At 64.7% G+C, this 55,968-nt stretch carries 59 protein-coding genes, 1 tRNA gene and 1 pseudogene (2 of these 61 only partly in view); 35 read left to right on the top strand and 26 right to left on the bottom strand.

The annotated features are described in order from the left end of the window. Positions 1 to 517, bottom strand: the 5' portion of a protein-coding gene (locus tag LI336_RS01975; RefSeq protein ID WP_227130938.1) for a hypothetical protein. 287 nt of this gene lie to the left of the window's left edge; only the first 517 of its 804 coding nucleotides appear in the window; the start codon lies at positions 515 to 517; its stop codon lies beyond the left edge, outside the window. 673 nt (positions 518 to 1,190) lie between these two features. Between LI336_RS01975 and LI336_RS20550 the strand changes: the two genes are divergently transcribed. Beyond that, positions 1,191 to 1,358: a glycine zipper domain-containing protein gene (locus LI336_RS20550; RefSeq protein WP_497007366.1), complete on the top strand. Its 168-nt coding sequence runs from the start codon at positions 1,191 to 1,193 to the stop codon at positions 1,356 to 1,358. A gap of 333 nt (positions 1,359 to 1,691) precedes the next feature. Here LI336_RS20550 and LI336_RS01970 read toward each other — a convergent pair whose 3' ends face one another. After that, entirely contained in the window at positions 1,692 to 2,489 is a 798-nt protein-coding gene (locus LI336_RS01970) for a DUF4386 domain-containing protein (RefSeq protein ID WP_227130937.1), read from the bottom strand. Between the two features lie 256 nt (positions 2,490 to 2,745). On the opposite strand from LI336_RS01970, the gene LI336_RS01965 reads away from it, so the two are divergent. The 13 genes from LI336_RS01965 to LI336_RS01905 all read left to right on the top strand — a co-directional run bounded on the left by LI336_RS01965 (position 2,746) and on the right by LI336_RS01905 (position 14,546). Next, positions 2,746 to 3,324, top strand: a complete 579-nt coding sequence (locus LI336_RS01965) for a cupin domain-containing protein (RefSeq protein WP_227130936.1) — start codon at positions 2,746 to 2,748, stop codon at positions 3,322 to 3,324. 173 nt (positions 3,325 to 3,497) lie between these two features. Beyond that, positions 3,498 to 4,232 (top strand): hypothetical protein, encoded by a 735-nt coding sequence (locus tag LI336_RS01960; RefSeq protein ID WP_227130935.1) that lies wholly within the window; start codon positions 3,498 to 3,500, stop codon positions 4,230 to 4,232. 240 nt (positions 4,233 to 4,472) lie between these two features. Further along, the gene (locus tag LI336_RS01955; protein ID WP_227130934.1) at positions 4,473 to 4,793 is read left to right on the top strand and encodes a hypothetical protein; all 321 of its coding nucleotides are present in this window, start codon (positions 4,473 to 4,475) and stop codon (positions 4,791 to 4,793) included. Positions 4,794 to 4,897: 104 nt separating this feature from the next. After that, a complete protein-coding gene (locus LI336_RS01950; RefSeq protein WP_227130933.1) occupies positions 4,898 to 5,179 on the top strand; it encodes a hypothetical protein in 282 nt (93 codons plus the stop codon). 1,308 nt (positions 5,180 to 6,487) lie between these two features. Continuing rightward, positions 6,488 to 7,030: a hypothetical protein gene (locus LI336_RS01945; protein WP_227130932.1), complete on the top strand. Its 543-nt coding sequence runs from the start codon at positions 6,488 to 6,490 to the stop codon at positions 7,028 to 7,030. Continuing rightward, on the top strand, positions 7,027 to 7,308 hold the full coding sequence (locus LI336_RS01940) for a hypothetical protein (RefSeq protein ID WP_227130931.1): 282 nt from the start codon (positions 7,027 to 7,029) through the stop codon (positions 7,306 to 7,308). The genes LI336_RS01945 and LI336_RS01940 overlap by 4 nt, the downstream gene beginning before the upstream one ends. Before the next feature lie 117 nt (positions 7,309 to 7,425). Continuing rightward, positions 7,426 to 7,836, top strand: coding sequence for a hypothetical protein (locus tag LI336_RS01935; RefSeq protein ID WP_227130930.1), 411 nt, complete (start codon positions 7,426 to 7,428; stop codon positions 7,834 to 7,836). Beyond that, positions 7,823 to 8,155, top strand: coding sequence for a hypothetical protein (locus LI336_RS01930; protein ID WP_227130929.1), 333 nt, complete (start codon positions 7,823 to 7,825; stop codon positions 8,153 to 8,155). The genes LI336_RS01935 and LI336_RS01930 overlap by 14 nt, the downstream gene beginning before the upstream one ends. Beyond that, complete coding sequence (locus LI336_RS01925; protein WP_227130928.1) at positions 8,148 to 8,318, top strand: hypothetical protein; 171 nt, start codon at positions 8,148 to 8,150, stop codon at positions 8,316 to 8,318. The genes LI336_RS01930 and LI336_RS01925 overlap by 8 nt, the downstream gene beginning before the upstream one ends. Before the next feature lie 643 nt (positions 8,319 to 8,961). Next, the gene (locus tag LI336_RS01920) at positions 8,962 to 9,375 is read left to right on the top strand and encodes a hypothetical protein (protein ID WP_227130927.1); all 414 of its coding nucleotides are present in this window, start codon (positions 8,962 to 8,964) and stop codon (positions 9,373 to 9,375) included. Positions 9,376 to 9,649: 274 nt separating this feature from the next. Further along, complete coding sequence (locus LI336_RS01915; RefSeq protein WP_227130926.1) at positions 9,650 to 10,318, top strand: hypothetical protein; 669 nt, start codon at positions 9,650 to 9,652, stop codon at positions 10,316 to 10,318. Between the two features lie 219 nt (positions 10,319 to 10,537). Continuing rightward, a complete protein-coding gene (locus LI336_RS01910) occupies positions 10,538 to 12,067 on the top strand; it encodes a sensor histidine kinase (protein WP_227130925.1) in 1,530 nt (509 codons plus the stop codon). A 349-nt stretch (positions 12,068 to 12,416) separates the two neighbouring features. Further along, positions 12,417 to 14,546, top strand: coding sequence for an Aq_aa27 family P-loop NTPase (locus tag LI336_RS01905; RefSeq protein WP_227130924.1), 2,130 nt, complete (start codon positions 12,417 to 12,419; stop codon positions 14,544 to 14,546). Between the two features lie 46 nt (positions 14,547 to 14,592). Here LI336_RS01905 and LI336_RS01900 read toward each other — a convergent pair whose 3' ends face one another. The 5 genes from LI336_RS01900 to guaB form a co-directional block, all read right to left on the bottom strand. Beyond that, positions 14,593 to 15,228, bottom strand: a complete 636-nt coding sequence (locus LI336_RS01900; RefSeq protein WP_227130923.1) for a PH domain-containing protein — start codon at positions 15,226 to 15,228, stop codon at positions 14,593 to 14,595. Between the two features lie 2 nt (positions 15,229 to 15,230). Further along, a complete protein-coding gene (locus tag LI336_RS01895) occupies positions 15,231 to 16,364 on the bottom strand; it encodes a hypothetical protein (RefSeq protein WP_227130922.1) in 1,134 nt (377 codons plus the stop codon). Between the two features lie 224 nt (positions 16,365 to 16,588). Further along, the gene (locus LI336_RS01890; protein WP_227130921.1) at positions 16,589 to 17,629 is read right to left on the bottom strand and encodes a tyrosine-type recombinase/integrase; all 1,041 of its coding nucleotides are present in this window, start codon (positions 17,627 to 17,629) and stop codon (positions 16,589 to 16,591) included. A gap of 728 nt (positions 17,630 to 18,357) precedes the next feature. Then, complete coding sequence (locus LI336_RS01885) at positions 18,358 to 18,516, bottom strand: hypothetical protein (RefSeq protein ID WP_227130920.1); 159 nt, start codon at positions 18,514 to 18,516, stop codon at positions 18,358 to 18,360. Between the two features lie 219 nt (positions 18,517 to 18,735). Continuing rightward, complete coding sequence (gene guaB, locus LI336_RS01880) at positions 18,736 to 20,235, bottom strand: IMP dehydrogenase (protein WP_227130919.1); 1,500 nt, start codon at positions 20,233 to 20,235, stop codon at positions 18,736 to 18,738. A gap of 497 nt (positions 20,236 to 20,732) precedes the next feature. On the opposite strand from guaB, the gene LI336_RS01875 reads away from it, so the two are divergent. The 3 genes from LI336_RS01875 (at position 20,733) to LI336_RS01865 (ending at position 22,251) form a co-directional block, all read left to right on the top strand. Continuing rightward, positions 20,733 to 21,695, top strand: a complete 963-nt coding sequence (locus LI336_RS01875; RefSeq protein WP_227130918.1) for a DUF5794 domain-containing protein — start codon at positions 20,733 to 20,735, stop codon at positions 21,693 to 21,695. A 99-nt stretch (positions 21,696 to 21,794) separates the two neighbouring features. After that, complete coding sequence (locus LI336_RS01870; RefSeq protein ID WP_227130917.1) at positions 21,795 to 22,022, top strand: DUF5795 family protein; 228 nt, start codon at positions 21,795 to 21,797, stop codon at positions 22,020 to 22,022. Between the two features lie 49 nt (positions 22,023 to 22,071). After that, positions 22,072 to 22,251 (top strand) — tRNA-Trp (locus tag LI336_RS01865). 279 nt (positions 22,252 to 22,530) lie between these two features. On the opposite strand, the gene LI336_RS01860 is transcribed toward LI336_RS01865, so the two are convergent. From LI336_RS01860 to LI336_RS01825, 7 genes are all read right to left on the bottom strand, one after another. Next, positions 22,531 to 22,977: a hypothetical protein gene (locus LI336_RS01860; protein ID WP_227130916.1), complete on the bottom strand. Its 447-nt coding sequence runs from the start codon at positions 22,975 to 22,977 to the stop codon at positions 22,531 to 22,533. A gap of 287 nt (positions 22,978 to 23,264) precedes the next feature. Beyond that, complete coding sequence (locus LI336_RS01855) at positions 23,265 to 25,061, bottom strand: L-aspartate oxidase (protein ID WP_227130915.1); 1,797 nt, start codon at positions 25,059 to 25,061, stop codon at positions 23,265 to 23,267. Between the two features lie 123 nt (positions 25,062 to 25,184). Continuing rightward, the gene (locus LI336_RS01850; RefSeq protein WP_227130914.1) at positions 25,185 to 26,498 is read right to left on the bottom strand and encodes an iron-containing alcohol dehydrogenase family protein; all 1,314 of its coding nucleotides are present in this window, start codon (positions 26,496 to 26,498) and stop codon (positions 25,185 to 25,187) included. Continuing rightward, positions 26,495 to 27,493, bottom strand: coding sequence for a ring-cleaving dioxygenase (locus tag LI336_RS01845; RefSeq protein ID WP_227130913.1), 999 nt, complete (start codon positions 27,491 to 27,493; stop codon positions 26,495 to 26,497). Before LI336_RS01845 ends, LI336_RS01850 begins: the two co-directional genes overlap by 4 nt. A 183-nt stretch (positions 27,494 to 27,676) precedes the next feature. Beyond that, complete coding sequence (locus LI336_RS01840) at positions 27,677 to 28,339, bottom strand: HAD family hydrolase (RefSeq protein WP_227130912.1); 663 nt, start codon at positions 28,337 to 28,339, stop codon at positions 27,677 to 27,679. Positions 28,340 to 28,444: 105 nt separating this feature from the next. Next, positions 28,445 to 29,476, bottom strand: coding sequence for a hypothetical protein (locus LI336_RS01835; protein WP_227130911.1), 1,032 nt, complete (start codon positions 29,474 to 29,476; stop codon positions 28,445 to 28,447). Between the two features lie 137 nt (positions 29,477 to 29,613). Then, positions 29,614 to 30,810 (bottom strand): lycopene cyclase domain-containing protein, encoded by a 1,197-nt coding sequence (locus LI336_RS01825; protein ID WP_368408336.1) that lies wholly within the window; start codon positions 30,808 to 30,810, stop codon positions 29,614 to 29,616. 189 nt (positions 30,811 to 30,999) lie between these two features. Between LI336_RS01825 and LI336_RS01820 the strand changes: the two genes are divergently transcribed. Both LI336_RS01820 and LI336_RS01815 read left to right on the top strand, forming a co-directional pair. Beyond that, positions 31,000 to 32,085: a GNAT family protein gene (locus LI336_RS01820; RefSeq protein ID WP_227130910.1), complete on the top strand. Its 1,086-nt coding sequence runs from the start codon at positions 31,000 to 31,002 to the stop codon at positions 32,083 to 32,085. Positions 32,086 to 32,114: 29 nt separating this feature from the next. Beyond that, complete coding sequence (locus LI336_RS01815; RefSeq protein ID WP_227130909.1) at positions 32,115 to 32,525, top strand: VanZ family protein; 411 nt, start codon at positions 32,115 to 32,117, stop codon at positions 32,523 to 32,525. Between the two features lie 48 nt (positions 32,526 to 32,573). Here LI336_RS01815 and LI336_RS01810 read toward each other — a convergent pair whose 3' ends face one another. Continuing rightward, positions 32,574 to 33,548, bottom strand: coding sequence for an ornithine cyclodeaminase family protein (locus LI336_RS01810; protein WP_227130908.1), 975 nt, complete (start codon positions 33,546 to 33,548; stop codon positions 32,574 to 32,576). 171 nt (positions 33,549 to 33,719) lie between these two features. On the opposite strand from LI336_RS01810, the gene LI336_RS01805 reads away from it, so the two are divergent. Next, complete coding sequence (locus LI336_RS01805) at positions 33,720 to 34,886, top strand: NAD(P)/FAD-dependent oxidoreductase (RefSeq protein ID WP_227130907.1); 1,167 nt, start codon at positions 33,720 to 33,722, stop codon at positions 34,884 to 34,886. Positions 34,887 to 35,056: 170 nt separating this feature from the next. On the opposite strand, the gene LI336_RS01800 is transcribed toward LI336_RS01805, so the two are convergent. The 4 genes from LI336_RS01800 to LI336_RS01790 all read right to left on the bottom strand — a co-directional run bounded on the left by LI336_RS01800 (position 35,057) and on the right by LI336_RS01790 (position 36,997). Continuing rightward, complete coding sequence (locus tag LI336_RS01800) at positions 35,057 to 35,266, bottom strand: SAM domain-containing protein (RefSeq protein ID WP_227130906.1); 210 nt, start codon at positions 35,264 to 35,266, stop codon at positions 35,057 to 35,059. Continuing rightward, positions 35,263 to 35,757: an HTH domain-containing protein gene (locus LI336_RS01795; protein ID WP_227130905.1), complete on the bottom strand. Its 495-nt coding sequence runs from the start codon at positions 35,755 to 35,757 to the stop codon at positions 35,263 to 35,265. Before LI336_RS01795 ends, LI336_RS01800 begins: the two co-directional genes overlap by 4 nt. Positions 35,758 to 36,124: 367 nt before the next feature. Beyond that, positions 36,125 to 36,253: a DUF7989 family protein gene (locus LI336_RS20065; RefSeq protein ID WP_264475224.1), complete on the bottom strand. Its 129-nt coding sequence runs from the start codon at positions 36,251 to 36,253 to the stop codon at positions 36,125 to 36,127. A gap of 90 nt (positions 36,254 to 36,343) precedes the next feature. After that, positions 36,344 to 36,997, bottom strand: coding sequence for an HAD family hydrolase (locus LI336_RS01790; RefSeq protein WP_227130904.1), 654 nt, complete (start codon positions 36,995 to 36,997; stop codon positions 36,344 to 36,346). A 174-nt stretch (positions 36,998 to 37,171) separates the two neighbouring features. Between LI336_RS01790 and LI336_RS01785 the strand changes: the two genes are divergently transcribed. From LI336_RS01785 to LI336_RS20320, 3 genes and pseudogenes are all read left to right on the top strand, one after another. Then, a complete protein-coding gene (locus LI336_RS01785) occupies positions 37,172 to 37,987 on the top strand; it encodes an aldo/keto reductase (RefSeq protein WP_227130903.1) in 816 nt (271 codons plus the stop codon). 114 nt (positions 37,988 to 38,101) lie between these two features. Then, positions 38,102 to 39,466 carry a DNA polymerase IV gene (dinB, locus tag LI336_RS01780; protein WP_368408335.1) on the top strand — a complete coding sequence of 455 codons (1,365 nt, stop codon included), beginning with the start codon at positions 38,102 to 38,104 and terminating at the stop codon, positions 39,464 to 39,466. Between the two features lie 66 nt (positions 39,467 to 39,532). After that, positions 39,533 to 39,673: pseudogene (locus LI336_RS20320) on the top strand (DnaJ domain-containing protein); the annotation flags it as partial. 77 nt (positions 39,674 to 39,750) lie between these two features. Here the strand turns inward: LI336_RS20320 and LI336_RS01770 are convergent. Next, on the bottom strand, positions 39,751 to 40,257 hold the full coding sequence (locus tag LI336_RS01770) for a hypothetical protein (RefSeq protein WP_227131439.1): 507 nt from the start codon (positions 40,255 to 40,257) through the stop codon (positions 39,751 to 39,753). An 88-nt stretch (positions 40,258 to 40,345) separates the two neighbouring features. Between LI336_RS01770 and LI336_RS01765 the strand changes: the two genes are divergently transcribed. Continuing rightward, positions 40,346 to 40,966: a hypothetical protein gene (locus tag LI336_RS01765; protein WP_227131438.1), complete on the top strand. Its 621-nt coding sequence runs from the start codon at positions 40,346 to 40,348 to the stop codon at positions 40,964 to 40,966. A 42-nt stretch (positions 40,967 to 41,008) separates the two neighbouring features. Here the strand turns inward: LI336_RS01765 and LI336_RS01760 are convergent, their stop codons facing one another. Continuing rightward, positions 41,009 to 41,644 (bottom strand): uracil-DNA glycosylase family protein, encoded by a 636-nt coding sequence (locus LI336_RS01760; protein WP_227130902.1) that lies wholly within the window; start codon positions 41,642 to 41,644, stop codon positions 41,009 to 41,011. Positions 41,645 to 41,759: 115 nt separating this feature from the next. Between LI336_RS01760 and LI336_RS01755 the strand changes: the two genes are divergently transcribed. The 6 genes from LI336_RS01755 (at position 41,760) to LI336_RS01730 (ending at position 45,092) form a co-directional block, all read left to right on the top strand. After that, a complete protein-coding gene (locus LI336_RS01755) occupies positions 41,760 to 42,332 on the top strand; it encodes a peroxidase-related enzyme (protein WP_227130901.1) in 573 nt (190 codons plus the stop codon). Positions 42,333 to 42,525: 193 nt separating this feature from the next. Beyond that, entirely contained in the window at positions 42,526 to 43,116 is a 591-nt protein-coding gene (locus LI336_RS01750) for an AsnC family transcriptional regulator (protein WP_227130900.1), read from the top strand. Between the two features lie 90 nt (positions 43,117 to 43,206). After that, positions 43,207 to 43,407, top strand: coding sequence for a heavy-metal-associated domain-containing protein (locus LI336_RS01745; RefSeq protein WP_227130899.1), 201 nt, complete (start codon positions 43,207 to 43,209; stop codon positions 43,405 to 43,407). Positions 43,408 to 43,464: 57 nt separating this feature from the next. Beyond that, the gene (locus LI336_RS01740; protein ID WP_227130898.1) at positions 43,465 to 43,884 is read left to right on the top strand and encodes a plastocyanin/azurin family copper-binding protein; all 420 of its coding nucleotides are present in this window, start codon (positions 43,465 to 43,467) and stop codon (positions 43,882 to 43,884) included. A 167-nt stretch (positions 43,885 to 44,051) separates the two neighbouring features. Continuing rightward, entirely contained in the window at positions 44,052 to 44,315 is a 264-nt protein-coding gene (locus LI336_RS20315; RefSeq protein WP_227130897.1) for a plastocyanin/azurin family copper-binding protein, read from the top strand. Positions 44,316 to 44,480: 165 nt separating this feature from the next. Continuing rightward, positions 44,481 to 45,092 (top strand): plastocyanin/azurin family copper-binding protein, encoded by a 612-nt coding sequence (locus tag LI336_RS01730; protein ID WP_227130896.1) that lies wholly within the window; start codon positions 44,481 to 44,483, stop codon positions 45,090 to 45,092. 216 nt (positions 45,093 to 45,308) lie between these two features. Here LI336_RS01730 and LI336_RS01725 read toward each other — a convergent pair whose 3' ends face one another. After that, positions 45,309 to 46,487, bottom strand: coding sequence for a mechanosensitive ion channel family protein (locus LI336_RS01725; RefSeq protein ID WP_438267265.1), 1,179 nt, complete (start codon positions 46,485 to 46,487; stop codon positions 45,309 to 45,311). Between the two features lie 147 nt (positions 46,488 to 46,634). Here LI336_RS01725 and LI336_RS01720 point away from each other — a divergent pair, with 147 nt between their 5' ends. Further along, positions 46,635 to 47,138, top strand: a complete 504-nt coding sequence (locus tag LI336_RS01720) for a metal-dependent hydrolase (RefSeq protein WP_227130894.1) — start codon at positions 46,635 to 46,637, stop codon at positions 47,136 to 47,138. Between the two features lie 86 nt (positions 47,139 to 47,224). Then, positions 47,225 to 49,030, top strand: coding sequence for an acyl-CoA dehydrogenase family protein (locus tag LI336_RS01715; protein ID WP_227130893.1), 1,806 nt, complete (start codon positions 47,225 to 47,227; stop codon positions 49,028 to 49,030). A gap of 18 nt (positions 49,031 to 49,048) precedes the next feature. Here LI336_RS01715 and LI336_RS01710 read toward each other — a convergent pair whose 3' ends face one another. From LI336_RS01710 to LI336_RS01700, 3 genes are all read right to left on the bottom strand, one after another. After that, positions 49,049 to 49,222 carry a hypothetical protein gene (locus tag LI336_RS01710; RefSeq protein ID WP_227130892.1) on the bottom strand — a complete coding sequence of 58 codons (174 nt, stop codon included), beginning with the start codon at positions 49,220 to 49,222 and terminating at the stop codon, positions 49,049 to 49,051. A 143-nt stretch (positions 49,223 to 49,365) separates the two neighbouring features. After that, complete coding sequence (gene rbcL / locus LI336_RS01705) at positions 49,366 to 50,622, bottom strand: type III ribulose-bisphosphate carboxylase (RefSeq protein ID WP_227130891.1); 1,257 nt, start codon at positions 50,620 to 50,622, stop codon at positions 49,366 to 49,368. A gap of 78 nt (positions 50,623 to 50,700) precedes the next feature. Continuing rightward, positions 50,701 to 51,483, bottom strand: a complete 783-nt coding sequence (locus tag LI336_RS01700) for an HAD-IIA family hydrolase (RefSeq protein WP_227130890.1) — start codon at positions 51,481 to 51,483, stop codon at positions 50,701 to 50,703. 134 nt (positions 51,484 to 51,617) lie between these two features. Here LI336_RS01700 and LI336_RS01695 point away from each other — a divergent pair, with 134 nt between their 5' ends. Continuing rightward, positions 51,618 to 52,637, top strand: coding sequence for a phosphotransferase (locus LI336_RS01695; protein ID WP_227130889.1), 1,020 nt, complete (start codon positions 51,618 to 51,620; stop codon positions 52,635 to 52,637). Positions 52,638 to 52,664: 27 nt separating this feature from the next. On the opposite strand, the gene LI336_RS01690 is transcribed toward LI336_RS01695, so the two are convergent. Then, the gene (locus LI336_RS01690; protein ID WP_227130888.1) at positions 52,665 to 53,639 is read right to left on the bottom strand and encodes a Gfo/Idh/MocA family protein; all 975 of its coding nucleotides are present in this window, start codon (positions 53,637 to 53,639) and stop codon (positions 52,665 to 52,667) included. Between the two features lie 123 nt (positions 53,640 to 53,762). Between LI336_RS01690 and LI336_RS01685 the strand changes: the two genes are divergently transcribed. Together LI336_RS01685 and LI336_RS01680 are read left to right on the top strand one after the other, a co-directional pair. Further along, positions 53,763 to 54,617 (top strand): hypothetical protein, encoded by an 855-nt coding sequence (locus LI336_RS01685; RefSeq protein ID WP_227130887.1) that lies wholly within the window; start codon positions 53,763 to 53,765, stop codon positions 54,615 to 54,617. Between the two features lie 59 nt (positions 54,618 to 54,676). Further along, a protein-coding gene (locus LI336_RS01680) for a hypothetical protein (protein WP_227130886.1) crosses the window boundary here: on the top strand, positions 54,677 to 55,968 show its 5' portion. The gene runs 910 nt beyond the window's last position; only the first 1,292 of its 2,202 coding nucleotides appear in the window; its start codon is at positions 54,677 to 54,679; the stop codon falls past the right edge of the window.

Here is a 55,968-nt window from a genome sequence, read left to right as displayed (position 1 = left end):
GCGGATACAGTGCCGAGTTCGCCTCGATGATCTGGGCGACCTCCTCGCGAGTCAGTTCGTCTTCACCGTCCTCGTCGGCGGGAACGCGCTCGCCGGCGAGGATGGCCTCCTCGGCGTCCGAGAGGTCGGTCGCCTGCCAGAGCCGCGTGTGCGCTCTGCCGTCGCCGTCCACTGCGTCGTACACGACGACGGCCTCGTCGCGCTCCGGGTACAGCCACGCGTCCGAGATTTCGATGTCGTCGGTGTCGACGCCACGTCGAGAGAGGAGGCGTACGGCCTCTCGACGCCCGACTGATGAGTACCTGTACTCTGGCGGTTCGTCAGTATAGAACGCCTTTCGCGGGGCGTCGAGAGCGACCTCGACGGGATCTCGCACGTTGGCGCGGTTGACGTCGTCCGGCCAGTAGATCGTCCAGTCTTCGTCGAGGAGCGCGTCGTGAACCTCCTCTGGTGCTTTAGGTTCGAGGACAAGCGCATCATCCTCGTCGACGACCGTCCACGCCTCGTATGTGGCCACCTCGTCACCGGTGTCCCATCCAACGATGCGGTCGCACTGTCTGTCATCTGATGCCGGTTCGACCTCTACTGGAGAGCCCAGAATACCTGGATTTTGGTGCTGATTCTATAAGAACCAATCGGATAATTTATAATTCGGGGTTGGGGTGGGTCACTGGCAGGAGAGGATTACCAACGCTCCCGAGATGGACTCAGTTTGGGAGTACTTTGTCGCAGATGAAGACGAGATTGGTGATGTCATCGAGATGATTGAGGCCGTCGAGGACGGTTTCTCCCAACGTGACACGGCTCGTTCGGTCGGAACCGTAAATCCGGCCGCAGCGTTCTGGAGTTGTCGTGAGAAACATTAGTTTGTCTATGTTTGAGGACGTCAAGTGTGGGGTTTTCATCTCTGATTTCCGTTTCGTCTTCTTAGCCGCCGAGTGCGAACCCGCGATAACCCCTGTGCATGAGGGTGTCATAGAACGATTCACAAGGTATTGTTTGCACCCATGATTTGGCCAATCAGCCGTTATGTAGGCGTGCGAATATCCCGGCAAGGATTCTATCAGGTTCGGTCGAGGTTCATAGAGCCATGCTGAATACACAGCTCGTACCGGTCACGGAAGACTGCTCCCGACGGACGAGAGTGGCGGAGAAAAGCATATACCCACGACAAGACTCTCTTCCCTACCGTGTCTGACTCAGAAACAACGGGGCAGGGAGTTGCGCTTGGTGTTGGTGTCGGCCTCACTTTTGGTGTCGTTGTGGGTGTGGCCATAGATAATATCGGTCTCGGAATCGGGGTCGGGATGGCCCTCGGAGCCGCACTCGGCCTCGTGTGGGATCAACAGGAGGCGTAGGCTACGGGACGACGTATTTGCACATGCTTCCTGTCTTCCCATGCATCTCTCAGGCGTGAATGAAAGAATAGTGGCTTGCTTCATACACTCTTTTACATTTCTCAGGGTGGGTTGTGCCAGAATCCGGGTGGGTTCCGGCAACCGTGCTGAATAGAGAGTGCTTGTAGGTTCGGCGAGATGACAGAGTCAGTGTCATACAGCGGTAGATGCATTCCTCGGTAGATTACGAACGGCGGCATCTCCGCGACAGTACGCCTCCCCGGGTTGACCCGCTCAAGAATTCCCACGTGAGGCTCCGGATTTCCATAACCACTCTTGCGGTCAATTCCAGTCTCAGGTCATCACGGACACTGACTGGTCGTCCACGCTATCCTCGGCGGGGCTGATTCGGCGCCCGTAGACGAGCAGCCAGAGAATCAGCAAAACCTCACCCACGAACGTGAACACAGCGACCTCGAAGGTGTAGCCAGCCAACAGCACCCGCCCGAAACTATCCACCACGTAGCCAGCCCCAGCGATAACAAGGAGAAGTCCCAATACCTTTGGCACGTAGCCCGAGGTGTACGACCGAACAGCGTCGGACTTGTACAGCAGATAGCCGACCAACATCAGATGGAGGCCCACCAGAATCAGTGCGCCGTCCCATATATTGTAAAACGACTCGATGCTCAGCAGTGCCTGTGCGTACTGTTGCTCCGTGGTGAATCCTGCCCCGGTCGCACCCAGTAGCTGTGGGACGCTCATGAGCTGACTGATCGCGACGATGAAGATGCCAGCGAAGACGGCTCTAAACCACGCAGAGAGGAGTGCGATACCAGCGTGTACCGGCTTGAACACGGTGTACAACGCCCACGCAACGATTAAATCGAGTACGGCGACCGCGAAGAGGCTCGCGACGCCGAGTCGGAACGTGGCTTCGTCGCCCAAGACGGCGGTCGCTGTTGCAGTAGCATCCCCCGGAGAGATGAGTCCGTCTAACACCACAAAGTTAGCGAACACAGCGAGGACGGTCATCGACAAGAGTGCGAGTCCAGCGATCACGCTCGCTCGCCCGACGGACGTCTCCGTCGTGGACGGCCGATGATACTCTATGCTCCGCTCCTGATCTGGGGTAACAGCTGCTCCAGCCATGCATTTCTAGAGGTATCCAACCAGCATAACCCTCTCTCCAGACCCTCCGAGTGCCCCTGATGCCCAAGAACACAATCCGTTCGACCGTATCGGCTGTACTTCTTACGTGCGGGTGTGGTGCGATACACCCCAGCAGAACGTCCCCAGTCGGACGCGCCGCTGTGCCGAACAGATGGGGGCGGCAGAAGGCCCGCGGACTCGGTTATCGAACGGAGCGTGCGGAATGCTTAGTGCCATCTGAGTTGTATTATAACGAATGAATTCACGATCGGACGAGCATCTGCTGGCGGGATCGGGTCGTCCCCCGAGAACCGACGCAGGTGCCTACCCGAATACTATCGAAGACCTGTCGACAGGGGCGTCCATCACGTTCCTCGAACGCGGTGTTGATGAACAGGGGGCGTACTTGATGATGGACGGCGTCCTTCCGCCGGAAACCGACAGCGGGCCCGCCCGTCTGCACCCACGGTCGGAGGCACGCTCGAAGGTGATGGCGGGTCGAGCCGACGTGACGGTTCGCGGTGGCTCCCACGTCCTGCTTCCCGGAGAATCGCTGACCATCGCACCCGGAGAGGCCCACAGCATCCGAAACCGCGGCGACGACACCCTCGTCGTTCGGACAACGCTCCGCCGGCCCGGCGAGTTCGAAGCCGCAATTCGGGCGCTCTACGAGGCTGGTGCAGGGGGGCAACCGGTTCTATTCGCGGTAGCGGCAGTCCTCTCTCACTACCGTGCGGACGTGCGTCTCGCAGGCGTACCGTGGTTGGTGCAGCGACCGCCCTTGCGTGCGCTCGTCGGCATTGCAACGATGCTGGGTCGAAATCCACTCACGTAGTCCGCTGCCCTGTCGCGATTAATTGAGAGTGACATAGTCTCTACCTGCCGTCAAGTCGGTGACGAGCGTATACTATCCCCTCCACAAAGACGAAGAGAGTCTGAGTAACGGATGAGTAAACCTTTAGTACAGGCTATCTCCTCAGACGGCTAACCTAACAGCAGCGATAAACAATGGCATCGTCTACTAACCAAGCAGTCGAAAGTATAGAGCGGCCGACCGGTGTGCGTAAGTGGAACTACCTGCGTGTCGGAGGTCTGGCCGCGCTCATCGAAGCGGGCATCTACGTGGCCGGCATCGCGTACTTCCTCGTCATCCTCGACTTCGCGAGCGTCAGCGGGGCGCTCGAACAGGTCGAGTTGTTCTCCGCGAACGAGACGAGTCTGTACGCGATGTATCTCCTCATCTACGTGGTCTTCGGTATCGTTCTGGTGGCGCTCGTTCTGGCGCTCCACGAGCATATCAAAGCCGACGCACCGATGCTGATGCGAGCGACGACCGCATTTGGCCTCATCTGGGCTGGTCTCGTTATTGCCAGCGGGATGATTGCCACCCTCGCGACGGGCGTCGTCGTCGACCTCTACAGTACCGACCCGACGCAGGCGACTACGGTCTGGCTGGCAGTTAGCCCGGTCATCGACGGGTTAGGCGGCGGTAACGAGATTATCGGCGGGCTCTGGACGCTGCTCGTGAGCGTCGCCGCGCTGCGAGCGCGGGTTCTCCACCGACTTGTGAACTACTTCGGGCTCGTGGTCGGGATTGCAGGCATCCTCTCGGCGATTCCAGCACTCGGTGAGATCGGCGGTGGCATCTTCGGGCTCACCCAGATCGTCTGGTTCGTCGCTCTCGGCGCCCTCCTACTCCGCGCAGGTGGCCGTGAGGCGTCCGCGTCCCTTCGTGAGGAGTGATGCGACCGATGGTGGTGTGAGACGAACATGGACGGGGCGCTGAGTGAATCCTCTGTATCTCGCGGGCAGTTTCTGACAAGCTCTGAGGGTATCACGACCTGTCGCGTTACGTATTTCGCCTGTCTCTAACGAATCGAGCTATGCTGTTCGTGGGTGTGAGAACAGCTCTATGACACCCTCCCTGTGCATGCCAACTGCCGCTACCCCGACCGATGTTGCGACGGCGAACATCGTGCAGGTATGGGCGACGAGACGGAGCGGCGAGACGTACTGGCGTCGCTAACCGTGCAGGGTGTTGGGCCAGGTGTTCGCATATCGGAGATAGACCACGAGGAACCGACCTATGACGTACCCAGCGTGGATGCTGACGACGACCACGTGTTCCGGCTAGCGATGAGCAGCGCAGTCTTGCACGACGACCCAGACGAGGTGGCGGACGTCCTGGGTGTGCCATCCGTTCCTCCCACGGCGGGCCGTCCGCCAGCGAGGTCGAGGATTATGCGAGTGCTGCTGCTTGTGGCAAGTACGACAGGGATGAGATCGATCGGCGTGCGGAGTTAGTTCTGGGGCACGATTCCGAATAACCTCAAGTTTCGCATATGCTGTTTTGGTGAGCCTCACCCCCGAGACAGTCCATTTATCCGCAAAACTCCTCAAAGGATGGTGTGGCGAAAGCCTACGAGGTAGCAGAGAAGAACAGAGTAGACAAGAAGCTAGTCACGGCGCACGAACGCGTTCTCGAAGAGTGGTCAGATGAGCAGGTCACGGAACTCTCGGAGATCGTCCGCGAGGAACCGATGTACCAACCCCTCGACCCCACGCCCACGGAGGCCGCGTTCTACTTCCGTCGGGAGCAGGTCAAGAGTGAGGTCGAAATGAGGCCGGTGAAGCTAAAATTAGACAAGTACCTAGCGCCGGTCACCATCGACTACGAACCGGCAGAATAGTTCCGCGTCCTCACGCAGACGCGTGACCATTCAGGAGGACGACGATTGGTTAGTGGCATGATGGGCGACGGACGACGGAAGCGAGCACCCAGAGTAGCGAATTGAGCGCGTCGAATAGGCTACCCACCGACCGACTGCACCCGGTCGAGAGCGTCGCGACGGTGTTCTGGAGGCATTTGGTCGTAGCGCATACTGGTTCGCCTCGATCGATGTCTTAACTGAACCTGCGCGGCCACTTCCACCACGAGGAGAAGACTGATTGTCGGGACGTGTGTCGGCGAATGGTCTGGATTGTGAGCACTGTGGGGTGGTTATCGGCGACCGGGACACGCGCTACGAGCAGGTAACTCCGCTCCATGGTGGTGGTGGACAGACGAGTGATGAATACTGTTCGGTGAAGTGCTTGAATGCGCGTGTGGGGTTCTCTGAGCAAGAGATTGATGCAGATAGTGGAAAACGGAGAAGTGGAGTCCTGAAACCCGTTCCCAAGGCGGGCTGTGTCCCTCCCGTGACCAACCGTGGCGAGTCCTTCCCAAGGGGACTCACCCTACACAAAGTCTTAATGCGACTTTTCACTTGAATGCCGGCACGCGTGCTGCCCATCCGGATGGGGAACAATGGGGTACGCTTCATATGTTCTGTTTGTAATAAACCCCCACCCCCACCGTGTTTCACGTGTTCTGCCGTCCTGCGATTCCGTCTACACCCTGTTTCATATGTTACACCTGATTTCATATGTTTCACGTGTCCGTCTCGGCAGGGTGAGAAACCGTATTTAGGCGTCTGAGTGGCTTTACTCTCCGCGAGAGTGGACTTCAATTGAAAACGTAACTATCCCCCTCCCCTACCCCAGAGTGAAAACAGAAAGGGAACACACGGACGAACTCAAACCAACATCGGAGTGATCCAACGAACGTGACAGTACCTGACCGCTTCCGAGTGCAGTTCTCGGAAGTATGGCGGTGAACAGCCCTCGACTGCTTCCTCATTGACGTGGGGTGTTTCGAGGCTCAAGGCGACTACAAGGGCGCTGAAACCACGATGGATGGAGACCTTCGCTCTGCGCCCCTCTCTCGGGGGAAGCACGCCACCACCTTCCAGCCGAGAGGCGTGTGACTCGCCGAATGGGTGGAACCTGAGCAGCCCTGGTCGCGAATCCTTATCCAATCGCAACGCCTCAACAGCAAACCCACCGCGTGAATGTAGACTCGTATCATAGCGGGACGCGGTTTGAGACGATGATGACGCTGCAGATGGAGGTGATGCCACAGTACTAATCGCAAAACACCACACACGACACGAGAATCTATGGCAGAACCAGACACAGACTTCGATACCGAACAGATAGCCGAACAGAACCGCCTGAACGACGACGCGACTGGATTCCGGTACCTCGACATCTTCGACGACACCGGCCGAATCGCCCTCGAATGGGACGTTCTCGAAACTGATCTCCGTCGTGCGCTCTACGTCATTGGACGGGCCTTCCCTCACGAAGAGATGCTACGTGAGGCGGCGGGAGACTACGAGACTGGCAAGATTCACACCTCGGAGAACAGCATTCGGTACGAGTGTGAGGAGTACGCCGTCGATGTGAGTGAACACTACTACAACGCCTTCCAAGACCTGCTGAAGAACGAGTTCGGCGACTATGACGCCGCCACCTCTGACGCCGAGGCGTACGACGAGGACTTCGACGAACTGGAAGTCTCCAAATCGGTGGTGGCGGAACACTATCGCGACCGCCTCCGAAAGGCCCTCTTACAACTGATGAAGCAGGCGGACGAGTCGGGGAGCAGTTACCCAGTCTCCTACCCGGTAGTCGTCCTCAAGAATGGTGATACAGAATGAGGGGTGAGATCGTCACGCCGCATCTCTACATTTGCCCGGAGGACGCGGATGGGTACGAGAACTGTTGCTATGCAGTCGGGAACACGAAGTCCAATAGCGTCTTCGTCGCCGTCGTGGACGCCGAGAAAGCTGTTAATCTCATCGACAATAGCCGACACACGATGGTCGACGGCAGTATCGTCTACGTGAATCTTGACGATGAGGACTGGGAAGACCTGTTCGTAGAGGCACGAGTCGGAGACGTAGACCCGGACGAACTGTCCTGCCATCCGTACTGAACACGCCAACCATCCACGCCCGCTGAACGCAGACTCGCCGTCGCAGGCGGGAGCGGGATTTGACGACTCGGGATGCGTGGAGAAGGAGGTGATGACGCCAACCAAGACAGAAACACAATGTACGATGAAGAGACGAAATCGACAGAACAGAACCAGACGAAGGACATCTACAAGCAGACCGAAGCATACGTCGAGGACTTCTGCATTCGTCGCTTGGACGCCCCCGATGGCGAGCGACGGATGTCGGTATTGATGCGGTTCTCGGGGCGCGACGACGGCACTGAGAAGTACTACCTGAAGGCGACGGCGACGTACAGCGACCGAGGCGGGCACCAGGTCTCGATCAGACGTGAATGTGAGGAAGACGTGGTTGCGGAACTCGATATGCGCATCGTTACGGCGTCGCCCGAGGACGCGTTCGATTGTACCCAGGCCGTCCACGAGACCTACCTCGCCGCGGTTGACGACTGGTACGCGTTCGCCGAGGAGGCCAAGGAGGCCGAGAAGGCCGGTGATGACAGTGAGTGACGTGGAGGTGATGCTCGCCGAGAGCCTGGACGAGTGCCAGCCGCTCGCCGAGTTCGCCGGCGAGTCGAAGTTAACGCGAACGACGCCTCACAGTCAGATCGATGTCCGTGGCGGGGAGATTGTCGTCATCCTTTACACGGCTGGAGATGCTGGTCTCGTCGTCATCGACTACGCACCTGGGATGGCGTCCCACGACACTGCTTTCGCTGGAGACATCCGAGACGTACACAAGGCGTTGGTTCGCCTCACACATCACGTGGATTGTGAGGTGATCCGAGACGGATTCGAGCCGCTCACGATGGGTAATCGGGATGTTTGAACGAACCTTCCTCGTCAAGATCGACGAGCACTTCCGTCTCGTCCGAACCCACCCAAAGCAGCTCGACGGTCACTTGGAGTACTGCCTGCATCGCTCGGAGGAAGGAGAACCGTGGGTGCCGTGGCGCGGAGAGCGCGAACCCACGGAGCACGTCCTGGTGTAGCCCGCGACCGCCTCGAAGGCGAGGTAGTCGGGGAGGCGATTAGCGAGAATCAGACGCGACTGGACGACTTCGATCGTGATGCTGGTGGTTGCGTGCAGAACGAGGGTTCGACCGTTGCGGCTTGCGATTGACCTTCACTTTTCTCCTTGTTATCCTTTCACGTCAGTGTAGACGCCGGCGAACGCGGAACCCCGGCTGACGAAGGTCTTAATCATCCTATCCGAGGAATATTTAACGGAGAGTGTATTGAGAACGGTCGAATCGGTAGATCCAGGCTGTTCACATCTCGTTCCACGTTCGAGACTTGTTTGCTTACTTTTTTGATAGACGATTGTCCGCCGGGTCGGGAATATACGTTCGTACAAACTGAATGCCAGCGGCAAGTGCGATTATCCCACCAGTAACACCGGAAATAGCCCAAATTAGCTCATCTTGGTAATTCGTAAGCATATAACCCATATCTGCGACGGTTATTACTCCGACTCCGAGCAGAAACACACTTAGCAACATCCAGCGGCGAATTGAGCGGAGAAGTATCGTTGTCTCGGAGGGTATAGAGGGTGGACTAAGAGCGACCAGTATTACTCTGTCGATGACTCACAGGTGGTGGTCAATACGCGTACAGGACGTAGCGACGACACACATGACGGAACTCGTCGAGCGTCTCGACTACGCCGGGGTCGCCGGAATCCATCTGGAGCGAGAACCGACCGAGCATCCGGCTGGGCTCTCCGAGTTCCGGCTGGTCGTGAAGAGACGCCAGCAGGATGGTTCTGTCGTCGACGAGGACGACCCCGGCACGCTCTCCAAGTCGGAACGATCGTTGGTCGGGCTCGTCGTCGCGCTGGTGGGCTACGTCGCACACGATGTGGCCGATGACGTGCCGTTCCTCCTGTTGGACTCGCTTGAGGCGTTCGATACCGACCGCATCGACTGTCTGCTGGACTACGTCCGCGACGCTGTCGACGTGACGTACATCGTCACCGCCCTCCTCAGCGGGGATGCTGATGCTGTCGACGCCGAGGACGCAGAGATTTCGGCGGACGCGTTCATCTGAGCGCCAACGAGCAGCCGCACTCGCACTACACCAATGACGAACCCGAACCACCTACCAGTGAGGAACTGGCTCCAATCACGGTTTCGGCGGCGTACGGTACGACGAGGAACGACGGACGATGAAGACCGTTGGTACGAGGACGAGGAAGGCGGCGTCAGGCCAGTGTTACCACGGTCACGGGTAACATCGACTCAGCAGTTTCCCAGAAGAGTCACCCCTGTTCGAGAGTCAATGGCCATTGCGCAAGTGGCGAAAGAACACGCTGCGCTGGTGGGTGCAGTACTGGTACAAGCGACAGCTGGGGATCCTCGGCCACTACCGCATCACGAGCCAGATGGACGTCAGCACGCCCGATGGCACTATCGAGGCTCGCGAAGAACTGATCCAGCCATCGGACGAAAGCGTCCGTCACCATTCTGCGGCGACGCTATTCGAGACCATCCGTTCGTACGACGACGTGGGGCTCGCTGCCGATGGCTGGGAGTACGACCGGTATCCAGCGGAGCATCCGCTCCTAGATGTCGCAGAGCAGGATGCCGACGAGATCGGACACCTGTGGCGCACGACGATTCGGCCGGCCTTGAACATTGGTTACGACGACGTGTGGCGCGGGGAACTGATGTTCGTCCGGCTACTCGATGGGGACGCGTGGCCTCCGGTCGGCTTCGGTGGGCAGATCGACCTCGTGGCAGAGATGCGCTCCAAGCGCCGTGCCGTCGACATCAAGACTGGGGCGCTGCGGACGTCTCACCGCATGCAGGCAACGGCATACCAGCACGCGTTTCGCGAACTTGATGGGGCGGCACTCGTCCACGTTTCGCCGACCGGCGAGTGGGAGGTAGAGTGGTCGGAGGACTGGCCGACAGAGTCGCTCTGGCAGCAGTTCCGCGCTGAGGTCATCTCGGCCGAGGGAAACGGTGAGTTCGATTTCGACTCCTCGTAGAGGTAAGCGATTTTCGACCTCACTTAGACCGTATCAACGTGAGTCGCTGGTGCGCCGAAGGAATTGTCTTCCATCTACTGTTCCGATATTAAACGCCTATATTTGTTACACTATAGATGACTATCGTCCACAGACAGTGGATTCGCCGTGTTGGACGAATCAAAACAAGTGGCAACCGCGCCACAAATGATATCTTCCTAAAGAGTACAGTAGCCAACAATGAGAGAATCGCCCCAAGGCGGAGATGGGGGACATCATCGGCTGGTCGAGAATTCACCGGTTCCAATACTGGTTGTCGATACAGATTATCGGATTCGAGAGGCAAATGAGGCATGGAGAGAGGCAGTCGAGGCAGACACCGTGCAGTCACTACTCGAATCGTCTGCACTCCAATTCATCCCAGAGGAAGCTCAACCGGCGTCTAAGAATCGACTTGATCAAGCACTTCATAACGACAACGCGGTTGAGGCTCGGGAGTATCGCTTTTTAACTGTGGATGATAATCGCCGGTATGCACGAGGCTCAGTGATCCCGACCATCGTTGATTCAGGCGAGAGTGGTGCGCTCGTCATGTTGGAGAACATCACCACGCAACGAACTCGGGAGCGAGAAATCGAGCGCCGCCACAATCAAATTGAGCGCCTCTATGAGATTAGTGTCGAACTCGCTGGATGTGACTCCCCTGAAGCGGTCTACGACGTGATGATTGAGGCGCTAGAAGACATTCTCGATCTCAATATGTGTGCAGTAGACCGGGTTGAAAACAATAAGCTTTGGCTCGCCGCTACTTCGAGCGATCTCCCGGACGATGGGTATTCTGACCCGCCCGTAGACTTAGAGGAGGCCGGGCTTGCTGGGAAAGCATATCACAAGAAACAGTCGATACTGGTCGACGATGTTACAGAACATCCTGATGCCGAACCTGATGGAGAGTACTCGTCAGTGCTGACGGTTCCAATGGAGGACGTGGGCGTTGTCCAAGCAGCATCGTTTGATCGTGCTGCGTTTGACCAGACCGATATGGAGTTGGTGGAGCTACTGTCTGGTCATGCGAGAGAGGTCGTCCAACGGTTAAACAATGAGCAGGAACTACAAAAACGGCAGAAAGAACTTGATCTACTCCGTCAAGTTTTCTCCCGTGTTTTCCGTCACAACATGCGGAATGAGCTCTCACTAATCAACGGTCATGCTGAAATTATCGCGAACAATAACGAGAGCGAGTCAACCGATAGTACAGCAGAAAGCATTCTCGAGGCCTCCAAGCGGCTGCTCAGCCATTGTGGCAAAGCGCGGCAAGTCGAGAGAGTGATGAGTGAAGAACGAGAGATACAGTCCGACTCTCTTCAACGAATGGTGTCGGCGGCCGTGAGCGAAGTCGAGAGCAAATTTCCTAGCGAGACCATCGCCGTGAGTGTTGATGATGTGGATGTTTCAGCGGTAATCGGTATTGAGCAAGCGATTGAGAACGCTCTTGAGAACGCGCTAAAGCACAACTCTTCGCCAGTAGTGGTGAGAGTCACCTCGAAAATCCAGGAGGACTGCGCTTCGATAGTTGTAAAGGACAATGGTGAGGGAATTCCAGAAGAAGAACTGGGCGTCATAAATAACGAGGAGGAAACCTCACTCTCGCACGGTTCAGGTGTCGGACTTTGGTTGATGAAGTGGGTTGTCGAAAAGTCGCAGGGAGCGATTCGTCTAACCAATACCAGCGAAGGTGCACGCGTCGAGATGACGTTGCCAAAGAAGTAGTGTTGCTGTTCAAACTCGATCTGTTTTCGTCATCTACCACCGAGACCGTGATATGAATATTGATAGATTGTTGATTTTGCGGAGATCTGGGTGAATGACCAGTTACATAGTTTCTACGAACTCACGACCTAGGCCTACCAGATTGACGCCAATGTCGTTGACTCCCTCTATCACGTGTGCTTCTGCGAGAACCCTTTAGACGAGTCCGACCCAGTACTCCCGGAGAAGCCCTGGGAGCGCATCCCCTACTTGGCTGGTATCAGCATCTTTGAAGTCACAGACGGTACCCGGCATATTGTTCAGCCCGTGGACAATTCTTATGAGGCCGTCTCTCCAGACCACGAACACCATGGATTGGGCGACGACGATTAATTTGGGCGGGTTCGGGGATGCGGCGGAGATGGAGTGGCAAACGGTGAAAAGCTGGGAGTCGTTTACTGATTTCTTCGAGGGTGCGATTCACGTTGATGCTGTAACGTACTGTGAGTCACCAGAGTTGCTGCTCGATCTGTTTGAGAAGGAAGAGGCGAAGTTGGAGACGATGGATGTGCTCGTCGGCAACCGCGAGGAGTACCAGTCCTCCGTTGATGACGCCACGATTGCACGCCAACTTGAGCGCCACTATCGCGAGGATAGCTTGATCGTCCGACTGAAGAATCGGAAGGTCGTTCACTCGAAGCTCTATCGCATCGTCAAGCCAGACGAGGAGGTCGTCCTGATTGCTGGAAGTGCAAACCTCTCCTACAATAGCTGGAAGAACCAGACCAACAGCGTCGTTGTGTTCAACACGAGCGTGGGGAGCCAGCTCGATGAACGGTTTCTCGAATGGATCGAAGACCACCGCGACAGCTATGCGAACGAGATCTTCATGGAGAACCTCGCTGAAGAGTTGGAGCAACTTGATGACGAGGAGGAGAAGGAGCGACGGATCGAGCTTTGGATCGACAACCGGGATACGCAGCTCTCGGAACAGGGAGAGATTCACTCGAGTATCGGCGAAGAGTTAGACGACCTCGGTGACAAGGTGGACAAGGTCGTCGGTGTGTCGGATGATGTGGATGAAGCAGATGAGGTCGTTACTGTCGAACACGTCGAAGCCGGGGAGACTGACGGAGAGGAGACGGTGAGTGGGGAGGATGGATCTTCTGGCGAGACTCCTGAGGGAGTGACAGCGGCGAAGACCCCCGAATATTCGATCACGCTTCCAACACAGGGCTTCGAGACGGACGGTTACCTTGACCAGATGGAAACCGATCTCAAGCGGCGTGGCGCTGACGTCGGCACAGATGCGATCACGACGCCCGTCGAGGGCTACACGAACTATCTCGAAACTCGGTACGATGTACCGAAGATGTGGGTCGACACCGAGGCCGGACGCGTCCACCTCCAGCATGGAGAACACCACCGGATTCTAACCGCCGAGGAGGAAGCCGACCCCGAAGTGCTCAATGCTGCGCTCGCGAACATCGAAGAGTACGTCGAGACGGTCGACAAGTGGGGAGAGACGAACAACCCGCAAGCAGTGATGGCGCACATGTACGAGGCCATTCTCTACGGCCTGTGGGCACCGTTCGTGAACCTCTACGCACGCCAGTTCTATGGAGACGTCACGCTGGACAACGCGCTCCAGTACCTGTACGTCTTCGGGGAATCCGACGCGGGGAAGGACAAGTTCACAGAGTTCCTGCTTCGACTCATCTCTGACGACTTCGTCCGCGGAGGTGCCGATGCCGACAACGTCGGGAAGAACCAGATTCGCTCACTACGCAACATCGACACGGTGTTCCCCTACGTAGTCTCGGACATCTCGAAGCAGAAGATCGAGCGTGTGGATACGCTCCGGAACTTCTGGCAGGACTCGTGGAATCCGGGAGACGAGGTATCTTACCCATCCATCATCTTCACGAGTAACGACTCTCGTCCGAATGACTGGTTCCGGAACCGCTCGAAGATGCTGCACTTCGACGTCGCCTTCCCATCGAACCCCGAGGACGAGGGATTCTACAAGGCGCAGGAAGACCTCAACGAGATTCTTGACGAGCAGAACCCGATCTTCTCCTACGTCTCCCGTCGGATTCTCGAGGAGGAGATGTACTTGGATGCGGGCGGGACGGTCGAGGACGTGCGACGCGTGTTCCGCGAGTTCTACGATCGGGCCGGCCGGAAGGAGCCAGACTACTTCCCCGTCGAACCAGCGAACCGCAAGTACAACATCGGGAAGCGAAAGTGGCGGCAAGCCTCCAAGCGGGGCGATGTCTCGTTCGAACGCCGGGAAGACCACCTCATCGCAGAGTTCGACCTCGAACCACACGAACTCTACAGCTATCGGAAGACGCTACCGACGAAGATGCGTCCCGAGAAGAGCGGTCGTAACATCATTGTAAAGAACCCGGAGGACTTTGGGGAGTGGTTGGATATTGACGAACTGACCAAAAGAGAGGAATCTGGGACAGGATTCTTGAGCCGGCTCTTCAGGTGAGGAGCCTTGGTTGATTATGTTCGACCACCTGTCTAAAGTCCTATAATTATATGAGGTTGCGAATCTTGTCAGCGAAGTCAGTTGTGTTTTCGATATTCTGCATGACTATCTCGAGTGTCCCCCCCTCTCCACTGGCCACACGCACATTTCCTAGACCGACTATTGCCTCCGTTGGAGATTTCCGAATTTCGACGGCTCTGACCTTCCCGAACGGAATTTCACGTCGTATGAGAGAAAGAAGTCGATATTCTTTAACGATACGTTGGTTAGTAATGTAGTACTTCGTGAGACTATTAGTCCAGTAGGTTTGGAGACCTTCTGAAAGGAAATATAATCCAGTAATAAATGCTATTGTCGGATATACGTACGGCTCTTTTGTGTGGAATAGTAAATAAAGGGCAAGAGCCAACAATGGGATGCTGACGAGGATTTTGGCCAGAGCTACGCGCTGAGTAGGATGCCGGTCGTCTATGAGTTCTTCGTTTTCTCGTAGTTTCGGTGGTTTGGGTGCAGCGATATAGTGAACGTACAGCCCAACTCCGACAATGAAGATTCCAAAGAGTATAAACGGGATTCCCAATTCTGCGGGATGATTTGTCTCGGCCAAGTAGAGAAATAGTCCGACCCCAATAAAGGGAACACCGATGATCGAACTCCAAAAAGCGGGAAGTCCTCTCGCCATCGTCAGTCGTCCTCCAGTAACTGGTACACGATTCCCGATACTGAAATTAGAAATCCAGCAACAGTCAAAAAGAAGGGATTATTAAGGAATTTTAGATTACCTGCTTGATTGTTATTGAAGAACCCCCGCTGAAATTCAGATGTTCGAGTAGAGTTGTCGACCGTGGTTGGATTCTCAGTAGGTGACGTAGCTGAGCGTTCACTCTGTATCGTGCTCGGTTGTTCAGTCGATATCGTCGTTGTGGGCTCTGTCTGTGTCGTAGTAGTGGGGGTCTCAGTCAGTTTGGAAGTTGTTTCAGTCTCGGTGGAACTGGGCGGATTTGAAGACTCACCTTCGAGATGTAAGAGATATTCTCCACCGGGGGCGCTATCCGTGCTACCGACGTTAATTGTATATTCCCCATCAATGTATAAGTCTGCAGAAATACCCACCATAGCGCGTCCTGAGATAGCTCGTATTGCACCACTGTCTGATGCTATGGTATTACCGTCTGGGTCAATTAATCGTAGTCTCGGATTATCATATATCTCAAAGTTAAAGTTTTCAATAAACATTGTGATAGTAACAGAGTCGCCAGATGTACCTTCGAAGGTCACCGGCTCAATATATCGAGTCTGTTCTCGATAAAAACCCGAAGTCGGATCAGACTCGCTGATGATGCCACCTTTGTGCTGCCCATAACGAATTTGTCTCAAGTCCGATGTGATTTTTGCGATAGAAATTGAATAGCGTCCGGTTCTCTTTGGTTTACTTGTTGAGACATTGATTGTGTGAGTCCCGTCTTTTTGTAGGTAGGCTTTGATACCAGTCGCACCCTCTAGATTATCTGTCCCGATTGGCCTCCCATTGGGGTTTAACAGTCTGATGTGGGGTTCAAATTCGTCACTGGATAATTCAACGAAAATCGAATCTCCAGCCGAGCCCTCAAACTTGATTGGCTCAGTATAGTAATCTCGATCTTCAAACCCTGATGTGGGATCTTGTTCGTCAATGACACCGGCTAGGGTCTCACTGTAAGAGATGCTTCGCAAATCATCTGGACTTTTCCATGAGATTTCGCTTAGGACTCCAGATGCCAAACCACCAAAAACAATTGAGTCTAAAAAATCTCGACGTGGTATTGATAAATCACGCATGACTTTAGCAGGTTGGAGTATAGACAAGTAGTTTGCGCACTGAGAATGGAACTGATAGAGAGCACTCGTCGCCAGTGGTTAGTTGAGTACCCGTCAACAAGCCAGTGTAATTGAGCGCGTATGGCAGTCATTGGTTGTTCAGGAACTGTGCGGATCACTCGCGGGGAGAGAAAACCAAAGAAAGAATAGCTGATGATGCTTAGCGAAGCGGTTCCGGGGCGTGACTACTTTTCTCGACGGTTCGGGTCGTTGTTCGAGGGGAGGTAGTCTCGCCGTTGGTTCATCCGCTCCTTGTCCGAACGCGTGTCGTAGTGTTTGTCGAGCGTCTCGGAGTTCACGTCCATCCGATCCGAGACGAGATGTTTCGGCATGTCCTCACGCAGGTGGTGCGTGATGCTGCCACGTCGGAACGCGTGCGGGTAGAGGGAAGACGGACACTTCGATGCCTGATCCTTCCGAGCCGTGGCCTCGCACTCGCTGATCGTTCGGCCGTGGGGGCACTCGTTCGTGTACGTGCAGGGGCAGGTGACGGCGTACACTATCTCGCGGAGGTTGGTTTTGGCACGACGACCGTATCGGCTACTGAACAGCGGTTCCCGGCCGTAGTCGTCATTGACGTCGTGGCGGTTGTTCTCGATGTAGTCGGCGATGACCTGAGAGGTGCTTTCGGAGATGTTGACCAGTCGTTCGCCGGCCTCGCCGTTCTTGAGTGGGGTGTCTTCTTCGGGCCGGTGGAGCGGTTCGACGTAGTTCTCGTCGAGGTGAACCGTGTCGACGTCGAGACCGTGAACGCCGCCGAGCCGAAGGCCAGTGTGCCAGAAGACTTCGATGAGGCAGTGACGATGGCTCGCGTACTCGTACTCGTGCAGGTAGCGGAGGATCTGTCCTGCGCGTTCCGCATCGAGCGTTTCGGTACGCGTGTTCTCCGGCGAGGGTGATTGCACCTTCTCACTGGTGCCCTGTGGAACGGCGTCGATGGACTCGCACCAACGGATGAAGACGCGGATGGTGTCCATCACGCTCCGGATGGTCTCCCGAGAGTAGTTCCCGCCGTTGTCCTTCGATTCGAACGCGTCGATCTTGAACCGGTGCAGCTTCCGACCGTTGATGTTGTTGAGGTTGTCTATACCTTGACTCTCGCACCACGCGGCGAGCCGGCCGATGCGCCGACGGTGGGCGCGCTCGGTCGACGTTGCTATGTCGCGGTCTTTGGCGTACAGTTCGAGGGCTTCTCGTGGCCCGATGGGCTCTAGGTCGTCGGTCATGTTCTTGTCCTGTCGCAGGACGACAGCCATTCCCGGTTCCTTTGCGAGGCCCCGATGTGAGGTCTCTTCGAGGGTCTGGGTGTCCGATACTCGCCACGCGTCCGAGTGTGCGAACCCGCTTTGCAGGGGTTTGTAGCTCGAAACGCGCGGGAGATCGACTCTTCTAGGTCAGGAGCCCGGAACGGCGCGAAGCGCCGCAGGCCCGGAACTGAGTCTTTTCGGCGTGGAAGCGCACCCCGCCCGGCACCTACTGGATGCCCGGCAGGGAGCGACCCGCGAAAGCGGTCAGGGTATTCGCGAACGTCGCCGTGCGACGTGAGCGAATGCTTATGATAAGGAGCGAATCGCGGCGCTGTGCCGCGATTCGAACTTATCATTAGGGGTTCAATTCCCTTCCGGCCCGCTTCTCTCGCGACGCAACACGACGAGCGGAGCGAGGAGTCCGCGCCGCGCGGAACGTCACGAAGGAATTGAATCAGGGAGCAGCTTGCTGCGACCGTGGTTCGAGTTCCCGTCCGGCCCGCTTCTGTGACGGTCCTGGGAACGAAGTGAGCAGGACGTCGAAGCGCTTGCGTTTCGGAAACCGAACGTGAGGAGCGAAGCGGCTATCGGCGTCGTCGGCTTCCTTCTCGTCGTCGGTGGCGTGTACTGCGTGACGGTTCGTTCGGAGACGTCGACGCAACTGCGGGAACCGACCGCTCGGTGACTCGCTGGAGTGCGGGTGGTGGTTAGGCGACCTCTGCGATGCGTTCGCTCCCGCAGTCGGGGCAGAAGCTGTACGCGGTCTCGAACTCGCTGTCGCAGAACTCGCACCGGTAGTGGACGTCGTTCTCGGGGGCTTCGGTCCCGCCGCCGAGGGCGTCGCGGATGGAGTCGAGTACGCTCATGGTCCGCGTCGAACTACGCGACCAAGTGTGTTAATTGTTACCACCACTCACGATTGGGGTGGGTGTCGGCTCGAACACGACCTCGAAGTCCAAGCCCGGAACGCGCGTGGCGCTGGAGAATGAACGAATGAGAAAGAACAGACGAATGCGAGAGAACAGACGAATGAGAAAGAACAGACGAATGCGAGAGAACGAACGGGACCTCCCGGGGTCGACGCTTCAGCTACTGTCGGGGCTGTAGTTCGGTGCCTCGTCCGTGATGACGACGTCGTGCGCGTGACTCTCCGCCTGCCCGGCCGAGGAGACGCGGACGAACTCCGACCGCTCCTTGAACTCGGGGACGGTCTCGGCACCGACGTACCCCATCCCGGACTGCATCCCGCCGGCGAGCTGGTGGAGTTCGTCCCGGAGCGGGCCCTTGTACGGCGTCGCCGCCTCCACGCCCTCCGGCACGTAATCCTCCTCCTGCTCGGGTTCCTCCTTCAGATAGCGGTTCTCGTCGTCGCCCGACTGCATCGCACCGACGCTCCCCATCCCGCGGTACTGCTTGTACTTCTTCCCGTTCATCTTCACGACCCGCCCGGGCGCCTCCGCCGTCCCCGCGAAGTACGACCCGAGCATCACCGTGTCAGCACCAGCCGCGATCGCCTTGATGGCGTCACCCGAGTACCGGATGCCGCCGTCCGCGATGACGGGCACCCCGTGCTCGCTCGCGACGTCAGCGACCTGCGCCACCGCCGAGATCTGGGGCATCCCCGCCCCGGACACGACGCGCGTCGTACAGATAGAGCCCGGCCCGATACCGACCTTCAGGCCGTCAGCGAAGCCCACGAGGTCCTCGGCGGCCTCGCGAGTCCCGATGTTCCCGACGACGACGTCCGCGTCCACGGACTCCTTGATCTCGCGTGCCCCGTCGACGACGTTCAAGTTGTGGGCGTGCGCACAGTCGATGAACACCACGTCGACGCCCGCCTCGTCGATGGCGAGCGCGCGCTCGGTCTCGAACGGCCCGACCGCCGCACCGACGCGCAGCCGACCCTCGTCGTCGCGTGCCGCGTTGTCGTACTCGCGACGCTGGAGGATGCCCTGCATCGTCAACAGCCCGACGAGACGCTCGTCGTCGTCGACGATGGGAACGCGCTCGATCTTGTGCTCGTACATCAACTCGAGCGCTTCGCGCGCACTCGTGTCCTCGCGAGCGGTGACGACCTCCTCCGTCATCGCCTCCTCGACGTTGTCCTGCTCGCCGACCTCCAGGTACGGGCGGATGTCCGTCCCGGAGATGATACCGAGGACCTCGTCGTCCTCGTTCACGACGGGTGCGCCGTTGACGCCCTCGCGCGCCATCAGCTCGTCGACCTCGCGAACCGTCTGCTCGGGGCGAACCGTCACGACGTCACGGATGATGAGTTCGTCGGCCCGCTTGACCTTCTCGACGTGTCGCGCCATCTCGTCGACGTCGAGGTTCCGGTGGATGACGCCGAGCCCGCCGTGTCGTGCCATCGCGATGGCGAGGTCCGCTTCGGTCACGGTGTCCATCGCCGCCGAGAGCACGGGCGTCGGGAGCTCGACGTTCTTCGAGACGCTGGACGTCAGGTCCGCCTCGTCCGGTTCGACGCGGCTCTCCTTCGGTCGCAGGAGCACGTCGTCGAACGTCAACGCCTCTGGGACGCGCAGTTTCTCCGAGAACGTACCGTCGGGGGGAACGTCGTTCGCCATGTAAACCGTCCGAACGGGCGCAACTAAAGGTTTGCGAGACAGCCAGCGGCGTGCAAGACGGTCTCACGCCCCGAGGAACACCGGATTCGGCCCTGCGCGCGAGCGGCGAACGACTCGAAGACGCCCCGTCTCGTCGTCCACAGCAACCGACGATTACGTTCCAGTTACCAATCATCGGCATAATACCAAACAAAACACCGGACCGTAACCAGGGTACTTGTACGCGGAGAACGCCCCGTTGGAGTTTGCGGGCACATCTCACACAACGCTTAACCCCCGAAACCCATTTCGTTAACGCGTATGCTGGCTACGAACTCCACCGCAACGTGTATCGCCGGGCAGACGTCGACCGACTCGACCGCCCGCTTTACACTCCCGATGGAACTCGTAGCGAAAGCCCTCCCGTTCGGATTCCCGCGAGCACCCGCCACCGACGCCGCCGGCACTCGCTCGCATCACACCCACTCGGGCACGGGTGACGCCCCCTACGAACATCGATGAGCACGAGTCGGCACCCCATCGCCCTCAAGCTCGAAGGCCTCGTCGGCGGCGACGCGAAGCTGCTGGCGACCGTCATGGCGCTCCCGCTCCTCGACGGAATCTTCCCCGCGCTCGTCCTCGCAGGCGCACTCGAAGAGAGCACGGGCCCGCTCCCGGTCGTCGGCGCCCTCCCCATCGGCATCGTCCAGGTCGGCCTCCTCGTCTTCGGCGGGAGCGCGACCGTCGCAGTCGTCCTCGCCGAGATGAGCGGCACGCGCATGGAGCGCGTCCGCACCATCCTCGTCGTCGGCACCCTCATCACGCTCGGTGCCGCCGTCGAAGCCGCCATCGCGCCGACGCTCGCGAGCATCCTCCAGCTCCACATCTTCGAGCGGTTCGCGGCACTCGTCATCATCGCGATCGCCGCGAAGACCGCGAGCGCCCGCATCGGCGAGTACCTCCCCCGCCCAGCGGTGATTGTCGGCGCCGGCCTCATCGCGAGCGTCGACCTCTCGAACCCACAGTTCGCGGTGTCCACCGACCAGACGCTCGTCGTGCTCGCCGCCGGCAGCGCGATCGTCGGCACCGCGTTCGCACTCGCGACCGCGCTCCTCGCACCACACCTCCGCGCACGGATGGCCATCGACCGCTTCCGGTTCGGGAGCGCCGTCGCCCTCGGCCTCCTCGCGGTCTCCATCATGCCACTCGGCGTGAACGTCGGGAGCGCACCACTCCTCGTCGTCGCCGTCACGGCGCTGTTCGCGTTCGAACCGGACGCCACCAGTCGCGTCTCCGCGGACGCGCCCGCTGACGCGAACACCACGCCGGACGCCGGCGGCGCGGTCCCCGCGACCGACGGCGGCAACGACGCCGAGCAGGCCGACGACGCCCCTGAAGGCACCGACGACCCCGGCGGCTCCGGTGACTCCCTCGACGACGAAGACGACGCGTTCCAGGTCGACCGCGAACCCTGGCTCTAGCCCACCCGACCCGACCGCTCCCACACGCGTCCGCCTCCACGACCCCACGCGGCCCCGAGACGAGAACCCTTACCTACCAGCGACCCACCAGTGACGACTATGCCAGCTAACCGCGTCGTCCAGGGCCGCATGGTCACCGCGAAGAAACTCGCCGAAATCATCGAGGACGGCAGCGTCATGGAAACCGAAGCCATCGAGGACGCCGACCGCGAGTGCCCGGACTGCGGCGAGAACGTCGTCAAGGTCACGTACATGCCGAGCGTCACCGAACTCGTCACCGGCTACAAATGCCAGGAGTGCGACTGGCGCGACGCCGACCGTAACTAGCCCGAATCGAAACCCCTTTACAGCACTCCATCCAACCCGAAAGCGCAGCGGGGCTGTGGCCAAGCCAGGCATGGCGACTGACTCCAGAGGCCACGCGCCCGGGACGAAACTCCAGCTGATATACCGAGCGACCGACTGATCATCGCGTCGCGACGACGACCCTCTGGAGTTCCGAGGCGCACACACCGGAGATATCAGTCGATCGGGGGTTCAAATCCCTCCGGCCCCACTTTCTCGCGACACAACACGACGAGCTACGCGGGGGTCTGTCTTGCGAGAGTTGTGACGTGGATGATTTTGAAGCAGCGAGTGGGGCGACCGTGGTTCAAATCTCTTCAGAGGGAACACTTTCGGGGTCACGAAGGACAGAATTGGCAGCGGTCACGCCCGTCTCGTCCACCGTATTTGAGAGTGTCAGTGTACGCCCGGTGTAGATACGAACGTCAGAACATGCCAACGGGTTCGAGCCCGACACCGTCACCGCCGTCGCTATCCGACTCTTCGATTCTTAGGTGTAGTGTTGCACCGCGTTCGCGACCTTGTCCGCGTCACCGGCGTCCGCGTCCTCGAACTCGTAGCCTTCTCCAGCGGTGCGGATCGTGAGGACGCGCGACCGGAGCACTGCGTAGATCACGAGTCCAAGGCCACCGAGCCCGCAAACGCCGCCGACTGCGAACAGCACGAGGGTCAGTTCCGGCGGCACCAGCTGTGTCGCGATGAAGCTCGCGTAGGCGGCCAGCAACAGCGGGATTCCGACGAGGATCGCGCCCCAGTCGACCGGTTCGCGCATCATCTCCACGCCGACCACGTCCTTCAGGCCGACGTGTATCTTCGTGTTTCGGTCGTCGCTCTCGAAGAGCACTCGCTTCGGTGTCACCACCAGTTCGCCCTCGTCGCCGTCGTAGGTCGCCCTCGTCTCGTACTGTTCGTCCTCTCCCTTCAAGAGATTCGCCATACACGACGGGACTCGCGTCTCACCGATAGTCATGATGGCCTGCTATTGAAAGCACTCGCGTATTTCGATTTCACCGATATGTTAGTTTCCAGTTCGTTCCCGGGGCGTGTCTGGTCCTCGTCATCGCCGCCACCGCGGTCACGCCGAGGTGCTTGTGGCACGAGCGACGAGGACGGTGTCGCCGTCGATCGCGTCCGCGCTCCCGAACCCGTCGCCCGCTTCGATACGACAGCGGTGGTTGGGACTTCGCGGTTCGCGCGGGAGTCGTTTCGAATCGTGTCGCCGGGTTATTCGAGCTGGTGGTAGTCGAGTTCGTGGTCGTCGTCGAGTGCTTGCTGGACGGTGGGACTTGGGGTCCCGACCGGGTGCGTGCTGGCGGTCATGGCGCCGATGTCGACCTTCTCGAAGTGGATGTTCCGTTGCCAGTCGGCGTCGGTGGTTGGGTGGTCGGTGCGGTGATGGGCGCCGCGGGATTCGGTGCGCTCGAGTGCGCCGCGGAGGACGGCTTCGGCGCTGGTGAGCATGAATCCGACGTCGACCGCGAGTTCGTAGGATTCGCTCGTCATAGGGCCGGCGGTCATGTCGGCGGCGCGAGTGCGAAGGCGAGCGAGCTCCTCGAGCCCGGCTTCGAGCGTGTCCTCGTCGCGGAGGATGCCGGCGTGGCGCCACATGAGCGACTGGAGGGCTTCGAACACCTCGCGGACGTCGTGGGAGCCGTCGTGGTCGGCCATGGCGGCGAGCTCGTCGAGGTGCGGGAGAACGACGTCGTCGCGCACGCTGTCCGGTATCGAGCCGGGACCGGTTACGCGGTCGGCGATGCGTTCACCTGCGATGACGCCGAACGCGACGGTTTCGGCGAGCGAGTTCCCGCCGAGGCGGTTGGCGCCGTGCACGCCAGCCATCGTCTCACCGATCGCGAACAGGCCTTCGACGGACGTCTCGCCGTGGTCGTCGACGGCGACGCCACCCATCCCGTAGTGGGCGGTGGGTGCGACCTCGACGGAGTCGGTCGCCATGTCCACGCCGAGGTCCATGAAGCGTTCGTACATCCGGGGTAGTCGCTCCTCGATGAACGCCCGGTCGCGATGCGAGATGTCGAGGTAGACGCCGCCGCGGTCGGTGCCGCGGCCCTCGGCGACCTCCTTCGCGATGGCTCGCGCGACCACGTCTCGGGCGTCGAGTTCCATCTGGTCGGGCGAGTACCGTTCCATGAATCGCTCACTGTCGGCGTTGAACAGCCGGCCGCCTTCGCCGCGGACCGCTTCCGTGACGAGTCGACCACTCCACGGCGCCCACTCGGGGTCGGACTCGTCGACGGCCATTCCCGTCGGGTGGAACTGCACGAACTCCATGTCCATCAGGGCGGCCCCGGCGTCGAACGCGAGCGCCGGCCCGTCGCCGTTGTTCTCGTCGTCACGGGACGTATGCCGGTCGTAAATCGCGGCGTATCCACCCGCGGCGAGGACGACCGTTCCGGCGTTGAACACGACGAACTCGCCAGCGTCCGTGTCGAACCCGACCGCGCCGTGCACGCGAGTACCGTCCGAGAGGAGCTTCGTGATCATCACGTTCTCTCGATACGGTACCTCGAGGGTCTGTGCGCGTTCGACGAGTGCTTGCAGCATGGATTCGCCGGTGTGGTCGCCGGCGAACGCGGTCCGACGGAACGACTGTGCGCCGAAGTACCGCTGGTCGATGTCGCCGTCGTCGGTCCGCGAGTACGCCATCCCCCAGTCGTCGAGTTCCCGGAGGCGCTCTGGCATCTGTCTCGTGACCGCTTCGACCTTCGCCGGGTCGTTCAGGAAGTGGCCCTCGTTGAGGGTGTCCGCGGCGTGAATCGTCCAGTCGTCCTCTGGGTCACGCGTCCCGAGCGCGCCGTTGATACCACCTCTCGCCCACGTGGTGTGTGCGTCGCCGTGCGAGCGCTTCCCGAGGACGAGGACGTCGTCGACGCCTCGCTCGGCGAGTTCGATGGCCGTGCGGGCGCCTGCAGCGCCTGCACCGATCACGAGCACGGACACGTCGACGTGCTCGTACTCGGGCGCGCTTCCCGTTCCTTCGTCGTCGCTATCGATCCGGCTCATAACCGAATATTGGGTCTCCAGTCGGATATACTGGGTCACGCGTGTGTGCGCGTCGCGGGCGAGCGCGCGACCCGCCATCGGCCAGACCGGCGGTCCCCGCCACGGGACGAACTGGGGGCGCGGTCAGTACGCGGCTTCGAGGATGCGTTCGACGTCCGCTCGGGACGGGTCGTACCCAGCGGGCGCGTTCTGCATGAAGGAATCGTCGAGGACGTCCTGGGCGACGGATTCGAACGCTTCCGGCGTCGGCCCGTCGACGTCCCGGAGGCGTCGCGGGAGCCCGAGCGCATCCCGGATCGCCGTCACGGCGTCGACGATGGCGGCATCGAGGGCGGCGTCTCTGTCTGCGGTCCCGCCGTCGCCTGCGGTGTCGACGTCGTCACCGAGGTCGAACGCGTCCGCGAGCAGGTCGCGGCCGGCACCGGTTCGTTCGAGCAGTGCCGCGAGCGCGTGCGGTGCGACGACCCCGTGCGCGGCGCCCTGCTGGACGTCGTAGGTCCTCGTGAGCGCGTGCCCGAACGCGTGAACGAGCGAGAGCGTCGTCCCGTCCGGCCGTGACACGCCGTACTGCGCGAGGAGGATGCCTTCGAGCACGGGTTCGACGTCGGCGGGCGTGACCGGGTCGTCGCCGAGCGCGGGGAGTGCGTCCTGGAGGATCGACAGCGAACGCGTCGCGGTCGCGTCCGTCACCGGCGTCGCGTTCCGCGCGTACGTCGATTCCAGGGCCTTGTCGAACCCGTTCATCGCGGACGCCGCGAGAACTGCCCTCGGCGTCGTCGCGACCAGGTCCGGATCGTGGAAGACGGCCGCGGGCATCAGTTCGGGATGGGAGATGCCGCCGCCGCGTGCTCGCTCGACGCGGCCGTTCTCGGGGGTGGCGGTGATGCCGGCGACCTGCGAGAGCTCCGCGCCGGCGAGCGTCGTCGGGACCGCCGCGACGGGCGGCAGTGCGGCGTCCGGCACCATCACCGTCCCGGTGGTCTGGAACTCGTCCGCGACGACCGCGGGGTCGCGCTCGGTCGCCGCGAGCACGCTCGCGACGGTCGCTACGTCCAGACTACTGCCACCGCCGACCGCGACGAGCGCGTCCGCGTCGTGCTCGCGCATCGCCGCCACCGCGTCGTACGCGGTCGACAGCCGCTTCGCGGGCGTCGTCTCCGCGAACACGCCCGCGAGCCGGTCGCCCAGACCGTCCCGAACTGGGTCCATCACCGCCGCCGTCTCACCGACGGTTCGTCCGGTCACGACGAGCGCCCGCTCGACGCCCTGGGCTCCCAGTTCGCTCCCGAGCGCCGCGACGCTGCCCGCACCGAACTGCAGCACGCCCGGCCGGTAGTCGAACCGGAACGACCGCCCGCGAGACTCCTCGTCGCCGGCTTCGTCGCCCGCGGTCTCATCGCTGCCAGTCTCGTCGTCGCCGGCCTCGTCGCCGCTCATCGCTCGCCCTCCTGGTGGTTCGCCGGGAGCTCGAACGCCGGGAGCGTGGCCTCGATGCGCTCGCGTTCGTCCTCGAGCCGCTCCGGGAGCATCAGGTCGCCGCCGAGGTCCTCGACGGCCTCGTCGGCAGTGAACCCGGGGCCGGTCGTCGCGATCTCGAAGAGGACGCCGCCGGGTTCCCGACAGTAGATCGCGTGGAAGTACGTGCGGTCGATGGGTTCGGTCGCCTCCAGGCCGAGATCGGCGTACGCGTCGCGGTACGCGTGCTGCTCGTCGACGTCCGCGGCGGTGAACGCGACGTGATGCACGGCTCCGGCACCCATCCGCCCGCGCGGCAGGTCGGTCTCGACGAGGTCGACGACCGACCCCGGCCCGCCGCCGCTCGCCCGGTAGCGGTACCGCGTCCGCTCGTCGGCGTCCGGGCTCCCGCCCGCGTCCAACTCGGTGCCATCGCGCTCGTACCCGAGGACGTCCTCGAGCACCGTCGCGGTCGGCTCGACGTCGGCGACGGCGAGCGTCACCCCGTAGAGTCCACGGAGCTGGTGCTCGGCAGGCACCGGGCTCTCCGCCCACGGTTCTCCGCAGCCCTCGGCGTCGGCGTCCACGACGAGCTCGATGCCGATTCCGTCCGGGTCCTCGAACGAGAGCACGGTCGCACCGAACCGCTCGCGTTCGACCACCGGGACGGCCGCGTCCGCGAGACGGTCGCGCCAGTACCCGAGGCTGCCCTCGGGGATCAGGTACGCGGTCGTCTCCGTCAGGCCCGCGCCGAACTCGCCCTCACGGCCGTTCTCGCCCCACGGGAAGAACGTAATCGTCGACCCCGGCGACCCCTCGCCGTCGCCGAAGTAGAAGTGGTACGTGCCGGTGTCGTCGTGATTCACGGTGCGTTTCACGAACCGCAGTCCGAGCGTGTCGACGTAGAACGCGGCGTTCGCCGACGGGTCGCTCGCGATGGCGGTCACGTGATGCAGCCCGCGCGTCTCGGGAGTCACGCTCGCGAGTACGGTCCAGGCCGGGATAGGTGTGGTGCGGACGTGAACGTCACCCGGTGACGTCGACGTCACCGGGAGACGCGCGCCAGGATCGCGCGGATGGAGACGCGACCGCAGCAGCGTCGAACCGGCGGCACCGCTCTCCGGCACCGCGGCGGTGTCGAGTGCGGCGCGCTTGCAGCGTCAGCTACAGATGCGCCGCAGGTCCTCGAGACAGTTGATGTCCCACGTCGGCCAGACGTTCAGCTCCCAGTCGGTGCGGTGGGGGCGTCGGATGAACGCGGAGTCGATGCCCGCGCGTTCGGCGGCGCGGATGTCGGACTCGTTGTCGCCGACGAAGAGCGCGGAGTCCGTCGACGCCTCCAGGTCCGCGAGCGCCCGGTCGATGTAGTGGGGATTGGGCTTCCGGCGGTCGAGGCTCTGGATGGTCGCCTCGCGGCCGTAGGCCGCCCCGAACTCGACGGGGACGTCGAAGTGCTCGAGGAGGAAGTCCACGGTCTCCTGCTGGTTCGAACTCACGATGCCCATGTCGACGTCCAGGTCCGCGAGGACGTCCAGGTCGTCGTAGAACGTCTTCCGTCCTGCACGTGCTTCCTCCTGCTGTGCGAGCGACAGCCGTCGGTCGCGCGTCCGCCAGAAGATGTCGGGGTCGATGTCGTACTGCTTGCAGACGATGTCCACCTGTTCGGGGGTGGCACCGATCGTCATGTCCTCGACGTGTTCGGGGTCCGGGTCGGTCACGTCGAACAACTCGAACGTCTCCTGGGTCGCATCCCGGAGCACGTCGAAGCTCGTTCGACCGACGAGGACACCGTCGTTGTCGAAGACGACGGTATCGTAGGTCACATCTCTTATAGCGCAGGGTCACTGAAAAGTGTTTCAGTCGGCGCGTCAGGCATGCGCCCGCCGGAACGTCGTCCGAGCGTTCGGGGAGACCGCTGTCTGAGACGGTTATTCGACGGCGACGAGCGGACAGTTCACGTTCGCCGCGCCCTGTGCGAGGACGTTCGACTCCTTCGCGGACGCGAGGTCCGACACCGAGTCGAAGTCCGCGTTGTCGTACACGTTCACGAGCCAGAACGGCGAGTAGTCGTCGTCGCCGGGGAGCGACGCGACGACGTTGTGGTTCTGGGAGCTCCCGTCCTCGGTGAGGAACCCGGTCTGCGGGCCGCCGCCGTCCTCGCCGGGGTTCGTGTTGAACGCGACGTAGATCGGGGAGAGCGGCACGATATCCTTCGTGACCTCGAGCGGTGCTTCGGTGAAGTTGAAGTACGAGAGGACCTTCCCGTCGTACCAGCCCCGCGTGAGCCCGGTGGCGCCGTCGCCGACGCGCTTCTCCGCGGTCGACCCTTCGGGGACGATCGGACAGTTCACGAGCGTCGACGTGGCCTCGACGGGGTAGTCGCCGGCGTCGATGGCGTCGACGCTCGTGATGGCGTTGGCCTCGTACCCTTCGGGGACGGTCACTCGGTGGACCTGCCAGAAGTCGTTGTAGCCGTCGTCGCCGGGTTTGACGCCGACGACGTTCAACTGGTCGTCGACGGGCGCGTCCTCGCCTTCGCGGAGGAACACGTAGATGGGTGCCGGCGCCAGCGGTTGGACGTCGAAGTGGTAGTACTGTACTATCTCGCCGTCGGGGCCGAGTCCCTGGTGCCAGAACGGCTTCCGGTCGAAGTCGATGGCCTCGTCGGGACCGGGGAGGTCCGGGTTCGCGGAGCGCGTGAGGAGCGTGCCGGCGTCGTCACTGAACCGGTCGACGGCCACGCGCTCGGCGGCGTCCGGGTCGGTCGGCTCCATCCCCATGTCGTCGCCGTCGGTCGTGGTCGAGCCGTCCATGCCGTCGTCGGTGGTCGTCGTGCCGTCCATGCCGTCGTCCGTCGTTGTCGACTCGCCGTCGCTGGTGCCGAGGCATCCCGCGAGCGTTCCGGCGCCGAGGACGCCGACCGTCGCAACGAACCGTCGTCGGGTGCTGTGTTCGCGCATCGTACCAGCAGCGACACCTACCAGACGTATGATGATTTTCCGAACTCCGACTCACCTCCACGCAAGGTTCGCCCGAACTCTCTCTAGAATCTCCACCGCGTCGCGGCCGTTCCCCCACTCGACCCGTTCGAGCCGCGCTACTCGCTCGGGTCCCCGGCGGGCACGTCGCTGACGTCGCGAGCGGCGAGCGTCTCGTGGATGCCCAGGACGAGCGCCGGGACGACGACCATGAAGACGTGCTCCTCCAACGGGATGCCGAGGAGTTCCACGCCGGTCCGCATCGGGATCGAGAAGACGCCGACCTCGAGCGTGTACCAGTCCCAGACGTACGCTATCGGGTAGACCGCGACGATGGTGCGGGCGGCCCGGCGGGTCGCGTCGCGGCCAGCGCGATAGAGGAGCGCGGCGGCGGCCGACCCGAACGCCACCTCGGTCGCGAGGTACGTCCACTCGCCGAGGACCGTGATGTCGGGGAGGGCGACGGCCGCGAGCGGCTGGAAGTACACCGCAGCGACGAGGACGGCGAGGAAGACGTACGCGCCGCGAACGAGGAGCATCGTCGCAAGGTCCGGTGGCGCTCGCGACGCGTACAGCGCGACGACGACGAACGCCGGAATCGCGAGCGGCGCGCTCGCCGGGACGACGCCGTCGATAGCGAACGCCAGCACCGCGAACAGGCCCGCCCCCATCAACCCGTACGCGAAGCGGCGAGCGCGCGCTTCGCCGAGCAGGACGCCGACGGTGTGCTTGTCGATGCTCGCGTCGTAGTCGACGTCCGTCAGGTCGTCTATCACCTTCACGCCCGTCAGGACGAGGAGGAACACGACCGCGAACGCGACCGCCTCCGCGCGCACCGCCGCGGTCTGGGCGTGATTGCTCGCGACGACGACGAGCGCGATCCCCGTCGGGTACCCGAGCGTCGCACCCAGCGGGTTCGTGTCCAGCGTCGGCGCGTGCAGGTACCCGATGAGCCACGTCGGCGCGAGCAAGAGTGCCGACACCGGGTCGACGACCACCCAGAGGACGACGAGGCACGCCAGGAACGCGACCGCGGCCGCCGCGAGCGCCAGTCGACACCCCACGGGCGTCAGCGGGTGGTCGTCGTCCTCGCCGCGCACGTGGAAGTCCACGTACCCGTCCTTGACGTGCGCCGTGTACACCGCACAGAATGTCCCGATGGAGACGACGACGACCGGGAGGAGCGTGAACTCGCGCGCCAACGCCGCACCGAACCACGCCGCGGCGATCGGCGGCAGCATGAACACGGGATGAACCTGCGACGCGTACGCCTTCACGTCCGCCATCGCACCCGTGCCATGTCGAGCAACGCGCATATGTGAGACGTTAGACCACCACGTGAATAAGGGCTAGGTTCGCGGCGGTGCGCGCTCGAAAGAACCACCGCGGCCGGCACACCGACCGCATCCAGCACACCGACCGGGGCAGGCACGGGGAAGGACCGAGGCTGCCAGCATCGGTATCGTCCGACAAGTCTTTTCAGGAGGCTTCTCCAAGGGAGGCCAATGCCAATCGCTCCGCCGATACAGGGCAGCGACCTCGAGACGCTCCCCGACGACACCGACCTCGTCGAGGACCTCGCCTCCCGGCCCGACGTCGAGACCGTCCTCCCGAAGTTCGTCGGCGACGAGCAGACGGGGCGGTTCGTCACCGCGTTCTTCGTCGTCAAAGGCGAACGCATGGTCGTGTACGCACGCCGCCGGGACGGCAACGAGGTCGACTTCGAGCAGGTCGACGCCGGAACGGTCGGCGAACCACTCGACTGGGTCGGGACCGTCTGGAACCAGACGCTGCGGTTCGCCGACGACGACGCCGAGACCATCGTCCGGCTCCGCGAACGCGCCGCCTACGACACCCACTGGCTGTTCGCCGGGCACGACCCCGAAGAGTCCTTCGAATCGTATCGCGTCGACCCGCTCGGGCACGAACCGACCGGCTTCGCCGAGTGCGAGCACGCACCCTCCGGGGACAGCCAGCCCGCACCGAACCTCGGCATCGACGTCTCCTCGTGTACCGAGTGTAACGCGCCGCTGTTCGTCATGCACGACGGCGACGGCACGCGCTCGATGGAGGTCCTGAACGCCGTCCACCTCGGCGAAGCGTACGGCAACGACGGCACCATCCGCGGGTTCCGCATCGTCCCCGACGGCCCCGTCTCCCCGAAGGAGGAGGCCGTGTACGTGCTCTCGCAGATGGCGAACAACGAGAACCCGTCGCTGGAACGGTACGCTCGCGCCGGCAAGCACGCCCTCGTCTTCCTCGTCGGCGACCAGGTCGTCGGCTACGCGAGCTGGCAGCACGTCGGCTCGGACGTCACGCTCGACGGCATCTACCTCCTCCCCGAGTACCGCGGCGATGGCGGCCTCGCCGAGACCGTCGTCCAGGCGTTCTACGACGAGATAGAGGCCGACGAGTACTTCGTCGAGACCCCGAACGACGCCGCGCGCAGCGCCATCGCGCGCGCCGGCCACCTCGACACCGGCGTCGCCACCCCAGTCGCCTCGCTCGCCTGCCGCGACACGACGGACGCGACCGACCCCGGCGCCATCTACGCCGACCCACGACCGCGACCGTACCACCCCGTCCGCTGACCGACGCTCGGACCCCTCAACGATACGCCATGCCACGAATCCCGATTCCGCCTCGATTCCTTCGGTACGCCGCGTTCGTCGGCGTCGTCGGCGTCGTCGTCTACTTCTCGTTGCTCGACACTCCCGCACCTCCTGGACCGACGGGCCCCTGGTACGACAAGCAGCTGCACTTCGCTTCCTACGCCGCCGTGACGGTGACCGCCGCCGGTGCGTCCATCGAGTACCGGAACCGGCGCTGGCGGCGCATCGCGGGCGTCGTCGCCTTCTCGATGGCGTTCGGGGTCGCGATCGAGCTCGCGCAGTGGCCGCTCGTGGGGCGCTACGCCTCCGTCGGGGACGTCGCAGCGAACGCCGCCGGGACGCTCCTCGGCTCGGTCACCTTCGCCGTGGAGGACGCGTTCGGGTACGTCGACGACCCGGCGGAGGAGGCTCGCGGCTGACGTCGCTCGTCGTGCTCGCGCCGAAGCGGTCTCACAGCGGGACGTTGCTCAGAGCGGGACGTCGCGACCGACGCCGTCGCCGACTGCGCGTTCGAGCAGCCAGTCGGCTGTCGCGGCGTCGAGGACCGCCGACCCGACGCTCTCCACGACGACGAGTTCGTCGGGTGCGACGCGCTGGGCGTCGAACGCGTCCGCGAACGGGCGGACGTCGTCGCGCTCGATCCGCCCGGCGAGGTCGCCGGTCGCGACCGCCTCCTCTGGGACGTCCGCGTAGACCCGGGTCGCGCGCTCGACGGTCTCGGCGTCGAGCTCCTGCATCTCGGGCGTGTACGCGCCGACGGCGACGACGACCGCGCCGTCCGGGCAGTCCGCGGCTTCGAACACCGGTTCGGTGCTCGTCGTCGCCGTCACGATGGCGTTCGCGTCGTCGAGCGCGTCGGCGGGCGACTCGGCGGGGCGGACGTCCGCGTCGAGGGTTGCGTCGAGGTCGGTCGCGCACTCGTGTCTCGAGTCGCTCGGCGAGTACACCGCGACGGCGTCGACGTCGGTCGCGGTCGCGACGGCGCGCGTCTGCCAGCGCGCCTGCGTGCCGGCGCCGAACACCGCGAGCGTCACCTGCGTGCGTGCGAGGTGGGCCACGGCGAGGCCGCCGATACAGCCGGTTCGCGCGTTCGTGACGCGCTCTCCGGCGAGCAGCGCCCGCGGTTCGCCGGTGGCGGCGTCCGCGACGAGCACCTGCGCGTGCACGGTCGGGAGTCCACGCGCCGGGTTCTCCTCGTGGACGCTCGCGACCTTCGTCGCGTACGTCGCCGCGCCGTGGACGTACGCCGGCATCGCGAGGCCCGTACCGAGCGCGCGGTCGGCGTCCTCGGGGTCGAGGCCCGCCCCGAGCGGGAAGTGCGGTCGGTCCGGGCGCTCGACGGTGCCGTCGCGCTGCGCGCGGAAGGCATCCGCGACGACCCCGAGCAGGGAGTCGAGGTCGAGGAGCCGGTCGACGTCGTCGTCGGCGATGACGCGAACCATACCGGAGCGTCCCAGCGAACCACCTTCACCGTTGGGTCGGCGGCGGCGTGGACGTCAGTCGAGGCGTCGACGTCGACGCGGAGACCACTGGGAACGCTCTCGTGGTCGACCGCGTGACCGGCCGCCCGCGGTCGAGTGAACGTTTAACACAGTCGCGGTGGAGGGTCGGATATGAACGTCGTCGTCGTGGGCGCGGGCATCGTCGGGCTCGCGGCCGCACGCGAACTCGCGGAGCGCGGTGCGAGCGTCGTGGTCTGCGAGAAGGGAAGCGTGGGGTCGGGGAGCACCGAACGGTCGGCTGGCGGTATCCGAACGCAGTTCTCGACGCCGGTCAACGTCCGGCTCTCCCTGGAGAGCATCGAGACGTGGTCGACGTTCGAGGAACGGTTCGGCGTCGACATCGCGTACCGTCGCGCCGGCTACCTCTTCCTCGCACGCGGCGAGTCGACCGCGGCGGACTTCGAGGCGAACGTCGCGATGCAACGCGACCTCGGCGTCGACAGCGAACTCCTCTCGCCCGACGAGGCCCGCGAGCGCTGCCCCGGGCTGGCCGCCGACGAGTTCGTCGCCGCGACGTACTGTCCGACGGACGGCTTCGCCGACCCCCACCTCGCACTCCAGGGGTACGTCCAGGCGTGCCAGGACGCCGGCGTCGACGTCCGCACGCACACGGCCGTCGAAGCCATCCACCGCGACGGAGACGACCCCGCCGACGGCCGCGTCGTCGGCGTCCAGACGCCCGACGAACGCATCGACGCCGACGCCGTCGTGAACGCCGCCGGCCCGTGGGCCGGGCGCGTGAACGACCTCGCGGGCGTCGACCTCCCCGTCGAACCGCGACGCCGACAGGTCGCGGTCGTCGACCCCGAGACGCCCGTCCCCGACGACGTCCCGCTCACCATCGACCTCGACACGGGCGTGTACTTCCGGCCGGAACGCGAGGGCGCCGCCATCGTCGGCGGGCACTTCGACGACGCGGACCCGCCCGCGGACCCGGACCGGTACTCCACGACCGCGGACACGGACTGGACGATCACCGCCGTCGAGCACGCCGCCGACTGCGCGACGTACTTCGGCCCCGAGACCCGCATCAAGCGCGGCTGGGCGGGACTGTACGCCGTCACGCCCGACCATCACCCCATCGTCGACGAGGTCGCACCAGGGTACGTCACCGCTATCGGGTTCTCCGGGCACGGCTTCCAGCACGCGCCAGCGACCGCGAGACTCGTCGCCGACGCCATCCTCGACGGCACGGTCGACGTCGAGGGCGCCGACGCGCTCGCCGCCGACCGGTTCGACGACGACCGGGAGACCGACGCGGAACGCAACGTCGCCTGACCCGCTCTCGGCGAGGGCGACGCGTCGAGGGCGGTCGCGGTAGCGTCGCTGGCGACCTATCGAATCATGCGGGACGCCATGGGAAGCGCTTGGAGTGGCGTTCCGCGTCCATCCGCGGGTCCAGCGGCCTGATTATCGTTCCGCGTCCGTCCGCGGGTCCGGCGGCCTGATCATCGTTCCGCGTCCATCCGCGGGTCCGGCGGCCGTTCGGTCAACTGGTCCTCGGGGACGAGCATGAGGAGTTCTCCGTCGCCGGTGTCGACGAGCTCCTGGTCCGTGTCCGTCCGCCAGAGGCACGACCGCCACGGGCCCTCCTCGAGGTTCTCGACGACCTCGGATGGCGTGTACCGCCTGCCGTCGGACCCGACGTATACGGTCACGACTGTGCGAGGACCGCGTCCGGTTCGTCGTCCGGCGAGTCCTCGTCGGCCGCGAGTGCCGCCAGTCTGGATTCGACGGAGACGACGCGACCGTCGGCGACGTGCGGGGCGACGTGGGTGATCCCCTCGCCGTCTCGCTCGACGAGCGTGACCGACGGGAACGTCAGGACGCGGCGGGTGTCCGTGCACGCCAGCGATGATTCGTCGGTCACCGGGAGGTACGGGTCGAGGTCGACGGACGCCGACGCAGCCCACCGCTTGGCGTCGACGACGAGGTCGCTGATGGTGCTGCCTGCGGGACTGTCCGCGGCCAGCCCCGAGAGCGAGAACCGGTTCGGGACGAGACGGACCCGGACGTCCGCGTACGCGTCTACGTCGAGCGCACGCTCGTAGAGGCGTTCCTGGCGGTCGTTGGAACCACCAGGAACGTCCGCCCGGACCCAGAGTTCTGCACTCCTCGCACCGTCCACGGTTTGGGGTTGGCGAGTCACGTTCCATTGCGAGGCGCAGAAACCACAAAAACGTTCCTACGGTTGGGAACGTCCAATTCGCAGACAGGGGGAGCATATCCGAGCGCTATAGACCGCTTACCAGAGCTACGTACCATCGAGGACTCGCAGTCGAACCCGTCCATGCGTCGGGATTACCTGCGCTTACGAACGGAAATCTCGGCATTACTCTCTCGATGTCGACCTTTCACGACGATTCGCCGAGTGTGCTAAACGCTAACGACTACCTAACTCACGCAGTGGCGTCGGCCGCGGGTCGCGAGACTGGTCTCTCGGCGTGGCGCGGGCTACCACGGGGGAGAACGCTGTCGCTGTCGAACGAGGCGGTGCGGAGAACAGTCCTGCGTCGTCAGTCGTCGGCGGGGGTCGGGCCGTCGTCGGCTTCGGTCGCGCCGCGCTCCCAGACGTTCGTGACTGATTCGCCGTTCGGTGGAGTGTGAGAGACGTCCTTCATTCGGTCTCGATCGGAGTCTGCCATCGTGCAACGAGGTAGCACATCTCCCGTACTTAACGCTGTCGGGGAGCCTATAATAACAAACAGTACCAATGGTACGTCCTAATATACCTATTATTTCTCGAGAAGCGGCGGGATGGCGTGCAGCGAATCCACGTCGAACGTCGGTCCGGGGTCGGGAGACACCGCGCAATTGTGCTCGCGACGCACCAGCATCGAGTCGATGCCCGCGGCGTGCGCCGCCACCACGTCCGTCGCCTTGTCGCCGACGTAGAGCGCGGTCTCGGCGTCGAGGTCGGCGAGCGCTCGCTCGATGTAGTACGGTTCCGGCTTCTTCCGGCGGACGCTCTCCATCGTCGGCTCGCGACCGTACCACGTCCCGAAGTGCCTGTGGAGGTCGTGGGCCTCGAACACGTGGTCGATGGTCGCGTTCTGGTTGTTCGACACCACCCCGAGCGGCACGTCGAGGGCCTCCAGGGCCGCGACGTCGTCGTACGCGGGCTTCTCGCCGCGGTCCGTCGCCCGACACTGGTACTCCGCGAACTGCGCGTCGCGCTCCCGCCAGAACGCGTCCACGTCGAGGTCGAGGCGAGCGCACGTCTCCTCGACGCGGTCCGGGGACACGCCCGCGACGAAGTCGTCGAGGAGGGCCTCGCCAGGGTCCACGTCGAACGACTCGAACGTCGCGCGAACCGCCCGCCGTAGCACGTCGCGGTCCGTCCGCTCGGTCAACACCCCGTCGTTGTCGAACACGACAGCATCGTACACGCGAGGAACTACGTAGCGCATGGCTTCACGTTTTCTGTGAGACGGTTCCACGCACCACGCGCACGGCCGGCACTGACGGCGACGACCGCCCCAGCGATGGCCGTCCCGACGACGAACGCCACGCACCTGACCTCGACGACAGGACACATTACGGTGGAACGAGAACGGCCTCGTATGCAGCACCTATCCGTCGCCGACGACGAGGTCCCCGCCGTCGGCCTCGGCACCTGGAAGCTCGAAGGCCAGACCGCCTACGGCACCGTCAAGACCGCCCTCTCGCTCGGCTACCGGCACGTCGACACCGCGCAAGCGTACGAGAACGAACGCCACGTCGGGAACGCCATCCACGACAGCGACGTCGACCGCGACGACGTCTTCCTCACCACGAAGGTTCGACCGGACCGCTACGAGCCCGGCGACCTGAAAGCGTCGGTCAGGGAGAGCCTCCACAAGCTCGACACCGACTACGTCGACCTCCTCCTGCTCCACTGGCCGAACCCCCTCAGCGACCTGGACGCGGCGGTGCGCGCGATGGCGGACCTCGTCGACGACGGCGCCGTCACGCACGTCGGCGTCTCGAACTTCTCCGTCGCCCAGCTCAAGCGCGCCCAAGCGCGCAGTCCCGTCCCCATCGCCACGAACCAGGTCCAGTTCCATCCCTTCAAGCCACAGCGCGAACTCCTCAGGTACTGCCAGGACAACGACGTCATGCTCACCGCGTACAGTCCGCTCGCGCACGGCGCCGTCCTCGACGACGACCTCCTCTGGGCCATCGGCCGCAAGTACGACAAGACCCCCGCGCAGGTCGCGCTCCGCTGGGCGACCCAGCACCGCGGCGTCTGCGTCATCCCGAAGTCCACGTCGCGCGACCATCTCGAACAGAACCTCGACATCTTCGACTTCAAGCTCGACGCCGACGAGATCGAACGCATCGCCCGTCCGAGCGGCCTGAAGACCGCGGAGACGATGCTCCGCGGGATGCTCGGCTGACGCCCGCGACCGCTCGCCAGCGCACTCGCGGCGATCCCAGCGGGCCGGTTCCACTTTCACTGCGGACCCGGCAGATACGAGAGCGTCGAGTCCCAACCGTCGACCGAACCACCCGTGTCCGACGACGTGACCAGACTACCGGGCGCGAGCCCGGTCGAGGACGGCCCGCCCGACCAGCTCGTCTGTCACGTCGACATGGACTGCTTCTACGCCGCCTGCGAGCGCCTCCGCGAACCCGCGCTCCGCGGGGAACCGGTCGTCGTCGGCATGGGGTACGAACCCGGTGACGACGCGGGCGCGGTCGCGACCGCGAGCTACGAGGCCCGCGAGTTCGGCGTCGACTCCGCGATGGCCATCACGACCGCGCTCGAACGCCTCCCGCGTCGCGAGGACGCCGACCTCGAGGACCCGGACGCCCCCGATATCGACGAGACCGGGCTCTACCGGCCCGTCGACCTCGACCACTACCAGGCGGTCGGCGCGCAGGTCAAGGAGATCCTCCACGAGTGCGCGGACGTCGTCCGCGAGGTCAGCATCGACGAAGCCTATCTGGACGTCACCGACCGGACGAACTGGGAGGTCGTCGAGGGGTTCGCGCGCCACGTCAAGCAACGCATCGCTCGCGAGGTCGGCGTCGCCGCGAGCGTCGGCGTCGCCCCGACGTTGAGCGCCGCGAAGGTCGCCAGCGACCACGACAAACCGGACGGCCTCGTCGTCATCACGCCCGACGAACTAGTCGAGTTCCTCGCGCCGCTCGACGTCGAGGACGTCCACGGCGTCGGCCCGGTGACCGCTCGAAAGCTCCGCGAGGAGGGCATCGAGACCGCGGGCGACCTCGCGGACGCGGACCGGGACGCGCTCGTCGACCGGTTCGGCGAACGCGGCGGCGAGCTCCACGACCGCGCTCGCGGCCGGGACTACCGCGAGGTCACGCCGCGGGGCGACCCGAAGAGCTTCTCGCGCGAATCCGCGTTCGGGTCGCCAGTCACCGACGCCGAGCCGAAACGCGAGCAGGTGCGGACGCTCGCCGCGGCGGTCGCCGAGCGCGCTCAGCGCGAGGGCGCGCTCTACCGCACCATCGGCGTGAAGGCCGTCGAACCGCCGTTCGACGTGAACACGCGCGAGCGCTCGCTCCCCGGTCCCGTCGACGACCCCGCGCTCGTCGAGTCCGCGGCACTCGACCTGTTCGCGGAGTTCGAGGACGTCGCCGTCCGGAAGGTCGGCGTCCGCGTCGCGAACCTCTCGTTCACCGACCGCGACCAGCCGTCACTCGCCTCGTTCACCGCCGCCCAGGCAGCGAGCGAGACCGAACCCGCGGCGACCGACGGCGACGACGCAAGCGACGACGAGGATGGAGCGGGCGAGCGCGACGACGCGGCCGTGGACGCGACCGACGGTGACGCCAGCGAGTCGCCAGCAGGCGACGGCCACAAGACACATACCTTGCCCCCGGGGCAGACTTCCTTGACGGACTTCTAGCCCGACACCAAGCATTGCAAATATAAACCCCACACCCATTCTCACTATCAACTACCGCTCGACCCAATGACTGACGATTTCGACTTCTACGACCTCCTCGAGATAGACGACGACGCGAGCCAGGAGGAGGTCAAGGACGCGTTCCGGACGAAGGTGCGGGAGTACCATCCCGACCTCAACGACGACCCGGACGCGCCAGCGCAGTTCACCGCGGTCAAGAAGGGCTACGAGATACTCAAGGACCCCGCGGAACGGCAGGCGTACGACCGCCTCGGACACAAGGACTACGTCGCCAAGCGAACCTCGGGCATCCCCGACCCGAGCGCGTGGCGCACCGACGACGGCGGGTCCTCGCGGGGCGGGTCGACCGCGAGTGCATCCGGCGGTTCGACCACCGCGAGCAGCGGCAGTTCCGGCAGGCGGTCGTCGTCGAGCGGTTCGTCGCGGTCGTCGTCCTCGAGTGGTTCGTCGCGGTCGTCGTCGAGCGGTTCGTCGAACCGCCGGAGCTCGTCGTCGCGGTCGTCGTCGAGTTCCGGTTCGGCGTCCGGTGACTCGTCGTCGCGGTCGAACCGCAGGAGCTCATCCTCGCGGTCGTCGTCGTCGTCGTCGGCGAGCGATTCGTCGTCGCAGTCGAACCGTCGGGGGTCCTCGTCGAAGGCGTCGACGTCGACGACGTCGAGCGGGTCGTCGAACCGTCGAGCGCGGTCCGCGTCCACCGCGAGCGCCGGGGGAACGCCCTCCGGGGCGGCGTCCGGGTCGGCGAGTACGACCAAGGACAAGGACTCGACCATCGGAACGACGTCCGAGCCGACGTCGTCGTCGTGGACGGACAACGCGCTGTTCAACTGGTGGCGGAGCCTCCAACTGGGGTACCCGTTGATGCTGCTGTCGACGCTCCTGTTCGTCGGCGGCGTCGGCTACTGGGCGTACGCGAACCTCGGTTCGTTCCGCCGGCTCGGGAGCGCACTCGCCGCTGCCGGGACCGACACCGCCGCGCTCCGCGACGTGCTCGTCGCTCGACGCGGCATCCCGACGATGTACGAGTTCGTGCAGTCGACGACGCTCGTCGAGCCATTGCTCCCGACCATGCAGTGGTACGGCGCACTCGCCGGCGCGGTCGTCGCGACCGCGCTCGCGTTCGGCATCTATCGCGCAGTCTGGGCGAAGCGCCCGTACAAGTGGGTGACGATCAACGAGACCGTCGGTATCGGCGTCGTCACCGCGAGCGTCGCCACGGTGTACGGCGGGCCGCTGCTCGCGGGAGCGATCGTCATGCCGTTCGTGTTCCTCGTCATCATCCGCCACACGCACATGGCGTACAAGTTCAAACCGTCGTACGCGTACGTCCTCGGCGTCAGCGTCCCGCTCGCAGTCATCGGCGCCGAGTACGCCGTGCCGTCGCCACCGCTGGCCGTCGACCTCCTCGGTGCAATCCTCCCGATTCTCACGGTGGTCGTGCTCCTGTTCAGCCTGGTCGTTCGACCCAGACTCTTCGACTGACCGCCGCGACCGACGGTTCGCCAACGCTGGCGGTGTTCGGACTCACCCGACGCGCGTCGCGACGCCTTTCGTCTGCCGATAGTCGCGATGCCGGATGGCGTTCAGTCGGTCGACGAGCGCGCGTTCGTCGTCGGGCGTCCACTCGGCGGGTTCGCGTATCGGGACGACGAGGAACCCGCGGCCGCGTATCTCGGTCGCGTGGAGCGCGGCGTCGTCGACGTCGCGCCCGACCTTCCGGCGCTGCGTCGTGTACGCCTCGAGGACGTGGTCGATGGCGCGCTCGCCGACCGGCAGGAGGATGTGCGCGTTGATCGCGCGAAGCTCGGTGTCGAAGTACCGCTCCAGGTCAGCGTACTCGCGCGGACTCGGGTCGCGAGGGCGTCGACCCATGAACACGTAGCTCAGGTAGAGGTTCGAGGCGTCGGGGGCGTACGCGTACGGCGCCGCCAGGAACTCGGTCTCGTGGAGGACGCGCTGAAGGCGTTCGCCCGCGACCGACCCCGTGAACGGGACGCCCGTGTCGTCGCCGCCGTGGACCGCCGGTCGGTCCCCGATGACGTGGAAGTCCGCGTTCGCGTCCCCGTACCCGTACACCGCCGGCGGATCGTCGTCGCCCGCGAACCGCTCGGGAACGACGAGCCCGAACGGATTCCGGACCCTGTCCGTGACGTTCTGCACGACGCTCCGTAGGCGACCCCGGGAGAAAACCGTCGCGGTCCTGCGGGCGGACGGTCATGCACGCGCCACCGGCGGAGTCGGCGGATTCTTTGCGGCAGCGGTCGTGGCCTCGCGCATGGCAGACGACGTGCCGGCGATGACGCGATTCCCCGTACCGGACCGCGAAGACCTCCCCGAGGACCTCCGTGAGCGGATGGCCGACGAGGAGGACGAGGCCGGGTTCCTCGCGAACGTCTTCGAGGCGTTCGCGTACCGGCCGTCGCACTTCCGGGCGTTCTTCGCGTACTACGACGCGCTCACCGAGCACACCGAACTCGAGCGCGAGGAGATAGAGATGATCGTGGTGGCGGTCTCGGGCGCGAACGACTGCTACTACTGTAACGTCGCGCACGGCGCGCTCGTCCGCATCTACGCGGACGACCCGCTGCTCGCCGACCAGCTCGTCTCGAATCATCGGACCGCGAACGTGAACGACGCGCATCGCGCGATGCTCGACTTCGCGGTGAAGCTCACCGAGGACCCCGCCGCCGTCGAGGAGGACGACGTCGAGCGCCTCGAGGACCACGGGTTCTCGCGGCGCGCGGTCTGGGACGTCGGGAGCGTCGCCGCGTTCTTCAACCTCTCGAACCGGATGGCGCACCTCGCGGACATGCGGCCGAACGCGGAGTTCCACGCCATGGGCCGGTAGTGTCCAGCGACCGAGTGGAACGCGGTCCGTCGCGCGGAAGACCCGACCCCTCGATGTCCCTCACGGCCGCCGGTCGGTCCTTCGAATCGCAAGACATCGAGGACTGCGAACGACCCACATAGTTATTTGCGAAGTACGCGTGTTTCAAACTATGTCGAAACTTGTATAGCCGAAAACCATATGATATTCAGACATGCGCGACTTGGACGAAACAGACCTCGACATCCTTCGACTCCTCGTCGAGGACGCCCGCCGCCCGTACAGCGAGATCGCGGACCGCGTGAACGTGTCCCCGCCGACGGTCTCCGACCGCGTGGAGCGCCTCGCCGACCTCGGCGTCATCAACCGATTCACCATCGACATCGACCGGTCGCTCATCTCGAAGGGCATCCCCGTGCTCGTCGAACTGGACCTCGTCCCCGACGCGGACGACCGCGTCGCCAAGCGCCTCGCGGACAGCGAACCCGTCGAGCACGTCTACCTCACCGCCGGGAACCGTCTCGTCGTGCACGCCACCGTCCCCGGCGGCGAGGTCCGCGAGACCCTCCATCGCATCGTCGACATGGAACTCGTCGACTCGCTCGACGTCAGCCTCGTCGAGGAGCACGCGTGGGAGCCCCAGGTGAGCGACGGCGAACTCAGTCTCTCCTGCGAGGAGTGCGCCGACCCCGTCACGCACGACGGCGTGACGACCCAGTACGACGGCGACCTCTTCCACTTCTGTAGCGAGGAGTGCCTCGGCACGTTCGAGGACCGCTACACGGGCCTGACGAGTCAGAACTGACGGCACCCAGCCAGTCATCGTTCACGACACCGGCTCGCGTCGGTCGTCGCGACCAAAACTGTTCTAACCCAGGCTTGCGCAGTGGCGCGTATGAGCACGACCCTGCGCGTGACTGGCATGACCTGTGATGGCTGCGAGGACATCGTGGAGACGGCACTGGAGATGGCGGACGGCGTCGAGAGCGCTTCGGCCGACCGGGAGGCGAACGAGGCGACCGTCGAGGGCGACGCGAGCACGGAGACGCTCGTCGAGAAGGTTCACCTCGCCGGCTACGACGCCGAAGCCGCCTGACTGGCGGCCGTCCGCGAGACTCGCGGGCTTTATCTCCACGACCCCGTAGTGTCGACCATGGACGATTCGAGTGACGACGGTCCGACGCTGCGTCGACGCGAACTCCTCGGAAGCGCTGGTGTCGTGGTCGTCGCGGCGGCAGCCGGGTGTCTCGGGAACGACGAGGGAACGGAGTCCGCGAACGGCGAGAACGCGGTCGTTGTCGGCCCAGGCGGGTCGTACGCGTTCGAGCCGTCGTCGCTGACGGTCTCCGTCGGCGACACCGTGACGTGGTCGTGGGACTCCGCGAACCACAACATCGTGGTGCGCGATCAACCCGACGGCGCCGAGTGGACCGGAACCGACGGCGACGGGGCGAAGACGTACGACACCGGCCACACGTACGAGTACACGTTCGAGACTGCGGGGACGTACGAGTACTACTGTCAGCCCCACGAGGGTCTCGGGATGGTCGCCGAGGTCGTCGTCGAATCGTAACGGCAGGTCGTGCAACCCCGAACCAAGTGCATCGACCGCTTGCCGAACCACCACGCGTCGGGGGAATACCTAATTGACCAGTGAGTGTACGCTTCGGGTATGGACCGACCAACGAGACGACAGGTGCTTGCGTCGACGGGCGTCGCCGTGGCGGCGGGCGTCGCCGGGTGTTCGTCAGGTGGGGATTCGACGACGACCGAGCCCGACGAGGCGACACCGTCGAGTGGGTGTGGTCGTCGGGCGGCCACAACGTCGTCGCCGACACGACGCCCGAGGGCTCGGACTGGACTGGGACGATGGACGCACCGACCGCGGTGTACGACGCCGGACACGCGTACTCGCACACGTTCGAGATCGCCGGCACGTACTCGTACTACTGCAACCCACACCGCGGGTCCGGGATGACCGGCGAGGTCGTCGTCGAGGAGTGAATCGGGAGCGCTCGTCCTCGAGGAGTGAACCGGGAGCGGTCGTCGTCGAGCGGCGAACCGGGTGCCTGGTCCTGGTGGGGTAACTCGGTCTTACCGGCGAGAAGCCGGTCGTTTTTGGGTGAGAACTGGGAAAATCACCTTGATGGTCGTCGTCGAGCGCTACGTATGGACGAATCCTCCAGGCGGCGTGTGCTCGCGGGTGCAGCGACCACGCTCGCCGCGACGCTCGCGGGTTGTTCGACTGGCGGCGACGGGACGACGAGCGGCGGCGGCGGGACGACGGCGCGGTCCACCATGGAGCCGACCACGGACGCGACGGCGACGACCGAGGAATCGGCGACCGCGGAGCGGACGACGGACGAACCGACCAGCACCGAGGTAGAGACGACCGGCGAACGGGGGACGACCAGCGAACGGGAGACGACCACCGAACCGGAGACGTCGACGACGGAACCGACGACAACCACCGAGTCGACCGCGACGCCGACGACCGAGACGGTGACGGTCGGTCCCGACGGCCGACTCCGGTTCGACCCGGACCGCCTGACGGTCCCGGCCGGGTCGACCGTCGAGTTCCGGTGGGACTCCGGCGGGCACAACGTCCGCGTCGCCAGCCAGCCGGATGCTGGCGACTGGACGGGCACCAGTGGCGGCGGTGGGACGACCTACGGCGCGGGCCACGTGCACTCGCACACGTTCTCCGCCGCCGGCACGTACGAGTACTACTGCGCGCCGCATCGCGGCGCGGGGATGCGCGGCCGCATCGTCGTGGAGTGACCGCTCCGACGCCCGTCTCGGCGGCGTCGACGGGCCTCAGAGGTCGACGCGGTTCAGGTACCAGAGCGCGACGTACGCCAGTCCACCGACGGCGAACAGGACGACGGGGATCACGAAAGGACCGGCGAACTCGTAGAGAGAATCGAGCATGCGTCGACGTCCGGGTGCGAGTGCCTTCTATCGTTCGCTCGCGTCACTCCGAACCTCCTCCGAACCTCACTGCGACTCCTCGTTCGTGTCCACAGCACCGTCGGCCGGGGCGTCCTCGTCGCCGCCACCGTCGGCGACGGGTTCGTCGACGTCCGCCGGCGCTCGCTCGGGCTGGACGCCCGGCGTCGGGGCCACGTCGGTCGTCGTGAGGTTCACGTCGCGCTGCGGGAACGGAATCCCGATGTCCGCGTCGTTCAGCGCGTCGTACAGTCCCTTGTTGAGCCGATGCACGGCTTTCGCGCGCTTGACGGGCGTGCTCACCCAGCACAGCAGTTCGTAGTTCAGTGCGGAATCGCCGAACTCGCGGAGCCGCATCCGGGGTTTCGGCGAGTCCAGCGTGAGCTTCTCGTCGAGCGCGACCTGCACCGCGAGCTCCTCGAACTCGTCGAGGTCGGTGCCGTACGCGACGCCGATGGGGACGCGGATGCGCCGCCGGCGCTGTGGCGCGGACTCGTTCGTGATGCTCGCGGAGTTCAGTTTCGCGTTCGGGACCGTCACCATCACCTCGTCGCGCGTCAGGAGCGTCGTCGACCGGATGCCGACGCGGACGACCGTCCCGGAGTCGCCGGTGTCGAGCACGACGTAGTCACCGATCTTGTACGTGTCGTCGAAGTAGAGCGCGAGCCCACCGAAGAAGTTCGCGACGGTGTCCTTCGCGGCGAACCCGACCGCGATGCCGGCGATGCCGGCGGCACCGAGCAGTGGCGTGATGGCGATGTTGTAGATCGAGAGCGACAGCACGCCGGCGCCGGCGAGGACGATGAACGTCCAGACGTTCGAGAAGATGGGTGCGAAGTCGTACTTCCCGGTCTTGTCGACGAGGTCGACCGCGCGGTTCACGATGCGGTTCAGCGCGAACGCCCATATGAGGACGATGAGGACCGCGGCCGGACGCGCGAAGAAGTCCTGGAGGTCCTGTTCGCTGACGACGACGTTCGCGGCGTCCGCGGACGACACCGTCAGCAGCCAGATGCCGCCGAGGGCGGCGGTGACGACGAGCGGCCACCGGACCTCGGAGACGACGACGTCGTCGAACTTGCTCCCGGTCTGCTTGACGACCTTGCGCGCGAGCTTGAACACGACGAACTCGAGGACGAGGGCGGCGGCGAACGACACCGCGAGTACGAGGATCGTTCGCTCGACGACGCCGTACCCCGAGAGGTACTCCAGTAGCGGGTCGAGCACTGGATTAGCCATGGCACCCGATACGCCACGCCGTCGTTTAATCGTTTCCTGGGAACCGTCGACCGGTCACCGGAAACTGACCCGGGTCATCGACGCCGGCTGCGAGTAGGCCGAGCGTTCTTGTAGGAGTACGCGGAACGGGTGGTCGTGTACCGGCTCGGTCACTACGGCGTGTCGCTCCTGCTGTACGCACCCGTCGGGTTCGCGCTCGCGCTCCTGGGCGAACCGGGACTGGCGGTCGTCGGCGGCGCGGGCGTGCTCGCACTGGCGAGAGTCCCGGACTACGACCAGCGCGTCCCCGGCATCACGCACCGCGGCGTCACGCACACCGTCCTGTTCGCCGTGCTCGTCGGTGCCGCGTTCGCCGGCGGTGTCGTCGCACTATCGCAGGTCGGTGCGAACCCGCTCCCGACGAGCGAGCTCGCGACGCCGGTCGCGTTCGCGTTCGCCGTCGGCACGTTCGGCATCCTCGCGCACCTCGCCGGCGACGTCCTCACGCCAGCAGGCGTCCCGCTCCTCTGGCCGCTCTCGGGGCGGACGTACACGGTGTCGTTGACCACCGCCGACAGCACGGTCTGGAACTACCTCCTGTTCGCGCTCGGCGTGTTCGCGACCGCGGTTTCGGGGTACGGCGTCCTCCAGTTCGCCTGAGTTCCTGCGCGCTGCTCGCGTCGAAACGGCAGTGAACGCGTGACCTGTTGGCAAATCACTTTGTGCTGGCTGCCGTCGACTCGGACGTGAGCGACCTGGACTTCGCCGACCTCGACGGCGGTCGGCACGTGAACTACTACGCGTACGACCCGACGCTCCGGCGAGCGGTCGACCGCGTCCTCGACGGGGACGACCACGCGGCCGCGACCGAGCGCCTGCGGGCGTTCGGCGAGCACGCCGGCCACACCATCGCGGACCACGCGGACTACGTCGACGACCACGGGCCCGAGCTCCGGACGTACGGCGACCACGGCGACGTCGTGAACGACGTGCGGTATCCCGCGGAGCTCCACGAGGAGGCCAGACTCGCGTACGAGTCCGGGATGGTCGCGGACGTCTTCGACGCCCCCGCGGGTCGCGACGAACCGCTCCCGTTCACGCATCACTTCGCGATGGGGTACCTCCTCTCGATGAGCGACGCCGGCCTGTACTGTCCGGTGTCGATGACCGCGGGCGTCGCGCTCGTCCTCGACAAGTACGGCGACGGCGACGTCCTCGAGTCGTTCCTCGCGGAGACGACGAGTCGCGACTACGACGCGCTCTCGGAGGGCGCGATGTTCCTCACCGAGGAGCAGGGCGGGAGCGACGTCGGCGCGACCGAGACGGTCGCCGAACCGATCGACGAGCCCGGAACGTACGAGCTGACGGGCGTGAAGTGGTTCTGTTCGAACATCGACGCGCAGGCGACGCTCGCGCTCGCCCGGACGCCGGACGCGCCCGAGGGAACGAAGGGGCTGTCGCTGTTCGTCGTCCCGCACGAACTCGATGCGCGAGCCGGGGACGACGTCGACGGCGGTGAGGGGCCCGTGCTGAACGACCAGCTCTACCGTCGCCTGAAGGACAAGCTCGGCACCATCTCGGTGCCCACCGGCGAGGTGGAGTTGACGGGCGCGACGGGGTACCTCGTCGGCGAGGAGTCGCGGGGGTTCAAGTACATGACGGACATGCTGAACCTGGAGCGGCTCGCGAACGCGTCCGCGTCGTGCGGTATCATCGCTCGGGCGCGCCTGGAGGCGACGGTGCAGGCAGCGAACCGCGAGGCGTTCGGGAGTCCCATCGAGGAGTACCCGCTGATGCGCCAGGACCTCGTGGACATGGCGGTCGATCACGAGGCCGCGACCGCGTTCACGTTCGACGCCGCGGCGACGTTCGACCGCCGGGAGAACGCCGCGGACGAGGCGGAGCGCGAGGACGCGTACCGGTTGATGCGCGCGCTCGTCCCCATCGCGAAGTACCGCACCGGGCGGATGGCGGTCGACACGGCGAGCTACGCGATGGAGGTACTGGGCGGGAACGGGTACGTGAACGACTTCGTGACGAACCGCCTCCTGCGGGACGCGCAGGTGCTCCCGATCTGGGAGGGGACGTCGAACATCCTCTCGCTCGACCTCCTGCGGGCACTCGACCGCGAGGACGCCCACGAGCCGTTGCTCGAACGCATCCAGTCGCACCTCGACACCGCCACGCACGACGCGCTCGCGGACGCCAAGCGCGTCGTCGAGAGCGAGTACGCGGAACTCGGTGCGGCACTCGCGCACCTCGGAACGCTCGACGGCGAGGCAGCGCAGCTGAAGGCGAAGGACCTCGCTGACTACGTCTTCGACGTCTACACGGCGAGTCTGCTGTGCGAGATGGCTCAGCGCGACCTCGAGGACGGCGACGCCAGGACGGCGCTCGTCGCACGCCGATTCGTCCACACGCACCTCGACGCCGCGAGCGGTCGCGGCATCACCGACGACGACCGCTTCCCGCTCGAGTACTTCGACGCGGTCGTGAAGCACGCGACCGTCGACCCCGAGAGCGTCACGCCCGCCGCGCCCGCCGACGACTGAACGCGACTCTCCGTTGGGTCACTTCACGCCGACGATGGCGTGACACCCCCCGCAGACGTACACCTCGGTCGCCTCGCCCTCGACCGCGTACGTCTCCGGGTCCAGGCGCGGGACGTTCTCGACCGTCTCCAGGTCCTCGTGGGTCAGTTCGCCGCAGTTCTCGCACTGCATGGGGTCGTGTTCGATTCGCATACGCCCACCGACGCGGTCCGCCGTAAAGAATCGCTCTCGAACGTGCGATACTCACGCACACGAGGCATGCTAACGACTCTGAAGAAGGCCTTTTCGCGTGGCTGTCGGGGACGAATACGTGACCGACGACGCGCGCCCTCGGACTATCGCGGCGTCTCCGCACCCCACTTCTCGAGCGCGGTCGCGAGTTCGGCGTGGTCCTCGGCGTACTCGGCGAGCGGGACGTCCTGCATCGTCGCTTCGACCGATTGCCTGAGCGCCCGCGCCCCAGCCTCCGTTCCGTCGGGGTGCCCGTGGATGCCGCCGCCGGCCTGGATGGCGATGTCCGTCCCGAGCGCGTCGATGAGCGCGTCCGTCACGCCCGGATGCAGGCCGCCGGAGGCGACCGGTAGGACGTCGTTCAGCTCGTAGAGGTCGCTCTTCAGCCACGCGTTGATGCCCGGCGTGTCCTCGTTCGCGAGCTTCCCGAGGCCCGCCGTCCCCGTGTGGATGTGGTCGACGCCACACAGCCGCGCGACCTGTGCGATGACGCGCATCGAGACGCCGTGATGGTCCATGCGGTCGAACGCCGCGTGCATCGCCCGGTGCGCGTGGATCGCGAGGTCCATGTCCTCGCAGTGCTCGCGCAACGTCTGCACCGCAGACCACCCACACGTCACGACGTCCACCATCACGAACCCGCCGCCGTGCTCGTGCACGAACTCCGCGCGCCGGATCATCTCCTCGGTCTCCGCGGTGACGTTCACGAGGTAGTCCTTCTTCTCGCCCGTCTCCTCGGTGAGTTCCTCGGCCTTCGCGAGCGAGCGCTCGACGCGCTCCTCGAACGGATTGAACGACTGGTCGGTGAGGTTCTCGTCGTCCTTCAGGAGGTCCACGCCGCCGCGCCACGCGTCCTCGGCAATCTGGACGTGCGCGTCCGTCGACAACCCGACCTTCGGCTTCGGGACCGTCGCGAGCACCGGGCGGTCGCCGGCGTCCAGCTTCTCGCTCGCGACGCTCGTCCCGAACTGCGGCCCCGGGAACCCGTCGACGATCGTCTCCGGCCAGTAGCAGTCCTCCAGACGTATCGAGTCGACCGCCTTCATCCCCATGATGTTCCCCGCGATACACGAGAGGATCTGCGCCATCGACCCGTCCTCGAAGAGCGCCGCGGGGTACGCGACGCTGACGCGGTCGTCGTTCGATATCATGTACGCGGTCGCGCCGAGGTCCGTGAGTTCGTTCTCGTCGACGGACAGCGCCGCCCACGTGCCGTTGCTCGATTCGCTCGCGACGCGACTCGCTGCGGCCTCCATCGTCATCCCTTCCGCGGGGTCGATGGTGAACTCGCACACGAGGTCGTCGTCGCGGGGTTCGTACTCGAGGTCGAGGAAGTCGTCGTACTCGATTCCGGTCGTCATAATTCGCCGGTTCTCCCGCGGAATACAAAAAGGTGCGCGGGCGTTCCAGGACGACGGGGCGTCGACGCTCGCCGCGAGCTAGAGGAGGGTCTGGACGCCGGTGACGTCCGCGAGGACGTGGTCGGGCGTCACGTCGCTCGCGGCCGCGTCGGCGCGCGTCGCGACGCCGGTCTCGACGAGCGCGGTGCTCGCGCCCGCACCTGCGCCGAAGGCGACGTCGGTGTCGAGTCGGTCGCCGACGACGAGCGCGCGAGCGGGGTCACACCCGAGACGGTCGAAGACGAGGTCGCGCGTGAACGGATGGGGTTTCCCGAGGACGGCGTCCGGGCGGCGTTCGGCGACCGCGGCGACGGACTCGACGACCGCGCCCGACCCCGGGACGAGCCCCGAGTCGGTCGGGATGGTGCGGTCGGGGTCCGAGCCCACGAACCAGTCGACGCCGGACTCGAACGCGGTGAGTGCGTCCGCGAGCGCGTCGTACGTGAACTCGCGGTCGATGGACGCGACCACGCCGTCCGCGGCCGTCGGGTCGTCGACGACGTCGAGGGCCGCGTTCGCGAGCTGGGATTCGAGGCCCTGTTCGCCGACGACGAACGCGGCGTCGCCGGGGTGCTCGCGTTCGAGGAACGCGACCGTCGACGTCCCGCTCGTCACGACCTCGTCGGCGGTCGCGTCGATGCCCGCACCGCGGAGCTTCCCGACGTACGACTCCGGAGTCCGCGTCGGGTTGTTCGTCACGAACGCGACGCCCGCACCCGACTCGCGGACCGCACACACCGTCTCGGCCGCTCCCGGAATCGGCTCCCGGCCGCGCACGAGCGTTCCATCCACGTCGAACACGACCCCGTCGAACTCGCTCATGCGTCGACGGTTGGCACGACGGCACGGTAAGCGCGGGGGTCGCGGCACCCGTGCCGGACCGGCCGCTGGCTGGGAGCGACGCGGCGGGCGAGGAGAACGATACCCGTTTCAGGGTCGTCCGCGAACGCGCTGACATGCCTCGGCGCTCCGAGCCGCTGTCGCTCGAGGACGTCAGGCGCGTCCTCGCGCACCTCGACGTCCTCCCGGACGCGGCGACGCTCCCGGCGAGCGCGCTCACGGCCGTCGGCGACGGCGTGAACGACGTCTACGTCGTCGACCCACCGGAACCCGGCGCGGAACGGTTCGTGCTGAAGGTCGGGACGTTCTCGACGGCCGCGAACCTCCGCGGTGGCGCCGCCGCCGCTCGCGCCCTCCGCGCGTACACGTCCCTGCCCGTTCCGGAGATACTCGCGTTCGACCCCGGGAGCGACGACCGACCGGCGGCGGTCGCGATGAGCTACTGTCCGGGGTCGCCGCTCGCCAGCGGGTTCGACGACACGCAGCACCTCACCGACCCGGCTCGCGTCTCGCTCCTCGGCGCCGTCGTCGCCGCGTTCGACCTTGTTCCGCGGAAGGCCGCAATCGGCTACGGCTCCATCCAGCGCGGCGACGTGGTCGACGGCCGCCCGCGGGTCGTCGCGACCCACGACCGGTTCGACGACTGGCTCGTCGGGTACGCACGCAAGCACTTCGAATCCCCCGCCCCGCACCCCGCCATCGAGCGCGTCGCCCCCGCCGCACTCGAGTACCTCCTCGCGAACCGAGACCGGCTTCCGAGCGAGCCGTCGCCCGCCGTCGTCCTCACGGACCTCTCGCCCGGGAACCTCCTCGCGCTCGACGGACGGCCGCCCGCGTCCGTCGACGACCTCGGTGGCGTCGTCGACCTGGAGCGCGCGAAGGTCACCCCGGTCGCGTTCGCCGCGGTGAACGTCGAGTACCTCCTCACGACCGACGTCGACGACCCGACGCCCGTCCAGCACGCGCTCTACGACGAACTCCCGTGCGGTCCCGACGTTCCCCTGCGAGACCTCTACCGACTCACCGCGATCAGCCGCGCCGTCAGCGGCCTCGACACCTGGACGGAACCCGGGACCGACGCGTACGACCGCCGCGCCAGAGCCGTCGCCCACGAACTCGACGCCATCGTCGAGTGAGTGCCGGGGAACGCGAGTGCACAGGCCCTAGTCGAGTCGAACGCGCTCGCCCGATTCCGTGCTCTCGTAGATCGCGTCGACGACGCGCATGTTCGCGACCGCCTCCGCGCCGTCGGTCTCGGGCGTCTCGCCGCGCTCGACGCACTCGGCGAAGTGCTCGACCTGCAGGCGGTACTGGTCGCCCGCATCGAACGTCTCCACGACCTCCCGCCCGTCGACCGCGTACCGGAGGTCGACCTCGTCCCCGCGCGGGTTGAACGCGTCCGCCGGCGCCTCCAGCCACCCGTTCTCGGCCTCCACGCGATACCGCTGCACGTCCTGCGTGTCGAAGCTCGCCGACACCTGCGCGGTCGCGCCATCGTACGCGAGCTGCGCGGCGACGTGCGTGTCGACGCCGCAGTCGCGCGAGTCCACGGTCCGCGCCGACACCGCGTCCGGTTCCCCGAGGAGCGTCCGCGTGACGTTCACCGCGTAACAGCCGACGTCCATGAGACTCCCACCGGCGAGGTCGGGGTCGAGGCGGATGTCTTCTGGACGCCCGCGTAGCGGGAACTGGAACGTCGCGTACGCGCCACGAACGTCGTCGAGCTCCTTCGTGACTATCTCCCGCGCTCGCCGCGTTCGCGGATGATACCGGTACATGAACGCCTCCATGAGCGTCACGCCGGCGTCCTCGCAGTACGCGACGACGTCGCGCGCCTCCGCCGCGTCGACCGCGAGCGGCTTCTCGCAGAGGACGTGCAGGCCGGCGTCCGCCGCCGCCTTCGTCCACTCGGCGTGCATCGCGTTCGGGAGCGGATTGTACACCGCGTCGACGTCGTCGTCCGAGAGCAGCGCCTCGTAGGAGCCGTACGCGCGGTCGATGCCGTGCTCGTCCGCGACCGCTCTCGCCCGTTCCGCGTCGCGCGACGCGATGGCAGCGACCTCGTGTTCGCTGCGTTCTATCGCCGGAACGACCGCTTTCAGTCCGATGTTCGCCGTGGAGATGACGCCGAATCGCATACCGGCGCTCACGGAACCGTCGCAGTTAACCGCCGTGGTCGCCGGCGCTACCTCAGCAAATTGAACGGTCTGGATGGGGAAAATTTAACTTTCCGTAGAACGGGTTCGTTAACTACTCACCAGATGTCCGAATCTACCCGAACCACTGCCGACGGCGGTGACTCCGACACGTTGGACGTGGAGGACCTCTTCGCCACCGACGAGACGGACATCTCCATCGACGACGGAGAGTCCGACGACGAGACGGTCATCCCCGGGTCGGGTACGGTCACGCCGGACGCCGAGGACACGACCGCCGACGAACTCTTCGCGCAGCTCCGGGACGAACAGGACGACGCCGACCAGGCACACGCCGTCGACGAACTCGGGGACGAATCACCCGACGAGATCATTTCTCGCGCGGACGAGGAGGAGGTGCACGTCGACCAGATCGACGACGCCATCCGCGCCGACGAGGGCGCGCTCGACGACCTCCTCCTCACCGAACGCCGCGAAGCCGACGGCTTCCTCTGGGTGGAGACCGAAGACGACGACGCGACCGACGACGTCGGGTCGCTGTTCGCGCCCGACGATAGCTCGTCGACCAACGACCGGAGCGAATCGGCGACCGCCGACCGGAACGAACCGGCGACCGCCGACGAGTCGAGCACGGACGCGTCCGCGGCGGAGAGCAGCGACGACGAGTTCTCGCTCACGGACGACAGCCCGGGGTCGTTCGACGCGCGCGCCGCGACCTTCGAGGGCGAAGACGACTTCGCCGTCGACGCAGCGGCGTTCGAGGACGACGACGAGGACGCGTCCACGACCGAGAGCGAGGACGCGGCGCTCGCCAGCGACGACGAACCGAACGACAGCGACGACGACGTCGAAGGCGGCGACCCCGAGAGCACCGACGACGACGACCAGGACCCCGGCGACGACGGGGACGACGGCGACGACGGGCTCGCCTCACGCATCCGCTCCATCCTCACCGGGTGAGTATCGCCGTTCGGGGGTCAGGTTTAATTCCTTCCCGAGCTATGGGTCCGATATCGTAAATGACGGGTGACTCAGCGCTCTCTGCGTACGTCGAGATCTGTCGCGGTTTTGGGCTGTCGAACGACGAGATTCGAGCGATCCACGCTGGCGGTGAAGTGCCCGACGGCGTCGACCCGCGGAAGGTGGTCGCGAAGGCGCTTCCCGATAACCCGTCCGCGAGCGACGCACATCACGCACTGTTGAAGGTCCTCTCGAACTCCTCGCGCGGTATCGACGCGCCTCGGGACTTCGACGAGAGCGAGGTCGGAACGCAACTCGACGCCGTCCTTTCAGCTATCGGAGGCTCGGTCGCTATCGCGGACGCGAACGACGAGCCACTCACCGCTGGCGGCCCGAACCCGCAGCCGTGGGCGATAGAGGTCGCCGACCCGTCCGGGAACGTCCGCGATATCTCCTTCTCGTTCCCCGCGCACGACCTCGGCAGCGAGAACTACCCCGCTATCCTGGACGCTATCGAGACGTCCGTCCTCGACGGCGCCCCGTTGACGTTCGCCCGGCTGTCGGACGAGGACCGCTGGCGGTTCGTCCTCGTCAACGAGTCCAACCTCGACTCGCTCAGGTCGAACCTCGGTGACGGCATCTCGTTCGCCGGCGACGACCTGCTCGCTGCCGACCAGATCGAGACGTTCGTGCCCGTCGACGACGGTGCCGACGCGGACGCCCCCGACGCGGAGGACGACATCCCGCAGGACCAGGAGGAGGAAGCGATCGGGAACCTGCTGACGACCGACGAGAGCATCGACGACATCCTCGCGACGGACGACGAGGAGGGAGAGCCCGAGCCCGAATCGACGAGTCCGGTCGACGATAGCCTCGACGACGTCTTCGCGTCGATGGAGAGCGACATCGCCGAGGGCGGAGAACCCGTCGACGCTGGCGACTCACCGTTCCAACCAGCAGACCCCGAGCCCGCGAGCGAACCCGAGCCGGAACCTGCGAGCGAACCCGAACCGGAGCCCGAACCGGAGCCGGAGCCCGTGAGCGAGCCCGAGCCCGTGAGCGAGCCCGAACCGGAGCCGGAGCCCGTGAGCGAGCCCGAACCGGAGCCGGAGCCCGTGAGCGAGCCCGAACCGGAACCGGAACCTGTGAGCGAACCCGAACCGGAGCCCGAGCTGGAGCCTGAGCCTGCGAGCGAACCCGAACCGGAGCCCGAGCTGGAGCCTGAGCCTGCGAGCGAACCCGAACCGGAACCGGAACCTGCGAGCGAGCCCGAACCGGAGCCCGAGCTGGAGCCTGAGCCTGCGAGCGAACCCGAACCGGAGCCGGAACCGGCGGCCGAACCCGTTGAATC

Origin of the sequence: Halorubellus salinus (assembly GCF_020567525.1) — an archaeon.
GTDB classification, from domain to species: domain Archaea; phylum Halobacteriota; class Halobacteria; order Halobacteriales; family Natrialbaceae; genus Halorubellus; species Halorubellus salinus.
The sequence above is the reverse complement of the archived record's forward strand: the minus strand, read 5'-3'. Positions and strand labels throughout refer to the sequence as shown.

Excerpts from the sequence above, each read along its gene's own strand:
- LI336_RS01900 (WP_227130923.1), bottom strand. The coding sequence starts at position 15,228 with ATGGCGAGAGGACTTCCCGCTTTTTGGAGTTCGATCATCGGTGTTCCC.
- LI336_RS01890 (WP_227130921.1), bottom strand. The coding sequence starts at position 17,629 with ATGACCGACGACCTAGAGCCCATCGGGCCACGAGAAGCCCTCGAACTG.
- LI336_RS01745 (WP_227130899.1), top strand. The coding sequence starts at position 43,207 with ATGAGCACGACCCTGCGCGTGACTGGCATGACCTGTGATGGCTGCGAG.
- LI336_RS01810 (WP_227130908.1), bottom strand. The coding sequence starts at position 33,548 with ATGGTTCGCGTCATCGCCGACGACGACGTCGACCGGCTCCTCGACCTC.
- LI336_RS01820 (WP_227130910.1), top strand. The coding sequence starts at position 31,000 with ATGCCAATCGCTCCGCCGATACAGGGCAGCGACCTCGAGACGCTCCCC.
- LI336_RS01685 (WP_227130887.1), top strand. The coding sequence starts at position 53,763 with ATGTCCGAATCTACCCGAACCACTGCCGACGGCGGTGACTCCGACACG.
- LI336_RS01785 (WP_227130903.1), top strand. The coding sequence starts at position 37,172 with ATGCAGCACCTATCCGTCGCCGACGACGAGGTCCCCGCCGTCGGCCTC.
- LI336_RS01755 (WP_227130901.1), top strand. The coding sequence starts at position 41,760 with ATGGCAGACGACGTGCCGGCGATGACGCGATTCCCCGTACCGGACCGC.
- LI336_RS01935 (WP_227130930.1), top strand. The coding sequence starts at position 7,426 with ATGTACGATGAAGAGACGAAATCGACAGAACAGAACCAGACGAAGGAC.
- LI336_RS01970 (WP_227130937.1), bottom strand. The coding sequence starts at position 2,489 with ATGGCTGGAGCAGCTGTTACCCCAGATCAGGAGCGGAGCATAGAGTAT.
- LI336_RS01815 (WP_227130909.1), top strand. The coding sequence starts at position 32,115 with ATGCCACGAATCCCGATTCCGCCTCGATTCCTTCGGTACGCCGCGTTC.
- LI336_RS01925 (WP_227130928.1), top strand. The coding sequence starts at position 8,148 with ATGTTTGAACGAACCTTCCTCGTCAAGATCGACGAGCACTTCCGTCTC.
- LI336_RS01805 (WP_227130907.1), top strand. The coding sequence starts at position 33,720 with ATGAACGTCGTCGTCGTGGGCGCGGGCATCGTCGGGCTCGCGGCCGCA.
- LI336_RS01885 (WP_227130920.1), bottom strand. The coding sequence starts at position 18,516 with ATGAGCGTACTCGACTCCATCCGCGACGCCCTCGGCGGCGGGACCGAA.
- LI336_RS01960 (WP_227130935.1), top strand. The coding sequence starts at position 3,498 with ATGGCATCGTCTACTAACCAAGCAGTCGAAAGTATAGAGCGGCCGACC.
- LI336_RS01695 (WP_227130889.1), top strand. The coding sequence starts at position 51,618 with ATGCCTCGGCGCTCCGAGCCGCTGTCGCTCGAGGACGTCAGGCGCGTC.
- guaB (WP_227130919.1), bottom strand. The coding sequence starts at position 20,235 with ATGGCGAACGACGTTCCCCCCGACGGTACGTTCTCGGAGAAACTGCGC.
- LI336_RS01945 (WP_227130932.1), top strand. The coding sequence starts at position 6,488 with ATGGCAGAACCAGACACAGACTTCGATACCGAACAGATAGCCGAACAG.
- LI336_RS01710 (WP_227130892.1), bottom strand. The coding sequence starts at position 49,222 with ATGCGAATCGAACACGACCCCATGCAGTGCGAGAACTGCGGCGAACTG.
- LI336_RS01730 (WP_227130896.1), top strand. The coding sequence starts at position 44,481 with ATGGACGAATCCTCCAGGCGGCGTGTGCTCGCGGGTGCAGCGACCACG.
- LI336_RS01750 (WP_227130900.1), top strand. The coding sequence starts at position 42,526 with ATGCGCGACTTGGACGAAACAGACCTCGACATCCTTCGACTCCTCGTC.
- LI336_RS01850 (WP_227130914.1), bottom strand. The coding sequence starts at position 26,498 with ATGAGCGGCGACGAGGCCGGCGACGACGAGACTGGCAGCGATGAGACC.
- LI336_RS01855 (WP_227130915.1), bottom strand. The coding sequence starts at position 25,061 with ATGAGCCGGATCGATAGCGACGACGAAGGAACGGGAAGCGCGCCCGAG.
- LI336_RS01940 (WP_227130931.1), top strand. The coding sequence starts at position 7,027 with ATGAGGGGTGAGATCGTCACGCCGCATCTCTACATTTGCCCGGAGGAC.
- LI336_RS01765 (WP_227131438.1), top strand. The coding sequence starts at position 40,346 with ATGCTGCTGTCGACGCTCCTGTTCGTCGGCGGCGTCGGCTACTGGGCG.
- LI336_RS01690 (WP_227130888.1), bottom strand. The coding sequence starts at position 53,639 with ATGCGATTCGGCGTCATCTCCACGGCGAACATCGGACTGAAAGCGGTC.
- LI336_RS01835 (WP_227130911.1), bottom strand. The coding sequence starts at position 29,476 with ATGCGCGAACACAGCACCCGACGACGGTTCGTTGCGACGGTCGGCGTC.
- LI336_RS01770 (WP_227131439.1), bottom strand. The coding sequence starts at position 40,257 with ATGGTCGAGTCCTTGTCCTTGGTCGTACTCGCCGACCCGGACGCCGCC.
- LI336_RS20065 (WP_264475224.1), bottom strand. The coding sequence starts at position 36,253 with ATGGCAGACTCCGATCGAGACCGAATGAAGGACGTCTCTCACACTCCA.
- LI336_RS01825 (WP_368408336.1), bottom strand. The coding sequence starts at position 30,810 with ATGCGCGTTGCTCGACATGGCACGGGTGCGATGGCGGACGTGAAGGCG.
- LI336_RS01740 (WP_227130898.1), top strand. The coding sequence starts at position 43,465 with ATGGACGATTCGAGTGACGACGGTCCGACGCTGCGTCGACGCGAACTC.
- LI336_RS01870 (WP_227130917.1), top strand. The coding sequence starts at position 21,795 with ATGCCAGCTAACCGCGTCGTCCAGGGCCGCATGGTCACCGCGAAGAAA.
- LI336_RS01965 (WP_227130936.1), top strand. The coding sequence starts at position 2,746 with ATGAATTCACGATCGGACGAGCATCTGCTGGCGGGATCGGGTCGTCCC.
- LI336_RS01920 (WP_227130927.1), top strand. The coding sequence starts at position 8,962 with ATGACGGAACTCGTCGAGCGTCTCGACTACGCCGGGGTCGCCGGAATC.
- LI336_RS01955 (WP_227130934.1), top strand. The coding sequence starts at position 4,473 with ATGGGCGACGAGACGGAGCGGCGAGACGTACTGGCGTCGCTAACCGTG.
- rbcL (WP_227130891.1), bottom strand. The coding sequence starts at position 50,622 with ATGACGACCGGAATCGAGTACGACGACTTCCTCGACCTCGAGTACGAA.
- LI336_RS01700 (WP_227130890.1), bottom strand. The coding sequence starts at position 51,483 with ATGAGCGAGTTCGACGGGGTCGTGTTCGACGTGGATGGAACGCTCGTG.
- LI336_RS01930 (WP_227130929.1), top strand. The coding sequence starts at position 7,823 with ATGACAGTGAGTGACGTGGAGGTGATGCTCGCCGAGAGCCTGGACGAG.
- LI336_RS01875 (WP_227130918.1), top strand. The coding sequence starts at position 20,733 with ATGAGCACGAGTCGGCACCCCATCGCCCTCAAGCTCGAAGGCCTCGTC.
- LI336_RS01910 (WP_227130925.1), top strand. The coding sequence starts at position 10,538 with ATGAGAGAATCGCCCCAAGGCGGAGATGGGGGACATCATCGGCTGGTC.
- LI336_RS01860 (WP_227130916.1), bottom strand. The coding sequence starts at position 22,977 with ATGGCGAATCTCTTGAAGGGAGAGGACGAACAGTACGAGACGAGGGCG.
- LI336_RS01905 (WP_227130924.1), top strand. The coding sequence starts at position 12,417 with ATGGATTGGGCGACGACGATTAATTTGGGCGGGTTCGGGGATGCGGCG.
- LI336_RS01895 (WP_227130922.1), bottom strand. The coding sequence starts at position 16,364 with ATGCGTGATTTATCAATACCACGTCGAGATTTTTTAGACTCAATTGTT.